We start from the raw sequence: 57,671 nt of genomic DNA on the forward strand, positions 1-57,671 counted from the left end.
CCGGAACCCCGCGACCCCGCCGGCCCCTACCGCGTCGGCGTGGTGTGCCTGGGCAACATCTGTCGCTCGCCCATGGCCGCCAAGGTGCTGACGGCCGACCTGGAACGGGCCGGACTGGAGGACCTCGTCGAGGTGGACAGCTCCGGTACCGGCGACTGGCATGTGGGCGGCGCGATGGATCCACGGGCCGCCTCCACGCTCCGCGTGCACGGATACCTCGTCGATCACACCGCCCGACAGTTCGATCCGTCCGATCTGGCCGGCCTCGACCTGCTCCTGGCCATGGACCTGGACAACCTCGACGACCTGCGCCGCGTCATCGACCGCCACGGGCCCGAACACGGCTTCGCCCCCTCCCGGCTGAGGCTGTTCCGCTCCTTCGCCCCCGGGGCGGGGCCCAACGCCGAGGTACCCGACCCCTACTACGGCGGTGACGACGGGTTCACCGCGGTGCTCAACATGGTGGAGGCCGCCGCCAAGGGCCTGACCGGTGAACTCACCGCCCTTCTGAAGCAGCGGTAGACGGGGCCCGGTGGTGGAGGGGGGATCCGTGTGCGCCGCAGGCGGTGACGAGGGGCGACGTCGGGACCCGGTCAAGGGGACCATGGCGGAACGGCTGACCGCCCTGCTCGGTCACCGGGTGCGCCGGGCGGTCCGGGCCGAACACGGCCACGACTGGGACATCTCCTACGCCGAGGTCGAGGACGGCACCCGCCTGTTCGTCAAGTCCCTGCCGCGCACCGCCGCACCCAGCGCCGTGCTCACCTCCGAGGCCCGGGGACTGACCTGGCTGGGGCGCGCCTTCGGCTCGCCCGCCCTGGAACCGGTGGCCTGGGACGACCGCATCCTGGTGCTCCCCTGGGTGGAGGAACGCGAACCCTCCCCGTCCGCCGCCGAACGCCTGGGCCGTCGGCTCGCCGGGATGCACCTGACCGGTGCCGACCACTTCGGCGCCCCGTGGCCCGGCTACATCGGCCCGTTGCCCATGGACAACACGCCGTCCGGGAAGTGGCCGACCTTCTACGCCGAACAGCGACTGCGCCCCTACCTGCGCCGGGCCGCCGACCAGGGCGGATTGACCCCCTCCGACGTGCGGATCGTGGAGAAGGTGGTGGACCGCGTCGCCGACCTGGCCGGAGAGCCCGAACCGCCCGCCCGGATCCACGGGGACCTGTGGAGCGGGAACGTGCTCTGGCGCGGCCGGGACGCGGTGCTCGTCGACCCGGCCGCCCACGGCGGGCACCGGGAGGCCGACCTGGCGATGCTCACCCTGTTCGGTCTCCCGCATCTGGAGCGGGTCCGCGACGCCTACAACGAGGTGGCGCCGCTGGCCGCCGGATGGCGTTCACGGGTGGCGCTGCACCAGCTGCACCCGCTCCTGGTGCACGTGTGCCTGTTCGGCGCCGCCTATCGGACCACCGTCCTGGAGGCCGCCCGCGCCGCCCTCAAGGGCTGAGGCGTGTTCCCTGGACGCTCTTCCGCGCTCTTGGGGTCGCGAGGGCGCCTTCGGGGTTCCGGGGGTCTGGAGCGAACCTCCGGGGAACGAGGAGGTGGGCGCGGGGCCGAAGCGCCCCGGTTCTCCCGGCGTGCCGAGCACGGACCGGAGCGGAGCGCGGGTTCGGCCCGTCCCGGGGACGTTCGACGGTCGCGAGGTGTCGAGCGACGCGAGGCCCGCGGACCCGCCTCCCGCCCCCACCAGGACCCCGCCGAGGCCCCGCGGCCGGAGCCCGCGGGGCCTCGGCGGCGGTCAGCCCTTGACGCTTCCGGCGAGGAGGCCGCGGACGAAGTAGCGCTGGAGGAGGAAGAACACCGCCAGCGGCACGATCATCGATACGAACGCGCCCGCGGTCAGTCGGTGCCAGGCCTCGCCCCGGGTACCGGCGAGTTCCGCCAGGCGCACGGTGAGCGGTGCGGTGGCGGTGTCGCCGCCGGTGAAGATCAGCGCCACCAACAGGTCGTTCCACACCCACAGGAACTGGAAGATGCCCAGTGAGACCAGGGCCGGGGCGATGAGCGGCAGCACGATCCGCACGAAGATGCGGCCGTGCCCGGCGCCGTCCACCCGGGCCGCCTCGAACAGCGTCCTCGGCAGTTGCGAGATGAAGTTGTGCAGCAGGAACACGCCCAGCGGCAGGCCGAAGATCGTGTGCGCCACCCACACGTTGGTGAACGCCATCGCCCCGCTCAGCTCCCAGGCGGGCAGCACCTGGAGCCCGCCGACGGACACGCCCTGGGAGAAGAAGCGCAGCAGCGGCACCAGCGACATCTGCAACGGCACGATCTGCAACGCGAAGATGCCCAGGAACAGCCAGTCGCGCCCCCGGAAGTCGATCCAGGCCAGCGCGTAGGCCGCCAGCGCGGCCACCCCGAGCACGAACACCGTCGCGGGCAGCGTGATCACGAACGAGTTCACGAAGTGGGTGGCCAGCCGCCCGTCGCTGGCGGTGCCGAACAGCACGTCCCGGTAGTTGTCGAGGGTGACCTCGGGGGAGGCGAAGAACGTCCACCACCCCGTGGTGCGGATCTGGTCGGCGGGCCGGAACGAGGAGATGAACAGTCCGGCCGTGGGCAACGTCCACAGCACGGCGATGACGAGCGCGGCCAGGCTCGCCGCCGTCCCGCTCAGCCGGCGCCGCACCCGGGCGGCCGGTCCCGGTCTCCGGGCGTCGACGAGCCCGGGGTCGGGGACGACGGTGGGGGTGGAGGTCATGACAGCTCCCTCGCCTTGCGGGTACGGCGGATCTGTAGCACCACCAGTGGAACGACCAGCACGAACAGGAACACCGCCAGGGCCGACCCCTGACCGATCTGGCCCTGGGAGAACGCCTGACTGTACATCTCGTTGGCGATCACGCTGGTGCCGTAGTTGCCGCCGGTCATCGTGCGGACGATGTCGAACACCTTCAGGGTCTGCACCGTGATGGTGATGAGCACGACCAGGACGGTCGGCCACACCGACGGCAGGGTGATGCGCCAGAACAGCTGTATCGGGCCGGCGCCGTCGATACGGGCGGCCTCGTTGATCTCGGCGGGGATGGCCTTGATCGCCGCCGACAGCACGACCATCGCGAACCCGGCCTGCACCCAGATGAGCACCATGATCAGCAGGAACGTGTTCAGTGGCTGTTCGAGCAGCCACAACCGGGGTTCGCCGCCGAACCACACGACGATCTGGTTGAACAGGCCGTACTGCTCCTGGTCGGCGGGCCGGTAGGCGAACACGAACCGCCAGATGATGCTCGCGCCGACGAACGAGATCGCCATGGGCATGAACACCAGCGACTTGGCCACGGGCTCGAACCGGGAGCGGTCCACCAGCACCGCGTAGACCAGGCCGATCGCGGTGGACAGGACCGGCGCGAACAGCACCCACAGCAGGGTGTTGCGCAGCACCAGCAGGATCTCCGGCCGCTGGAACATCCACAGGTAGTTGGCCAGCCCGACGAACTCGTCACCGGAGCGGTCGTGGAAGGACAGGTAGGTGGTGCGCAGGGCCGGGTAGACGAGCCCGCCCACGAGGAGGATCAGGGCGGGCGCGAGGAAGAGGAACGCCTGCCACCGGTCGCGTCGGGTGCGGGGCACATCGATGACGACCAGCAGCAGACCGATGACGCCGAGGAAGGCGACGATCCCGATGAGCATCCACACGATCTTGGGAAGCTCGTTCAGGAACGAGAACTCCATGGGTGGTCCCCTTGTCGGTGACAGATGAGAAGGGAGCCGGGCGGGGCGCGCCCCGCCCGGCGGAGGGGACCTTTACGGCCAGGCGGACTCGATGGTCTCCAGGACGTCGTCCGTGGAGGAACCGGTGACCCAGTCGACCATGCCGTTCCAGAACACGTTGGTGCCGACGGAGGAGGGCATCGCGTCACTGCCGTCGAAGTGGAAGACCGTGTCGGGGGACAGCAGCACCTCGGCGGCGAACTGCGAGGCCGGGTCCTCGATCACGGACGGGTCCATGTTCTGGTTGGCCGACACCCAGGCGCCCTGGGAGGCGCGGCTGTTGGCGTACTCCGGGGTGGACAGGTACTCGTGGACGGCGGCGACCTCGGGTCGGTCGGCGAAGGGCACGGCGAACTCGCCGCCGCCCATGACCGGGACCTCGGCGCCCGCCTCCAGCGGCGGCAGGACGAACCCGTACACGTCGCCGTCCTCGGCGACGGTGACGCCCTCCTCGAACTGCGCGGAGTAGAACGAGCCCATCAGGTACATGGCGCAGCCGCCGTCGAGCAGGGGCAGACCGGCCTCCTGGAAGGAGGTGACGGCGATGCTCTCCACGTCACCGAAGGTGCCGTTGACGTAGTCGGGGTTGCGGATGATGCCGTCGGCCAGGTCGAAGGCCTCGGCGACCTGCGGGTCGTCGAAGGGGATCTCGTGGGAGACCCACTGGTTGTAGACGTCGGTGCCCGCGGTGCGCAGCAGCGCGTTCTCGATCCAGTCGGTGCCGGGCCAGCCGGTGGCGTCGCCGGACTCGAAGCCCACGCACCACGGCTTGACGCCCGAGTCGGCGATCTCGTCGCTGAGGGCGAGCATGTCGTCCCAGCTCTGCGGGATCTCGTGGCCGTTCTCGTCGAAGAAGGACGGCGAGTACCAGACCATCGACTTCATGTTGGCGCCGTAGGGGGTGCCGTACAGTTCGCCGTCGAAGGTGGCGTAGCCGCGCCAGTCCTCGCCCCAACCCTCTTCGGCGTTGGCCTTGACGCCGTCGGCGACGGGCACCGCGTAGCCGTCCGAGACGACCCGCTCCAGCAGGCCGGGCTGGGGGATGAGGGCCAGATCGGGAGCGTTCCCACCCTCCAGACGGATGGGCAACTGGGCTTCGAACTCTCCGCTGCCCTCGTGCTGGATGTCGATGCCGGTGCAGGCCTCGAAGTCGGCCCAGGAGCGGTCCATCCGCTCCGCCTCCTCGTCACGGATGGACGAGTAGACGCTGACGGTCCCCTCGACGTCCGACCACTGTTCGAAGGGGGCGCAGTCGACGCCGGAGGCGTCGCCGCCGCCACCGCCGCCGCCTTCACCACTGAGGTAGGCGCAACCCGAGGACAGGAGCACGACGCTTCCTGCCGCGGCGGCCAGTGCCAGGTGTCGACGGTTCCCGAGGTCTGATCTCGGCATGACTCTCCCTAGTGCGATCGGGGACGGGCACCACCGGGGCTCTGTGACCCACGGCACGCTGGAACACGATCGAAGCCGCATCTCATGAAAATGTCTACAAAATTCGCAAATCCTTTCGTAACGATGCTGAAACGCGCTGTTCGGAGCCCATGAGCCGACACTTCTCCCCGTGGCGACGCACCGTGCCCGAACGCTCTCGCACGGGGCGGTCCGCGCCGTAGATTGGACGACATGTCCAACGCATCGCAGGTTCCCGAGCACGACGGCCCCGAACTGCACGTCGCCCTCATCGGTTACGGCAAGGGGGGTGAGGTCTTCCACGCGCCGATCATCGAGGCGGTCCCCGGACTGTGCCTGTCCGCCGTGGTGACCGGGAACCCCGAACGCGTCCGCGCCGTACGCGAACGCCACCCGAACGCCACCGTGTACCCGACCGTCGCCGACCTGTGGGCCGACGCCGGCCGCTACGAGATCGCCGTCGTCACCACGCCCAACGACACCCACGCGCCGTTGGCCCATGCCGCCCTGGAGGCGGGCATGTCCGTGGTGGTGGACAAGCCGTTCGCGCTCACCGCCGCCCAGGCGAGCGAGCTCACCGACCTGGCCGAGAAGCTGGGGCGGGTGCTCACCGTCTATCAGAACCGCCGCTGGGACGCCGACTTCCTCACCCTGTGGCGGTTGGTCGAGGAGGGCGCCCTGGGACGGGTCCACCGGTTCGAGTCCCGGTTCGAGCGCTGGCGGCCCGAGCCCAAGGGGACCTGGCGCGAGAGCGGAGCGGTGGAGGCGGGTGCCGGGCTGCTCTACGACCTGGGGCCGCACCTCATCGACCAGGCGATCAACCTCTTCGGCCCCGTCGCCTCGGTCTACGCCGAGATCGACACCCTCCGCGAAGGGGTGCAGGCCGACGACGACGTCTTCCTGTCGCTGGGGCACTCCCGGGGCACCCGCTCCCACCTGTGGATGAGCGCGCTCACCGCGCAGGGCGGCCCGCGTTTCCGGGTCCTGGGGGACGCGGCCGCCTTCACCAGCCACGGGATGGACGGGCAGGAGGCCCGGCTCCTGGCCGGGGAGAGCCCCACCGCCGAGGACTGGGGTGTGCTCCCCGAGGCCGAGCTGGGGCTGGTGGGCGTGGACGGGGCCACCCGCCGGGTGCCCTCCGCTCGCGGCGCCTACCCCGAGTTCTACGCGGGGGTCCGTGACGCGGTGGGGGAGGGCGAACCCCTGCCGGTGGACCCGCACGAGGTGATCCACGGGCTGGAGGTCATCGAGGCCGCCCGGCGCAGCGCCCGCACCGGGACGGTCGTCACCCTTCCCGGCCGTTAGCCTCCGCGGTCTCGGTCACGGCGCCCGGACGGACCCGGTGGGGAACTCCCCGAGCCCCTCCCGGGTGTCCGCGCGCACCTCTCCCGTGGTCGGTCGTGTTCGGCCCCGGGCACCCCCGGGCGGGCCTATGTTGGAGGGAGGTTACCCGAGCGTTTCGTCGAAGGAGACTGTCGTGGCCCAGGTCCTCGTGGTCGCAGACGACCTCACCGGTGCCAACGCGACCGGGGCCCGGTTCGCCCGTACCGGTATGCGGGTGGCCACCGTGACCCCCGAACACGTCAGCCGCGTCGCCGGCGACTACGACGTCGTGGTGGCCAACCTCGACAGTCGGCACGTCCCCGCCGAACAGGCCGTCGACCTCATCGCCGACGTCGTGGAGGCGGTCTGGCCGGTGGGCCTGGTGGTCAAGCGCACCGACTCCACCCTGCGCGGCAACATCGGGGCCGAACTGGAGGCCGCCTACCGGGAGGTCCGCGACCGGGTGCCCGCCGGGACCCGGGTCCGGGTGCTGTTCACCCCGGCCTTCCCCGGGAGCGGGCGCACCACGGAGAACGGCGTCCAACTCCTCAACGGAGTCCCCCTCCAGGACACCGAACTCGTCGACGACCCCCTGTGCCCCATGACCACGGGGGTGGTCGCCGACATCGTCGCGGCCCAGACCGGGCTCCCCGTTCGCCACGTCCCGGTCCGCCAGGTCACCCAGAGCATGCTCACCGCCGAACTCCTGGCCGGTGACGAGCCCGTGGTGCTGTGCGACGCCACCACCGAACGGCACCTCACCGACATCGCCGAGGCCGCCGCGGCCGCCCACCACGAGGACGGCACGGTGTGGGTGTCGGTGGACCCCGGACCGACCGGGGCGCTGCTCGCCTACGCCCTGCGCCTGCGCGGCCAGGCCGGCACGCGCGGCCCCCTCCTGGGGGTCGCCGCCAGCACCACCGACCTGACCCGACGCCAGCTGGCCACGGTGGCGCGCACCGGCGCGGTCCGCTTCGTCGACCTGGACGCGGTCGCCTTCACCGACCCCGAGAGCGACCACGCCGACGAGGTCGCCGTCGAACTCACGGAGAAACTCCTCGCCGCCGGGTTCCCCGACCTGTGCGTACTGCGGGTCATCACGACCTCCGACCGGGTGCGCGCGCTGCCCGTCCGGGCCCGGGCCGAGCTGCCCGGCCGCATCGCCCGCCTGGTCTCCGACGCCGTCCACGAGATCGCCGACAGCACCGGTGTCCACGCCCTTCCCAGCGGCCTCTACCTCACCGGCGGCGACCTGGTGTCGGGCCTGTTCGACGAGCTGGGCGTACACGCCTTCGACGTCGGCGGCGAGGTCGTGCCGCTGGCGGTCCACGGCCACATCAGCGGCGGCCCGCTCGACGGCACCCCGGTCGTGGCCAAGGGCGGTCTGGTCGGCGACGACATCACCCTGGTCGAGTGCCTGGCCAAACTGCGCCGCGCGGTCCAGGCCCGACTGCACCAGGTCCATTCCGAGGTCTCCGAGCACGTCGTGCCCACCCTGATCCGCGACCCGGCCTGACGCACGACGACGCCCCCGGTTCGTTCTCTCCGGGGGCGTTCGTCCGTGTGCGGACCGGCGCGGGTCAGCCTGCCAGGGTGGCGCCCAGGTGGTTGGCGGCCAGCTTCTCGATCCGGCCGGCCAGCACCTCGGGGAACTCCAGCGGCCCCATGTGCCCGGCGTCGGGCACCTCCACGACCTCCTCGCAGTTCCGCAGGAGGGAGGCCACGTGGTGGGCGTGCCAGGGCGGCGTCATCCGGTCGGCGGTGCCCGCCACGATCACGGTCGGGGCCGTGATGGCGCGGACCGTCTCGTCCAGGTCCAGGCGGGTCATCATGTCGCCCCAACGGCCGCGCGCCACGCCGTTGCACTCGTGCACCATGCGTGCGCACAGGCGCACCATGCGCGGGTCGGCGTCCGGGCTCATCGCGATGAACTTCAGCGCGGCGGTGGTCAGCGCGTTGCGCGGACCCAGCGGAAGCGGGGCGCGCAACGTGAGGGCGGTCGCGGCGGCCCGTCCCAGGGCCTTGGGCAGCGGGATCGACGTGGTCCGCTCGGTCAGCTGCGCGCACCCGGTGTTGGTGAGCAGCACCGCCGCGGCCTTCTCCCGGAAGACCTCGCGGGCGCCGGTGGCCATGATGGTCATCCCGCCCATGCTGTGCCCGGCGACCACGGCGCGCTCGCCCTCGGGGACGGTCGCCTCCAGCACCGCGCACAGGTCGTCGGCCAGCTTCTCCTCGGCGTACCCGGCGGGGGTGAGGGGGACGGGGGTGCGCCCGTGACCGCGCTGGTCGTAGAGCACCACCCGCAGGTTCTGGTCGAGCAACCGGACCACGGGACCCCAGGAGGCCAGCGACGTCGCCCAGCAGTGGCAGAAGACCACGGTCGGCCCGTCCTCGGGGCCGCGCACCTCGACGTGCAGCGGGGTGCCGTCGTCGGAGCGCACCTGTGTCTCCCGGGCCGGGCCCAGGTGTCGGATCGCCATCGGGGGTACCTCTCACTCAGGGGGAACGGCGCGGCGGGCCGTGCCGCCGTGCCATGGGGGGCGGGCCGACGCGCGGCCCGGGGAGGTGACGGTGGGGGTCAGTCGAGGAGATCGCTCAGGTCGATCCGCGGGACCGGGTAGGGAGGGGTGCCCGAGCCGTTGATCGGGTGGCCGCCCCACAGGTTGGCCTCGGCCAGGGTCCCGGTGCCCTCGTGACCGTCGGGGGTCCGGACCAGGACCGCGCGCACACCGCTCTCGTAGGCCGCGGTGACCTCGGGGGAGGGCGACAGCCGTCCCGACCACCGGTAGTCGCCGGTCAACGGGGAGAAGTGCCCGGCCACGTGGCACCGTGCGCCGATCGGCTCGGCGGAGGGCCTCCCCTCGCCGTCGAGGGGGGTGAGGGTCACCTCGCCCCGGTACTCCTCTTCGTCGTCGTCGAATCCGCTCATGTCGTCCTCCTTCGCCTCGGGGGTCGGGCCGCACCGCGGACCCGGTCGCGCCCGGACCTGCGGGCGCGGTCGACCCGCAGGTCGTAGTTGTGCGGGTCGAACCAACGGGTGCGCAGGGCGAAGTTCCAGGTGAAGGTGGGCCACAGGGTGGTGTTGCGGCCCTGCTCGTTGAGGTACCAGCTGTCGCAGCCGCCGGTCACCCACACGGTGCCCTCCATGCTCTCGGCGACCATGGCGTTGTAGGAGCGTTGGGCCTCCGGGCGTACGTCGAGGCGGTCCAGTCCCTGCCTGCACAGGTACTTGAGCGCCTCCATCGTGTACCGGATCTGGGCCTCGATCATGAAGACCTGGGAGGTGTGCCCCAGCCCGGTGTTGGGCCCGGCGAGGATGAAGGCGTTGGGGAACCCGGCGACGGTGGTGCCGCGGAAGGCCTGCGCGTCGGTGCCCCAGTGGTCGGCCAGGGAACGGCCGTCGGAGTCGAAGACACGGCGGGCGACGGGCGGGTCGCTCACGTGGAAGCCGGTGCCGAGGATGATCGTGTCGACCTCGTGCTCGGTCTCCTTCCCGGAGGCGTCCCGGGTGATGATCGAGTTCGGGCGGATCTCGACGATGCCGTCGGTGACCACGTCCACGTTGGGCCGCGCCAGCGCCGGATAGTAGTCGTTGGACATCAGGATGCGCTTGCACCCGGCACGGAAGTCCGGGGTGACCTTGGCGCGCAGCCCGGGGTCCTTGATGCCGCGGGCGATGTTGGCCCGGCCGAGCCGCTCCACGATCGACAGCAGTCTCGGGTTCTTGGCGAAACCGAAGACGTAGGTCTCCCGGCCCCAGTAGATGCTCTTGCGGGCGATCTGCCGGGCGATCGGGAGGTTCCGGTACAGCAGGCTCTCGACCTTGGTGATGTCGCGGTCGTGGCGGAACATCACCCAGGGGGCGGTGCGCTGGAACAGCGTCATCCGGCCGACCTTCGGCTGGATCCGCGGCACGAACTGGATGGCGGAGGCGCCGGTGCCGATCACCGCGACCCGGCGACCGGTGAGATCGTGGTCGTGGTCCCAGTCCGCCGAGTGGAACATCGTGCCCTCGAACGTGTCGATCCCCTTGATGTCGGGGCGGGAGGGATCGGCGAGCGGACCGGCACCGCTGACCAGGAACTGGGCGGTGATCGTGCCCTGGGAGGTCTCGATCCGCCAGCGGTTGTCCCCGGGCTCCCAGTGGGCGGAGAGCACCTCGTGCCCGTAACGCACGTGCTTCGGGATGCCGTACTCCCCGGCGACCCGCTTCATGTAGGCGAGGATCTCGGGCTGGGGGGAGAAGGTCCGGCTCCAGCCGGGGTTGAGCGCGAAGGAGAACGAGTACAGGTGTGAGGGGACGTCGCAGGCCGCACCCGGGTAGGAGTTGTCGCGCCAGGTGCCGCCGATGTCGTCGGCGCGTTCCAGGATCACGAAGTCCCCGGGGTCCCGAAGCCCGGCCTGCCTGAGCCGGACGGCCATGCCGAGCCCGGCGAAACCGGACCCGATGATGGCCACCCGGAAATGCGGTGGTGCGTCGGTCACTGTCCATCCCTTCGTGCGACCGGACCGCGGGTGGGATCCTTCGCGGGCCGGGTGATGTGGTCCCCCGGGGGCGTGGCGCGTTTCGCCCCCGGGGGAGTGCCGCCCCGGAGGGGGTGGCGCGTTCCACCCTCCGGGGAGCCGACTCTCGGGGACGTGGCGCGTTCGCCCCCGAGAGGTCGGGTCCACCGTCGGAGGACGTGGCGCGTTTCGCCTTCCGACGGTGGGGTTCGTGGGGTGCCCCGAGGAGGGGCACCGGTGGGATCACCGGCCCAGGAGGCCGGCCTTCTTCCAGAAGTGGCGGCCCAGACCGCTGATCGCGTCGGCGGTCTCCAGCGTGCCGACGACCTTGCGGGCGGCCCAGGTCTTGGTGTCGATCCAGTGGGGGTTGGACCGCGCGGCCTCGTACGCCTCGCGCGGGTCCAGGCCGACCTGCTCGTAGACCTTCGGGTTGATCAGGCGCGTCGCCGAGTAATACGTGACCAGGCCCAGGACGAGCTTGCTGTAGGCCCTGTTGAGGGGGCCGCGCCGGACCCAGTCCCGCTGGAACTCCTCGCGGGCGTAGCGCATGTGGCGCGCCTCCTCGGTCACGTGGATGCGCGCGACCGAGCGGACCAGGGGCAGGATCTGCTCGTCGGGAACGGCCTCGCGCTGGAGCTGGTCCAGGACCTCTTCGACGAACAGGGCGCCGGCGAAGATCAGCGGCCCGTGCGCGATGGCCTTGAAGAGTCGGCCCAGGTGGTAGGCGACGGGGTCGAGCCGGTGGGTGTGCCAGCCGAGCTTCTCCACCATCTTCGCGAACATCACCGTGTGGCGGCACTCGTCGGCGATCTCGGTGTAGGCGTACTGGACGTGCAACGTGGTGGGGTCGTTGCGGTAGGCGTGGCGCACCAGCATCTGCATGAGGATGGTCTCGAACCAGATGCCGATGGTCGCGACGCTGGCGACCTCCAGCCGGCTCAGCTCCTTGCGCTTCTCCTCACTGAGGGAGTCCCACAGCGGGGTGCCGTAGATGGAGATCCGCTCGGGACGGATGGCCCACATGTCGGGGTCGACGGGGGCCTCCCAGTCGATCTCGACGAGCGGGTCGAAGGAGGCCTTGGCCGAGCCGCGCAGGAGGCGCTTGGCGATGTCCTCCCGGTCGGTGATCTTGGGCTTGGCGGTGATCTCTGCGGTCATTGTCGTCCTCCTCAGGACGCCGTCGGCTGGGGTGCGGGGCTGCCGTGACGTGCGTGGAGTCCCTGGGCGATCTCCGCGTCCGCGAAGGCGCCGTCGGCGAGGAGCAGACCGATCTGGAAGGAGGCGATCTGCTCGGTCGTGCCGGGGAAGTGCCGGAACAGGTGGAGTCCGGCGGTTCCGAGCGCGGTCGAGGCCACGTCGCGCGGTGCGCGCCCGGCTCCGGCGGCCCGGACCACGGCCATGACGGTGTCGCGTTCCGTTTCGGCGGGGACGAGGCCGTCGAGCGCGACGCCGGTGGCGCGGGAACTGTTGTGGATCGGGGTGTCCACGTAACCGGGGTAGACGGTGGTGACCCCGATGTGACTGCCGTACTCGGCGCGCAGGCAGTCCGCGTAGGCGGTGACCGCGCGCTTGGACACCGTGTAGGCGCCGGCGAACGGCAGTTGGAGGTGGGAGAGCAGGGAGGCGGTGATGACGACGCGCCCCCGGCTCCGGAGGAGGGCCGGCATGGCGGCGGCGGTGACCCGCCAGGTGCCCAGCAGGTTGACCTCCAGGGCCTGGTGGACGTGGACGTCCGGGGCCCGGCCGATGTCCACCGCCGGGCCGACGCCCGCGTAGTGGACGAGCAGGTCCAGGTGGCCGCCGAGCCGTTCGACGGCCTCGGCGACGCCCTGGCGTACCTGCTCGTCGTCGGTGATGTCGCATCCGATGACACCCGGAGCGGGCTTGAGGTCGATGCCGATGACGTTCACGCCGAGGTGACGCAGGACGGCCACGGTGGAAACGCCGAACGCCCCGGAGGCGCCGGTGACGATGGCGTTCTGCCCGGTCAACCTGCGCAGGTGGCGCGGCAAGGGGGTCGTCATGTGATCTCCTCCACAGTCATTGCCGGAACGTTACAACGAGTATTGTCACAATGCAATGGGGTGTCGTCGGAAATTTACTCGTGGGTAAGTTCCGGGGCCGGGGAGGGGCGCGCGCCGTGGTCGTGGGTGAAAGGGGCGGCGGGAGGGCCTGGCGGGGCCGCCCCCGAGGGCTCTCTCGCGAGCGGTTCCGTGGGAGCGTCCGAGGGGTGATGATGGTGTCACCCGTCGATCTCGTGGATTGCGGACGATCCTGAAGTGAATTTCGAGAAGTCCCCGCGCGATCGAAGGGACGTGGTCCACTATGGGATCGAGTCCCGATCGCCCGTAGGGATGTTCCTCCCTGGGGTGGATGTGCGGGTTCTTGCGTTCCTGTCGCAAACGTGACAACGTCTGTTGTCATGGTCTAAAACGTCCAGGGCGGGAAGATACTGACAAGTAAGGTTCCAGGGTGTCTCTAGGCTGGTCCCATGGCCGAATACCGCATTGACGAACTCGCCCGGCTGGCCGATACGACGGTGCGCAACGTCCGGGTGTACCAGGATCGAGGGCTGCTCGCCCCTCCCCGCAGGGAGGGCCGCGTGGGCATCTACTCCGAGGCGCACCTGGCACGTCTGCGGCTGATCGGCCAACTGCTCCGACGCGGCTACACCTTCGCCAACATCGGCGAGATGTTCCAGGTGTGGGAGCGTGGCGGCGACCTCTCCGAGATCCTCGGTTTCGAATCGGCGATCGGCGACGCCTGGAGCGACGAGATCGCCGACTACCTCACCCTCGGGGACCTGCGCGACCTCTTCGGCAAGGGCGTGACGCCCAAGACGATAAAGCGCGCCCTGGACCTCGGCGTGATCGAACGCGACGGCCTGCGGTTCCGTGTGCCCAGCCCCCGGCTCCTGCACGCCGGCGTCGAACTGGTGCGCATGGGCATGACCGTGGCCTCCGTGCTGGACATCGCCGAGAACCTGCGTGACAAGATCGGTCACGTCGCCGAGCACATGACCCGCCTGGTCGCCGACCACATCATCGCCGAGTACGCCCCCGGCACGGTGCTGCGCACCGAGGACCCCGCCGAGGTCGCCGAGGCGATCCGCAAGGTCCGCCCGCTCGCCCAGCAGGCCGTCGACGCGGTCCTGGCCCAGGAGATGGCCGAGCAGTTGACCAACGTCATGGGCGAGCACTTCGCCGACGCGATGGAACTCCTCAACCGCGAACGCGACGGCCTCCCCGCCGCCTCCCCCGAGCCCGGAACACGGGCCTGAGACCCCCTCCACCGACTTCACGGGCCCGGACGTCCCCCGTCCGGGCCCGTTCGCGTCCCCCGGGGGCGGGCCCGCCCGCCCCCGGGGACCGTTGTCCCGCTCAGGAAGCGGGGTCCTGCGCCCTGTCCTTGTTCGTCCCGGCCTCGGGCGGGATGACCGACAGCGGCAACGAGGTGGTGTAGCGCAGCTCGGCGAAGGCGCCGCCGGGCACCGCCGGGTCGCGCGGGAACACCGGCTTCACCCGGCGGTAGGCCTCGCCCTGGGCCGGGCGGGTGTCCTCCTCGCCCCTGTTGGGCCACATCGACATCGCCCGCTCGGCCTGCGCGGTGATGGTCAGCGACGGGTTCACGCCCAGGTTGGCGCTGATCGCCGACCCGTCCACCACGTGCAGGTCCGGGTATCCGTACAGGCGGTGGTAAGGGTCGATGACACCGTTCTCCGGGCTGTCGCCGATCGGGCAGCCGCCCAGGAAGTGCGCCGTCATCGGGATGTCGAACACGTCGCCGATGGTGCCGCCCGGATGACCGTCGATGCGCTCGGCCAACCGGGTCGCCACGTCCTGGCCCGCGGGGATCCACGTGGGGTTGGGTTCGCCGTGCCCCTGTCGTGAGGTGAGCTTCTCGCGTCCGCCGAACAGGCCTCTCTCGACCGAGGTGGTCAGGGAGTTGTCCAGCGACTGCATCACCAGGCCGATGATGGTCCGCTCCGACCAGCGTCGGTTGGAGAAGCTGCGGGCGAACACCACCGGATGGCGGACCGCCCGGCCCAGGAAGCGCAGCCAGCGGGGGGTCCGGCCGTCGCCCGGCACCTGGATGGCGGTGAGCAGCCCCATCGCGTTGGAGCCCTTGCCGTAGCGGACCGGCTCGATGTGGGTGTTCTCGTCGGGGTGGATGGAGGACGTGATGGCCACACCCCGGGTCAGGTCCTCGTGCCAGGGCACCTGCCGGCTCATCGCGCCGACCAGCGCCTCGGAGTTGGTCCGGGTGAGCGTGCCCAGCCGGTCCGACAGACGGGGCAGCAGACCCCCGTTCCTCATCCGGTGCAGCAGGGTCTGGGTGTTGTAGGTGCCGGCCGCGACGACGACCTGGCGGGCGGTGAACGTGCGGGCGTTCTCCCGGCGCCGGGGTGCGTCGGTGCGGAGGACGTCGATCGCGTACCCGCCCTCGGCGAGGGGGCGGATCCGTTCGACGGTGGTCAACGGGTGCACATCGGCGCCGCCACGCTCCGCGAAGTACAGGTAGTTCTCGGTCAGCATGTTCTTGGCGCCGTGCCGGCAGCCGGTCATGCAGTCGCCGCATTCGACGCAGGCCGTGCGATCCGGTCCGGCGCCGCCGAAGTAGGGGTCGCCGACGGACGCGCCGGGGGAGGCCTTGGCGCCCGAACCGTCCTCACCGTCGCCGAAGCAGACGCCGACGGGCGTGAGCCGGAAGGTGTCCCCCACGCCGATCTCCTCGGCGACGGCCTTGAGGTGGCGGTCGGACGGGGTGACGGTGGGGTTGGTGCGCACGCCCAGCATGCGCCGGGCCTGGTCGTAGAAGGGTGCCAGCTCACGCTTCCAGTCGGTGATGTGCCGCCACTGCGGATCCTCGAAGAACGGGTCCATCGGGTGGTAGAGCGTGTTGGCGTAGTTCAGCGAACCACCGCCGACCCCGGCGCCGGCCAGGATCATCACGTCCCGCAGCAGGTGGATGCGCTGGATGCCGTACAGCCCGGCCCCGGGGGCCCAGAGGAAGTTCTTCAGGTCCCAGGAGGATGACGGCAGGGTTTCGGCTGTGAAACGACGCCCGGCCTCCAGGACGCCGACGCGGTAACCCTTCTCTGTGAGGCGGAGGGCGCTGACCGATCCGCCGAATCCGGACCCGATGACCACCACGTCGTAGTCGAATCGGTCGTTTCCGTCGGTATCGGTCGTCTTGTCGGGGTTGGCGGGGGAATCCGCATTGCTCTCTCGGGGCACGTCCAGGTCTCGCTATCCCTCGGTTGCGGATGGTCCGTAGTGCGCCGGATACGGGTCCGCAACATTCTTTGCGCCATCTAGAATTGTGACAATAACTATTGTAATGTTCGTCACTACCGCCGAGTAAGGTGTGTTCCATGTAACACGCGAGGCGTGCATCGGCGCAAGTTTCTCTCCCCCGCACCGCCCCCCGGGGCGGTGGATCACTGGAGGTTCTCATGCCCCACGCTTCCGAGACGCCAGAGGTGTCCCAGGATGCGCCTGAGCAGGACGAAGGTGTGCGCGGTACCCGTTGGCGCCGTTTCGCCCTGGTCGCGGTGCCCGGTTTCGTGGCCGCCGCGGTCCTCGGCGGTATGACCACCCAAGGCCTGCTCGCCGCCTCGTTCGCCGTCTCCGGCGACAGCTTCAAGATGTCCGCCGACAGCCTCGTCGGGAACGGCTTCACCCAGTACGGTGACGTCGCCACGTCCGTGGACGGCACCGGCCGCGCGGTGGGCCTGTCCACGGTCAACACCGCCGAACTCGAAAACCTCTGCATGTCCTCGCTCTGGGACATGCCGATCGGCCAGGCCACCCTCGTCATCACCGCGGGCGCGAGCACACCGGTGGAGGGGACCAACCTCGTCATCGACATCGAGCAGCTCCGCGGCAACGCCGAGTTCAGCGAGATCGAGATCGGCCGCGACGCCAGCACCCTGGACAAGGCCGATGGCGGTCAGGGACCCGCCGGTGGTTTCGGTCTCCAGGCCGACAAGATCACCGTCTCGGACATGAAGATGACCACCTGGGCGGTCACCTCCGGCTCACTGCGGCTGTCCGGTCTGGGACTGTCGATCAAGCCCGGCGCCCACGAGTGCTTCTGATCCCATGACCCGTGCACTGACCCTCCTGCGCTCGGGGTGGGGACGGTTCCGCCACTGGCGGCGCGACCGCCCGTTCTGGGGCGGCGTCATCCTCATCGCGGCCGGGATCGAGCTGCTGGTCGCCCCGGCCGCGCAGACCCTCGTCCTCCCGATCGACCTGATCATCTACGCCGGCATCGCCGGCGTGTCCGGCACCCTCATCGCGGTGCTGATGATCGTGCTCGGTGTGCTGAGCTGGCTCCAACCGGCCCAGCACACGTTCTTCGGCGTCGTCGGGGTCCTGCTCGCCCTGGTGACCTTCGTGACCTCCAACTTCGGTGGATTCGTCATCGGCATGCTGCTCGGTATCGTCGGTGGGTCGCTCGTGTTCGCGTGGGGTCCCAAGGTCCGTCGGCGCCCGCGCGGGCGCCGACGGGCGGGGGCCCCCGAGGGCGCCGTCGCGGACGGCGACCCCTCCGACGGGGACGACCCCGGCACCCGCGCCGATCAACTGCCCACGGGCGAGGGCGGCACCCGGCCTCTGGCCGCGCTCGCCCTCCCCATGGCGGCCGCCCTCCTCCTGACCGCCGCGCCCGCGCCCACCCTGGGGTGGCCGTGGGACTGGTTCCTCCCCGACGGCGGAGGCCAGGACGGACGACCGGACGACGAGCCCTCCCCCTCCCCCTCCCCTTCGCCTTCCCCGTCACCGTCGCCCGGAGAACCCGGGAACGGAACGGAGGGGGGCGGCACCGACCCCGGATCCGAGGAACCCGGGGAGGAGGAACCGGAGGAGGAGACCGATGAGGAGGGGACCGAGGAGAACGGGGAGGCCGACCCCGCCGACTGCGAACTCCGCATCGGCGACGGTGCCCTGACCGAGAGCGAACAGGAGTTCCTCGACACGGTCCTGGCCTGCCAGGCGGCCCTGGACGCGGACGAGCTCCCCGAGATCACGGTCGACGAGGGCTACGACTGCTTTCGCGGTTCGGTCAACCCCTCCGGCCTGACCGCCGACAGCCTGACCATGAGCGGCGCCCGCTACCGGGGCGTCGTGGAATGCCCGACCGCCGACGGCCCGCAGCGCTACCTCCGGCTCACCATGGGCCGGGCCGACCTGCGGGGCGGGGAACTGTGGTTCGAGGAGGCCGGGGCCCGGATGAGCCTGGGACTGCCGACCATGGTCATGGACGGCGACGTCACCATGCACGTCACCCGGATGAAGGTGCGCATCCTGGGCATCCCGCTCACCTTCACGCCGGACTTCCCCCCGCCGTTGCTGCTGCCGTACATGTACGTCACCGACGTGGACGTCTCCCAGCCCACGGCGGGGACCGATCGGATGAACATCCCGAACCTGAACGGGCTGTACAGCGGCTGACCGCCCTGGAGAACCGGCGGGGGCGCCGCGCGACCCGCGCGACGCCCCCGCCTTCTCCGTCCGTCCCCTCACCGGGACCGGACGCTCACCGGACCTCGGTGATCAGCCGACTCGGCCGGCCCACGTGCGACACGTACAGGGCGTCGCGGGCCCGCGTGCAGGCGGTGAACAGCAGCGTCCGCTCCTGCTGGAAGGCGTGCTCCAGGGCGACCTGGTCGCCGTCGGCGGACTCGATGGCGGCCTTGGGGGGCAACAGGTGGTCGCTGACGCCCACCAGAGCCACGCACCGGAACTCCTGACCCTTGAGCCGGTGCATCGTGCCCACGCGCACCGCCTCCGCGTCACCGGACTCCTCCAGCGGAGCGGTCGGGATGCCCCGGGCCGTCAGCTCCTTGGCGATGCCGCGCACCACCCAGTGGTTGCGCCCGGCCACCGCGATCTCGGTCGGATCGACCCCGGCCTCCAGCCAGACCCGCACCCAGTCGCCCAGGGCGGTGAGCTCCTCGGCGCGGTCGGCGCAGCCGCGCACCACCGGTGCCGGACCGCGCAGCAGCGAGCGGTAACCGGCGAGGGTGTCGGCGTCGTCGTCCATGCCCAGGGCCGCCCGCCGTCCCAGGATCGGCATGCTCCAGTCGAGGATCTCCTGGGTGACCCGGTAGCTCACCCGGAGCCGGTGGCCGCGTCCGCGCACGTTGATGCCGAGCGAGGCCAGCGAGACCCGGTTGTCGGACACCCGCTGGTGCGGGTCGCCGACGATGAACAGGTCGTCGGGGCCCTCGGGGACGGCGGCGCGCACCATCCGCCACTGGGCCGGGTGCAGGTCCTGGGCCTCGTCGACCACCGCGTGCCGGAACAGCGGGCCGCTCCGGCCCAGGACGCGGGCGGCCTCGGCGGCCAGCTGCGGGTAGGACCACAGACCCTCCACCCGCATGGCACCGACATAGCGCCTGATGGTCTCCCACACCTGGCGTCGGTGTTCGGGCGCCAGGTGCTGGACCCGTCCGCTGCGCTCGCAGCGGATGTACTCGGGCAGCAGGTCGAGCCCCTTGGCGAGGATGACCTGCTCCCACTCGTCGACCAGGAAGCGGCCGGAGAAGGGCAGACCGTCGGCCATGGCCACCGCGCGCCAGCGACGGGCCAGTTCGTCCTTGCCGATGAGGCGCGGCGGAACGCCGTGGGCCTGCACCACGGACCGGGCGAGGCCGTCGATGGTGGCCACCCGGACCCGGGCGCGTACGTCGGGGTCGGGCAGCAACTGGTCGAGGCGGTCGGCCAGGGACTGGGCCAGGGCCCGGTTGTAGGTGGTGAGCAGGACCGACTCGCGGTGGTCCTCGGGGTGGGCGGCGGCATCGCGTTCGGCCAGGTGGGCGGCGCGGTGCAGGGCGATGACGGTCTTGCCGGTGCCGGGGCCGCCGGTGATCTGGACGGCGCCGTTGTAGTGGGCCTCGGTGATGCGGTGCTGATCGGGGTGGAGCGTGACCTGCCACTGCCGGAAGGGCGCGCGCAGGGCGCCGGCGAGTTCGGGCGGCCCGCTGGGGCGCGGATCGATCGGACCCGCCGGACCGAGCGGGACGATCTCCGGGCCCATCGGGAGCAGCCGGCGGGCGAAGCGGAGCGCCTCCTCGTGCGGGAGCACCGTGAGCAGGCGGTACCGGGTCTCCGGGTGCGTTCCGGGGTCCTCGTCCTCGCCCTCGCGGTCGTCGTCGGCCGGGGCCGGGACGACGACGCCGGACCAGTCGGGGGCGATGCCGACGATCCGGACCCGGGGGTCGGCGGCGTCCGTCACGGATTCCAGGTCGGGGCGTTCCCCGGCCTGGTAGGCGCGCATCACGGCCAGGGTGCTGAGCTGGACGTCGGGCGTGAGGTGGGTGAAGTCGCTGAGGAAGGTCGGGGCGATCGCAAAGGCGGACACGTCGTGGGTCTCCTCCGGTCTTCGACCAGGTGATGGTCCGGGGTCCGAGGTGTTCGGAGCGGGCGGGCGGTGTCGGGGCGAAGGGCGGGTCGGCCGCCGCTCTCACCAGAGAACATGCTCGGCGCGGAATTCCGGCAAACGCCGCTCAGGGTCGGATTCCCGTCAGGTTCCCGGAGGTTTTCACCCACGCCATGAGCGCAGGTCAGAGCGGGTTCTACGAACCCCTGTTCGAGAGTGATCGAGGGCTTTTCCGGGGGTCGGCGGAGGGGGATCCCTGACCTGCGGTTCTCCGCGATCTACTGGTGTCCTCAAAGGTGTTTATCGACTGTCCGAAATTCGATCACGCGCCGCGACAATGCCTGATCCGGGCGGTGAGGGTGGGGGCGTTGGGACACGTAGTGCCTCTGCGCACAGGTGGACCGAAAACCGTGAGAGGGGAACGGGCTCCGGAACACCCGGATTCGGGCTCTCGTCGGAGCGGTGTTTCACGTACTGGCCGGTTTCGGACACGCTCTGTGCAGATCCGTTCCGGGCGCGAGATCGTGTAACGCACAGGGGAGACGGCCATGTGCCCACCACGTGGTCCAGGACTCTGCCGGGGTCCGTCCTACCCCGGCAGAGTCCCGGGTCACCCTCCAGAAGCGTTACCCCGTCCCGGCGCGCGTCAAAGCGTCGGGGGGTGGGGACCTTCCCCTTTTTCCCGCTTCGAGGACCGTGCTCTACCGTGGCAGTGGGAAACGACGGAAGGGAACGGTGGGGACGTGGTCTCCGAGGAGAGAGGTCGTCTGCGGGTCTCCGACGCCGAACGCCACCAAGTGGCCGAGGTGCTCCGGGAGGCCGCGGCCGAAGGACGCATCACCCTCGACGAACTCGACGAACGTCTTGAGGCGGCCTTCAACGCCAAGACCTACGCTGACCTGGAGCCCATCACCTCGGACCTACCCGGCTCACCCGGCGCCCCCACCGGACCCGTCCCCGTGGTCCTGGACAACCGCCCCGTCGACCGGGTCCACCCCGAGGACGTGATGATCGTCCGCTCCGACGGCGACAGCATCGTCCGCAAGGGGCGCTGGCAGGTGCCCCGCCGCGTCGAGGTCCGCAACAAGTACGGCTCCACCAGGCTCGACTTCCGCGAGGCCGACATCCCCCACGGTCGGATCGAGGTCCACCTGGAGATCTCCTGGGGCGGCGCCGACGTCATCCTGCCCGAACGGGCCACCGCCGAGGTCGACGTCGACACCTCCTGGTTCGGCGGAATGAAGGTCGACGCCGACGCGATCCCGAGACCGCCCGCGCCCCACTTCGTCATCACCGGCACCTGCCACGGCGGCAACCTCCGGGTGGGCCATCGCCGCCCCTTCTCCTGGAGCGACCTGTTCGGTTGAGGGTCCGGACCCTGGGAACATGAGGGGATGCCCGCCACGACGGCGCGCACGGAGAAGAAGTCCGTCGGCCGCAGGCCGTCCGCGAGTGGGACATCCCATGGCCGCAGGCCACCCGTCCAGGGTGGCGGCCGAGGGACGGGCGGTGTCGGGGACGGGTGGGAGAGGAGCGACCGGTGACGCTGTGGATCGTGGTGGCCGGAGCGTGCGCCGCCGCCCTGACGCCCTATGTCTGGCTCATGACGGCCTCGGCCGGTCGCCGTCGCACCACCGACACGGTCCCGCGCCGGCCGGTCGCCGTCGTCCTGGGCGCCGCCGCCTGGACCGACGGGCCCTCGCCTCTGCTCGCCCGCCGCCTGGACCTGGCCGTACGCCTGTACCTGGACGACCGGGTGGAACGCGTCATCGTCTCGGGGGACAACCGCGAGGTGTCGTGCCGGGAGACCGACACCATGACCGACTACCTCCTGGCCCACGGGGTGCCGGCCGACCGTGTCGACGCGGACCCCCACGGCTACCGGACCTGGGACACCTGCGTGCGGGTGCGCGATCTGTTCGGGGTGCGCGCCGCCACCATGGTCACCCAGTCCTTCCACCTGCCCCGCACCATCGCCCTGGCGCGGGCGGCCGGGATCGACGCCGTCGGTGTCGGCGATCCCAGCATGGGCGCCCGCCGACGCTCCACCGTCATCGGTTACGCGCGTGAGGCCGCGGCCGCCGTCAAGGCCCTGCGCGACGCCGTCCTGCGCCCCGCCCCCGCCCGCAGCGGTCCCTGACACCGGCCGGACCGGGATACTTGGGGACATGAACGCGACCACGGGAAACGACGCACACGACGACGCTGAGAGCGTGGACTGGGCGGCCCTGGCCCCGGAGGGCGGCGACCGCATCGCGCCCCTCCTGGCCGAGGTCACCCGGAGCGACACCGCCCTCTCCGAACTGCACGACATCATCGCCTTCCCCGCCCCCGGCCACACGGCCGCCCCCAAGGCGGTCGACCACCTCGTCGACGCGGCCTGCTCCCCGCGAACACCCGCCACCGACCGCTGGCGCCCCTTGAGCCTGCTGCTCGAACTGGTCTCGCCGCACGCGGAGGACCTCTTCCCCGAGCCGCGCGACCTCGGGCAGTGGCGCGACGAGGTGGCCTGGATCGCCACCACCGACATCGCCAAGGTCCACGAGCAGTACCGGGCCTGGGTGGAGGAGGCCCCCGACGAGCAGCAGCGGTGGCGCATGCGCAACCGGCTCGACGTCCTGGAACTGCCCGAGGGCCCGGCCCTGCTCCAAGCCGAACTCGACACCTTCGAGGCGGTTCGCGCCCGGGTCCCCGACCTGCTCGAACTCCTCAAGGGCACGAGCAACCGCGGCGGCCTGGACCGGGCGGGGGAGTGGGTCTCCTACGTACTGGCCTTCCTGACCCCCGACGCCGATCGGATCGTCGCGGGTATCACCGGTTCGTCCCAGATGCTGCTCGCCAGGGACCTGCGCCCGACCCGCCAGAGCGCCTCCGGTCTGCGCGGCATCATGGACCAGGCGCTGGAGGGCGGCTCCGAACCCCTGCCCGCCGAACTGTTCGCCCTCGGCCTGCTCGCCGGGCCGGACGACATCGACCTCACCGTCGCCCTCACCCACCAGATGGCGGGCGGCAACCTGTACAACTCGTTCGCCGCGTCGGTGGCCCTGGTGCTCATCCACGGTCCCAACACCCCGCGCGAGGCGCTGCGCCGCGTCGGGCGGGGCGGCGGCACCACCAGCGGCTACGAGGGCCTGTTCAACGAATCGTGGCCGCACTGCGGCCCCCGCTCGCCGCAGGTCCTGGGCTTCCTGGCCCTGGGGCGGGCCGGCGACCGCGCCCGTCGTCTCCGGCTGGACATCCTGCTCGGTCTCATCAAGGGTGAGGACGATTCGCGCGCCCTGGTCACCGGGGTGGGGCTGGAACTCGTCCTCGGTCCCCGCGCCAAGGGGTTCACCGCGGAGGAGCACGTCCAGGCCGAGTACGACGAGGAGACCCTCAAGGTCCTGTGGGCGATCGCCGAACTGCCCGCCGGCGCCTGGGAGGACGAGGGGTTCCGGGAGACCCTGGCGGCCTGGGCGCTGCCGGAGGACCCGGAGGAGTTCCGCGCCCTGGTGGGCGTGGAGGCCGAACCCGAGGTCGTGGAGGAGTCGGCCCCGACCGGACGGCCCGAGCCGACCGGCCCGCCTCAGGGCGGGATCCTCGGTCGCCTGTTCGGCGGCGGTCGCTGAGCCGATGGAACGGGTGTCCCCGGGAACGGCGGCGATCGTTCCCGGGGACACCGGAACCGCACGACGACGCTCCGGTCAGCCGCGTTCGAGGGCGGTTCCGATGAGTCCCAGGGGCGGGGAGCCCAGGTCCAGCAGGGCCTTGTGGAACCGGCCCGGGGAGAACCCCGAGCCCCACGTCTCACGGGCCTCCTCGCGCAGCCGCAGGATCTCCAGCTTGCCCCACGTGTACCGGCCGTAGGTGGGGTCGAACGTGGCCCGCCGCGCCTCCGACAGCGCCGCCGGGCCCTGCAACGGGGTGTCCTCGGAGAACAGCGACGCCGCCTCCTCCACGGTCATGGTCCCGGTGTGCATGCCGAGCGCCACCGACAGGCGGGTCACCCGGATGAGGGCCTCCACCCACACACCGGCCTCGTAGTGGTCGGCGGTCCACCCCTCGACGCCCGACCGTTCGGCGGCGTACGCGCCGAAGCCCTCCTCCAGGACCATCTCCTCGGCGTAGTGCGCCCACCCCTCGGCGAACGTCATCGAGTGCAGCGCCCGACGGACCGGCCCGGACGCCCGACGCAGCGCCCGACCGTGGGAGAAGTGCCCCGGCGCCACCTCGTGCACGCTCACGGCGGGCAGCGTGGTGTCGCTGAACATCTCCAGCCACTCCCTCGTCTCCGCCTCGCCCCAGGAGGGGTCGGGCGGAGTGATGTAGTAGAAGGACGGGGTGTCCGTCTCCCACGGCCCCGACCAGGACATCATCGCGGTGGCCCACCGATGGGCGGGAGGGGACAGGTCCACCCGGCACTCGCCGTCGTCGTAGGGCACCAGTCCGCGCTCGGCGGTGAACTCCAGCGACAGTTCCGTCCACCGACGGGCGCTGTCGAGCACCCGCTCGCCGTTCGGTCCCCGCGCGGTCAGTTCCCGGACCACCGTCATGACGTCGCGGCCCGGGGCGATCCGGCCGACGACCTCGGCCAGGCGGGCGCGCAGCCGGTCGCGTTCGGCCCGCGCGCGGTCGGCCAGTTCGGCCGGGTCGACCTCCATGGCCTCGCCCACGCCCATGAGCCGGGCCAGTCCCTCGGCGCCCAGGGCGGCGTCCTCGGGCCCCTCCACGGCGGCCCGTTCCACGTGGGCGACCAGGCGGGCGTGCGCGGCCAGGGCGATCTCCCGCACGTCGGCGGGCACGTCCTCGGCCAGCCCTTCGGCCAGCCCTCGGACGGCGCCGACGAGGGAGCGCGCCACCGGCGCGGGGATCCGGTCCAAGGCGGCGATGGCGTTGTCCACCCCCTGCGTCCACTGCGTCAGGTGGGCGTCGCGGGCCCGTGCGCGCTCGGCCTCGGGGGCGTAGTCCCGGTCGTAGCCGGAGACGTCGAGTTCGGCCAGGTGGTACAGGGGGTTGGCGCGGTACAGCAGCGCCTCGCCCAGCGCGTAGCGCGCGCCGGCCTCGAAAGCGGCCAGGTGTGCCTCGTCGTGCGGATCGTCCAGCCGCGCGCCGCCCAGGTTCGCCAGGGCGGCCTCGACACCGGTGGGGGACAGGTCGGCGACGCGGCCGTCGTACTCGTGCATGCCGGCGCCCTCGCGCATCGCCCCGGGCATGAGGTCGGCCAAGGCCCGCAGACGGAGGGGGAGTTCGTCGTTCTCAGGGTGTGGAGACATGGGACGACCCTACGGGCGTGCCCCGTCCGTGCATACCCTGTCGCGCGCCGCCCCGGCGCCCGCGAAGGGCCCCCCGCAGGCGAAGACCTCCCCTTCCTCCGGATCCTCACCGATCCAGGGGGACACCGTCCCGGCCCCCTCTCCGGCCCCGCGACGACCGCGCCGGTAGGCCGCTCGCGACGCATGGTGTCCACGGGACAGGCCCTGAGCGTTCGGACCGATGGGCCGACCGATGTGGCGGCTCGCGGAACCGTACGCCGTCGCCGGTCGTCTCCCGAGTGTGCTGACTTCTGACGACGCCGCCATCGGGCGTCCCCGCCACCGTGGCCGCCTCCTGCTCCTGTCGCTCGTCCTCGCCCTGGTGGCGGGGTGCGCGCCGTTCGCGTGGATGCTCGCCGGAACGTCCGGACAGCGCCACGACACCGTCGACGCCGTCCCCGAACGGCCGGTCGCCCTGGTCCTGGGCGCCGGGGTGCGCGCCGACGGGCAGCCCACCCGGTTGCTCGCCCGCCGCCTGGAACTGGCCGCCGACCTGTACTTCGCGGGCAAGGTCGAGGTCCTCCTGGTCACCGGCGACAACAGCGTCGAGCACTACAACGAGACCGACACGATGCGCGAGCACCTCGTGGCCTCCGGTGTCCCCGACGACCGGATCGTCGGCGACTACGCCGGGTTCTCCACCTGGGAGTCCTGCGTGCGCGCCCGGGAGGTGTTCGGCGTGAACGAGGCGACCGTGGTCACCCAGGACTTCCACCTGCCCCGCGCGGTCCGCCTGTGCCGGGCGGCGGGCATCGACGCGGTCGGTGTCGCCGACGCCGCCGCCGACGAGCGCGCCACGGCCACCACCTACGGCTGGCTGCGGGAGGTCCCCGCGGCGGTGGCCGCCCTGGGCACCGTCATCGTCCGACCCGACCCCACCTTCCTGGGCCGCTACGAGACCGCCGTCGACGACGCACTCGCCGCGGCCGCGGAGGATTAGGGCCTGTTTCTCGAACGCTCTTCCGAGCCCGTGGGCGCGAGGCCGCCCACGGGGTTCTGGAGGCCGGCGGAGGAGACGTCCGAGGGACGAGGGCGTCGACGCAGCGGTCGAAGGTCCGCGTTCCTCGGGTGCTCTCGCACGGACCGGAGGTTCACGGGACCACGGCCGGGGCGCCTCAGGCGAGGGCGGCCAAGGCGTCGCGGACACGGCCGCGTGCGGTCGACAGCGCCTGGCGGGCCTGGGACGCCGGCACCCGAGCCAGCAGCGACACCAGCGCCGTCCGGGTGTCGCCGTCGGCGTCGGTCAACGCGGCCGCGCAGCTCTCCACGTCGGACCCGGTGGCCTCGGCCAGGATCGTCACCACCCGGCCGCGCAGTTTCCCGTTGGTCGCGTCGACGCCCACCATGAGGTTGGAGTAGGTGCGCCCCATGCGGACCATGACGGCCGTGGAGAAGGCGTTCAACGCCAGCTTCTGCGCCGTCCCCGCCTTCATCCGGGTCGACCCGGCGATCACCTCGGGGCCGGTGTCCATGCCCACGTGCACGTCCACCCGACCCGCCAGCGGGGCCTCGGGGTTGGCGCTGATCAGCACGGTCGCCGCGGATCGTTCCCGGGCGGCCTCCAAGGCGCCGCCCACGTAGGGCGTGCGTCCGCTGGCGGCCAATCCGATCGCCAGCGAACCGGGGGCGATGCCGACGGCGTCGGCGCGGCCGGCCTCCCAATCGTCCTCGATGCCCTCCACCGCGCGGGCCAGCGCCTCGCCACCGCCGGCGTGGTGGGCCACCACCCAGTCCGCCGGCACCCCGTAGGTGGGCGGTAGCTCGGCGGCGTCCTGGGCGGCGATGCGTCCCGAGGTGCCCGCACCGAAGTAGTGGATGGCCGCCCCGCTCTCCAGGGCGGCCACCCCCAACTCCACGGCCCGGGCCAATCGGGGCAGGGCCGCCTCCACCGCGGCGGGCACGGTGGCGTCCTCGGTGTTGATCCGGCGCAGGATCTCCAGGGCGGGCAGCAGGTCGATGTCGTGGGTGCCGGGGTTGCGGGCCTCGGTGGGAGCACGCACGATCACGGCCTCTCCGGAGGGGGCCTCCGGGGGATCGGCCCGCCCGGGGCCCTCGTCCCCGCCGTAGTGCTCCACAGTGCTCTCCTGTTCGGTCCGCACCCGCTGCCGTTCCTTTCCCTCCGGTGCCGCCCGTCCCCTCGCCCGGGTCTCCGGACGAGGGGACGAACCCCGGCTCAGTCGTCGCTGGTCTTGTCGTCGGAGCGGTCCCGACGACGTTTGCGGTCGTCGTTGATCCGCAGTCCCCGCACCGCCTCGGCGGTGGTCTCCAAGGCCGTCCTGCTGTCGGTGTACCGGCTCTGCGCCAGGCCCACGAACAGGCAGTCCACCACGGTCAGCTGGGCGAGCCGACTGGCGGTCGCCCCGGACCGGAAGGTGGTCTCCCGGGCCGCGGTGGTCAGCACGTGGTCGGCGAATCCGATGGGGGAGCGCGGGAAGTTGGTGATGGCCACCGTCCGCGCGCCCCGGCGCCCGGCCTCGGACAGCGCCTGCACCGTGTCGATGGTGCTGCCGCTGTGCGAGATGCCGATCGCCACGTCTCGTTCGTCCAGCAGGGCCGCGCTGGTGAGCATCACGTGCGCGTCCGACCAGGCGAACGAGGTGAGTCCGATCCGGTGCAGTTTCTGTTGCAGGTCGGCGCCGACGAACGCGCTCGCGCCCACTCCGTACACGTCGATGCGCCGGGCGGCGCCCATCGTGTCGATGACGGTGCGCAGCACGTCGACGTTCAGGGCCGCCCCGGTCTCCTCGACCGCGCGGGCGTCGGTGTAGGCGATCTTCTGGACCACCGTCACCAGGGTGTCGTCGGGGTTGATGTCCCCGTCGGGCTCGGGCCCGCCCGTGGTCCGGGCGCCGCGGGCCTGGCCGGCCTCGGTGGCCAGGGCCAGTCGCAGTTCCCGGTACCCGCTGAAGTCGATGGTCCGGCAGAAGCGGATCACGGTGGCCTCGGAGGTGGCGCAGTCCTTCGCCAACTGGGTGATGGAGGACGCGGCGGCCCGTTCGGGGTCGTCGATGATGCGTTGGGCGACCCGGCGTTCGGCCGGTGCCAGCGAGGGCAGCAGCGAACGGATGCGGAGCACGGTGGTGGGGACCTGTGGAATCCCGGATTCCACGCGGCCTTCCGTGGGCTTCGGAATGTGCGCCATGGAGGAAAGTTTCTTTCGGTGTTGGTGCAGAGTCAACGCGCGGAAGGGAAAAAGCGGGAGAATCCAGGATTCCAAGTGGGCGGCGCGGCGGCAAGTACCTCGGCCGTGGCGGTGACCGGTTTCGTCGCGGACCCGGGGCGGAACGGTCGGGCCGGTTCCTGCCGGTGGGGGCGGACCCGGCACACGGTCCCCGTGCGGTGTCGATGGCCGCGCGGCCGCGCGCCGGGTCCGGAGGAGGGCCGTCTCGGCCGCGGGGAAGTACCGGTCGTTCGGGCCCGCCGGCAACGAGTCTGGTCGGAGGCCCTTACGTTCGCCTTTCACAGGGGTGACGGTCGCGCGTCCTTGTGATATCGCCCGAATCCGTTCTCAGGGGTGCGGTCGGGTCACAGGAGTCGCTAGTGTCGACCTCATGACACAGAACAACGATCCCAACCTGGACCCGGCGGGGAGCACTCAGCACTTCCGCCGTTTCGTCGATGAGAACCCCGTGGCGGCGGCGCCCGAGCGTCGGCCGATCCTGCCGATCGTCCTCGCGGGCGTCGGTGCGGTCGCCGCGATCGCGGTCATCGTCGCGCTGGTGCTGGCCTTCGCCTGAGCCTCGCGGTGGCCGTTCAAACGGTTCGCGACCACTCCGTGAGTCCTGCTAGAGTTAACGACGTCGCCGGGGAGCACGGCCCATGGGGCGGACTTCCCACCACGAGCGGCAGGCGTCATTAGCTCAATTGGCAGAGCAGCTGACTCTTAATCAGCGGGTTCGGGGTTCGAGTCCCTGATGACGCACGGCGAACGACCCCGGCAGAAGGTCAGACCTTCCACCGGGGTCGATCCTGTCGAATGCCCCCGGTCGCGCCGGGTGGCACGGACCACACCGAGGGCGGCGATGTTCTCTCGGTGGCTCCGATAGAATCGACGATGTCGCCGCACCGCGACGAGCGTCATTAGCTCAATTGGCAGAGCAGCTGACTCTTAATCAGCGGGTTCGGGGTTCGAGTCCCTGATGACGCACACGGGAGGGTCTCCGGCCATCGGCCGGGGGCCCTCGTCGCGTTCTCAGGGGCGGATTCACGAATGTCGTCGCCGTGTGCTGTGCTGTACCGCGATCCCCTGAACCGGGAGGAAAACGAGTCCGCCACTCTTCGTGGTGCTCCATTTCCAGAATGTAGTTATCCATAAATGGATTGACGCCGCCCCTCACCTGGTGAAACGGTGTCCTGCCGCCCATTCGGGTCGGCTTCCCCTGACTCCTCCGGAGAATTCCCCATGCCCTCTTCCTCCACCATTCCCCGTGCCCTCGCCGTTTCCGCCCTGGCCTGCGGCGCCGTCGTGGCCCTCAGCGGTTGCGGCGTCCTCGACAGCGTGCTCGGCACGCAGGGCAACGTCTTCGATCTCGGCGTCGGCGACTGCTTCACCGAGGAGGAGATGAACTCCGTCCTCGGCAGCGAAGAGGTCAGCGACATCCCCCTGGTCGACTGCTCGGAGGAGCACGACTCGGAGATCTACCACGTCGAGACGCTGCCCGAGGGTGACTACCCCGGCGACTCCGTGGTGAACACGACGGCGGACGAGACCTGCGGCACCCGGCTCGCCGAGTTCGTCGGCGTCGCCTACGACGACGAGATCCTCTCGTACGGTGTGCCCGCCGGCGACTCGACGATCTACTACGGCGCCCTGCTGCCGATCGAGAGCAGCTGGGACTTCGAGAACGGCCGCGACATCACCTGCTACGCCGTCATCGTCGGCGAGACGGTCACCGGCACCCTCTCCGGCTACGCCGGCTGACGACCGCCCATCGACCGTCGGTGACCCGGCCGGATCCGGATTTCCGGATCCGGCCGGGAACCACCACCGCCTCCGGCGCATCTTGATAAGTGCCGACGGGTCATGTCCCGACCGGCACGAATCACAGAATCCAGTGGAGTCGCCATGTTGTCCGAAAAGCGCCGTTCGCCCTACGGCCGTCTCGTGATCGGCCCCTTGGTCATCGGCGCCGCCCTGTCGCTGACGGCCTGCGGCCCGCTGGAACTGCTCCCGCCCGCGCTGCGGACCGACGCGCAGCCCTCTCCCACCCCGGAGGAGGCCGACCCGGTCGAGACGGAGACCCCCTACGAGGAGCCCGTCGAGACGGAGACCCCGGCCGGTCCCGAGGACACCGACGTCTTCGACATCTTCCTCGGCGACTGCCTGACCGAGTTCGGTGAGGGCGAGATCTCCTCGGTGCCCCGGGTGGACTGCGCGGAGCCGCACCTCTACGAGGTCTACCACGTGGGCGACCTCTCCGAGAGCGGCGCCTATCCCGGTCAGGACGAGATCGGTCAGATGGCCTTCGACTTCTGCGTCGAGCCCTTCGAGACGTTCACCGGCGAGGCCCACGGTTCCTCCTCGTTGGACATCGAGCCGCTCTTCCCGGTCGAGAACGGGTGGAACGAGGGCGACCGCGAGGTCCTGTGCCTGATCTACGACCGCAACGGCGACACCGTCGGGAGCCTGGGGGGCACCGCCCTGTGACGGTCGTCCGGTGACGGACGCGCACGGCCCGCGCCGCCGCTCGGCGGTGCGGGCCGTCGTCGTTCCCCGGGTCAGCCGATCCCGGGCCGCCACATCGGCGACATCGCCCGCAGCGGGTCCTCCCGGAGCCCCATCACCTCGGCGATCCCCTCGCCGACCGCGTTCTCCGCGCCGACCGGGAGGGGGGCCTCGGCCCGGGGCAGCCCCTGACAGGTCAGGTCGCCCGGATCCGCGCCGTCCACCAGGTAGGCGTCCACGGCGTCCGTCACACAGTCCATGCCCGGGACCGGGTAGAACCCGTGGCCGCCCTCGTCCGCGACGGTGATGAGCGCGTTGTCGAGCCGGTCCGCCATGAGCGGTCCGCCCTCGTAGACGGTGTTCGCGTCGTACTCGGCCGCGATGATCAACCCGGTCGGGTATCCGTCGCGTTCGAGCTCCACCAGCGGTTCGGCCGGCCCCTCGGACGCGAACGTGCAGGGCTGCGGCGAGTGCCAGATCGCCCCGATCCCGTACGGGTTCCACTCGCGGATCTCACGCATGTCGGCGTGGTAGCCCGACAGTCGGGAGGGCCATTCGGCCTCACACGACACGGCCATGAGCAGGGATTCGTTGCCGAGTTCGATACCGGGGTCCCCGGGCTCGGGGAACTCGTACTCGGGGAAGGGCACGTCGTGGACGAAGTGCCCCAGTTCCATGGAGGCCAGGTCCCACAGGTGCTGGGGGCGGACCATCATGCCGACGTAGAAGTCGAAGTCGTCCCCGGTGAAGGGCACCCCCTCGGGCATCCCCGGGATGTCGTACCCGGGTTCGTCCTCCAGACGTTCGCGCACGGCCTCGATGGAGGCCAGGACGTCCTCGGGTGTCGACCCGAAGCCGAGCACGTCGTCGTGCCCGGCCGCCCACGCGGTGTACCGCTCCATGTTGGCGTGGTAGCCCTCGCTCTGACGGGTGAACACGCCCCGCCACATCCCGTCGGGGGTGACGGAGGAGTCCAGGACGCTTCGGTCCAACCGCTCGGGGAACAGGCTCCCGTACACCGCTCCCAGGTAGGTGCCGTAGGACACGCCGTAGTAGGAGGTCCGGTCCTCGCCCAGCGCGGCCCGGATGACGTCCATGTCCCGGGCGGTGTTCGCCGTGGTCATGTGCGGGATGAGGTCGCCGTGGGCGCTCTCGCAGGCACGCTGCGTGGCGATGGCGGTCCGGGTGATGGTCGAGAACTCGTCATCGTCGGGGCGTGGCGGGGGAAGCGGCATCCCCCTGCCGCAGTCCAGCCGCGGCCTGGAGGCACCGCTGCCGCGCGGGTCCATGCCGATGACGTCGTACACCTCGGTGACGCGCTGGTCGCCCAGCGTGGAAGGGAGTCGAAGGTCGGGGCGCGGCTCGATCGGCAGATGGCGGCCGGTCCCACCGGGGCCGCCGGGGTTGGTCAACAGGATGCCGCGTCGTCGTTCGGGATCGGTCGCGGAGCGTCGGCTGACGGCGACGGTGGCCCGCTCGCCGCCGGGATCGGCGTAGTCGAGGGGGACCTCGATCTCGGCGCACTCCAGTTCGGCGAGGAGGTCCTCCTCGCAGGGGGCCCACACGACCTCCTGGTCGTGGAACGCGTTCAGGGGATCGTCGGCCGCGGCCGGTGCGGCCGCGATGACGGACGTGGTCAGGGCGAGCACCAGGGTGCCCGCCGTGGTGAGGACGAGTGCTCTGCGCACGGGGTCGTTCCTTTGCCTCTCCGGCCCGGGTCGCGGGGGCGACGCCGGGGGCGTGCATCGGCTCGGTAACCGTACGTATCGCCCAGGGGTGGGCAACACCCACAAAAGTCATGGATCCGCGCGCGTGGCCGGATACGGCCATGGCACACGAATGGATATCTATGTGTTTGTGAGCTTTTGCGGCTTTTGCCATGCCGATCACGTCGCGCGAAGGACGCCGTTTGGTCACGAAGGTGGTGCTCGCCACACTCCTCGGGTTACCTTGTCGTTCTATTAGGAAAGTTTCCTAATAGAAGTGGCCGTGTCTCTGCGGCCCTTCTCCCGTGCCCCACGAGCGGAGCCCCCGCACCCCCCGAGAAGCCCCCTCCCCGCTAGGAGCCCCGTGGCCATCGACATCACGGCCTCTCCACCGCCGCCGGAAACCGGGACCACGGCGTCGACCGACGTTCCCGTCCCCCTGCCCCTCCGGATCTGGCGTCATTACGTCCTGGTCAAGGTCCGCAAGGCGGTCGTGGTCGTCTTCGTCGTGGCCAACGTGACCTTCTTCCTCGGTCGCGCCATGCCCGGCGACCCGATCGACGTCATGGCCGGACGGCTCACCCAGGGCGGGATGAGCATGGAGGAGGCGCGCGTCATCGCGGCCAACTCGTTGGCCTACGATCCCGAGGCGCCCCTCTACCGGCAGTGGTGGGACTTCTTCGTCGGCCTGCTCACCTTCGACATGGGCATGACCATCAACCGGCCCGGCTTCAGCGTCACCGAATCCATCGCCGCCTACCTGCCCTGGACCCTGTTCAGCATCGGCGTCGGCACCGTCATCGCCGTCGTCCTGGGTCTGACGCTCGGCATGATCATGGCCTACCGCCGCAACCGCCTCCTCGACCACGCCCTCAGCGTCGTCGCCTCGGTCCTGGGGGCGATCCCCAACTACCTCATCGCGATGGTCCTGGTCGTCGGCGGCGGCATGTACCTGAGCTGGTTCAACCCCATCGCGCTGCGCGGCACCCTCAGCCCCGGCGTCGAGATCGGGTTCAACGTCGAGTTCGTCGGCGACGCCCTCTATCACGCCGGGCTGCCGATCTTCACCTACGTCCTGGCCATCATCGGCACGTGGATGCTCGTCATGAAGGCCTCCACCACCGAGGTCCTCGGTGAGGACTACGTGACCGTCGCCCGGGCCCGGGGACTGCGCGACCGGCGCATCGCGGTCGCCTACGTGGGGCGCAACGCCATCCTGCCGCTGGTGGCCCAGATCGCCATCTCCTTCGGCACGCTCGTCGGCGGCGCGATCTTCGTCGAGCAGGTGCTGGTCTACAAGGGCATCGGCGGACTCCTCCTGGACGCGGTCAAGTACCGCGACTACCCGCTCCTCCAAGGCCTCCTCGTCGTCCTCACCACCTGCGTGGTGGCCGCCAACCTCATCGCCGACCTGCTCTACACCAGGCTCGACCCGCGGATCCGGAAGTAGGAGACCATGGCAGTCACCACCGTCGCCTCCGGCGGAGCCGGGGTCTGGGGCGCGATCTGGCAGGGCGTCACCCGCAGCACCAGTGGGTTCCTCGGCCTGTGCATCGTCCTGGGCGTCCTGCTCTTCGCCTTCGTCGGGCCTCTGCTCATCGACACCCACAACCCCACCGACGTCACCAAGATCTGGGGACCGATCACCTCCGAGCACTGGCTCGGCACCAACCACGAGGGCAAGGACACCTTCGTCCAGTTGGTCCTGGGCGGCCGCGAACCCATCTGGGTCGGCATCGTCGCCGCCGTGATCACCGTCGCCATCGCCGTCGTCCTCGGCGGGATCGCCGGCTACGTGCGCGGCCGGATCGACCACTTCCTGCTCCAGCTCACCGACATCACGATGACCATCCCGTTCATCGTGCTGATGCTGGTCGTGGCGTCCTTCTACCGCACCACGTCACCGATGGTCGTCGCCTTCATCATCGGCCTGGTCACCTGGCCCTACCTCATGCGGTCGATCCGGGCGCAGGTCCTCACGCTCCGCGAACGCGAGTTCGTCGAGGCCGCCCGCATCCAGGACCTGGGCACCGCCCGCATCCTCTTCGCCGAGGTGCTGCCCAACATGGCCGGCTACATCTTCATCAACTTCATCATCGCGATCACCAACGCGATCTACGCCGTCGTCGGCATGTACCTGCTGGGCCTGCTGCCCAGCACCGCCGCCAACTGGGGGCTGATGATCCAGCAGGCCTGGGACAACAACGCCTTCCTGGTGCCCGCCGCCGTACCGTTCCTGCTCGCCCCCATGGCGATGATCATGCTCTTCCAGATCGGCCTGGTCACCATGACCCGCTCCCTGGAGCAGACCCTCGACCCACGACTCCGGGACAGGTGATCCCCGTGACCGCATCCCGTACCGCACCCGTTCCGCACGAGGGGCCCCTGCTCTCGGTCCGCAACGTCGACATCGGCTACCGCACCGGCCGCCGCACCCTGCTCACCACGGTCCACGACGTGTCCTTCGACCTCCACCCCGGCCAGTCCATGGCCCTGGTGGGGGAGTCCGGCTGCGGGAAGACCACCCTGGGCCTGGGCCTGCTGCGACTCCTGCCCCGTACCGGCCTGGTCTCGGCCGGCGAGATCCGCTTCCGTCGCAAGGACGGAGACACCGTCGACATCCGCTCCATGGCCAAGGAGGACCTGCGCCGCTTCCGCTGGAGCGAGGCCGCCATGGTCTTCCAGGGGGCGATGAACGCCTTCAACCCGGTGCTCCGGATCGAGGACCACTTCGTCGACACCTTCCGCGCCCACGAGACGGGACGGCCCCGCCGGCGCAAGGAGATCCTCGAAGAGTCCGCCGCCCTGCTGGAGATGGTCCGCCTCGACCCCGCACGGGTGCTGGGCTCCTTCCCCCACGAACTCTCCGGCGGCATGCGCCAGAGGTCCCTCATCGCCCTGGCCCTGGCCCTCGAACCGCAGCTGCTCATCCTGGACGAGCCCACCACCGCCCTGGACCTGCTCACCCAGCGCGCCATCGTCGAACGCCTCTGCGAGCTGCGCGAGGCGCTGCGGTTCTCGATGGTCTTCATCACCCACGACCTGGGGCTGGCCGCCGAACTCGCCGACCGCGTCGGCACGATGTACGCGGGACGGCTCATCGAGACCGGCACCACCCGGGACATCTTCCACCGGTCCCGCCACCCCTACACCTCCGCGCTGATCGGCTCCGTGCCCCCGGTCAGCGGGGACCTGATCGTCCCCGAGTCCCTGCCCGGCTCCCCACCCGGACCGTCCTCCCCGCTCCCGGGCTGCTCCTTCGCCCCACGCTGCGGGCACGCCGTCGACCTGTGCCGCGAGCGCCGCCCCGAGCCGGAGGTCCTGCACTCCCGAGGCGACGGCCTCAGCCACACCGTCGCCTGTCTGCGTTCCCGTGAACTCGCCGCCGAGGGGGCCACCCGTGATTGACCGCTCCGTGCCACCGACCGCCGACCCCGCCCCCGGGACCGCGACGAACGCCGCGTCGAACCCCGCCCTGCTGAGCCTGCACGGTGTCCACCAGGTCTTCCCCGGCCCGCGCGGCGACGTCCCCGCCGTCGCCGGCGTCGACCTGGAGGTGCGTCCCGGCAAGGCCCTGTGTCTGGTGGGGGAGTCCGGCTGCGGCAAGACCACCACCGCCCGGATGGCCGCCGGGCTGGCCGCCCCGACCCGGGGTTCGGTGCTGTTCCGCGGCCGGAACATCGACGCCATGGACAAGAAGGAGCGGTCCGGGTTCCGACGCGCGGTCCAGTACATCCATCAGGACCCCTACGCCTCCCTCAACCCGGTGCGCACCGTCCACTCCACGGTCTCGGCCGGGCTGCGCAGGCACCGCATGGTCGCCGACCGGAGGGAGGCCCGTCGGGTCACCGCCGAACTGCTGGAACGGGTCGATCTCACCCCGGCGGAGGACTTCCTCGACAAGTACCCGCACCAGATGTCCGGCGGTCAGCGTCAGCGCGTCGCCATCGCCCGCGCACTGGCGATGAACCCGGAGGTGATCATCGCCGACGAGTCCACCTCCATGCTCGACGTCTCCATCCGGGTCAGCCTGCTCAACACGCTGGGCCGCCTGCGGGACGAACTGGGCGTCGGCTTCCTGTTCATCACCCACGATCTGGCGGTGGCCAAGTACTTCGCCTGGGACGGCGAGATCGCCGTCATGTACCTGGGCAAGGTCGTCGAGCGCGGGCCCACGCCCCGGGTGGTCAACGACCCCCGGCACCCCTACACCAAGGCGCTCATCTCCGCGGTCTGCGAGCCCGACCCCGACCTCGCGCGCACCAGGGAACGCGTCCGGTTGCGCGACGCGGACATCCCCGACCTGACCGATCTGCCGCCCGGCTGCGACTTCCACCCGCGCTGCCCGGTGTACGCCCAGGGCGTGTGCGACACCCACCGGCCGCCACTGGTGCGCGACCACGACCGCCTGCTCGCCTGCCACGTGGCCGGCCAGGGGTGAGCGGATGCTCCTCATCGGCCGTTTCGGCCTGCTCGTCGGAGCCTTCCTCACCCTGACCGCCGGCCTCACGGCCCTGCTGAATCCCCCCGGCACAGCCGAGTTCGTGATCAGTGTCCTCACCGTCGTGATCGGCCTGACCGTGCTCTCCCTCGGACTGCTCGCCGTCCTCATCGAAAGGAAGCGCCAGGAATGACCCTCACCCCCAACCGCGACACCCTCCTCCGGGACCTCAGCCGCAGACGCCTTCTCAAGGCCGTCGGATTCGGCGCGGTCGGCGTCGCGGGCGCGAACGTCCTGACCGCCTGCGCCGGTGGCGACAACGCCGCGAACGCCACGGTCGGCCAGTTCACCGGTGTCTACGACTTCGACCTGGACGCCCAGACCCGGAACGTCGCCGTGGAGGACGGGGCGCTGCTGACCAACTCGGTCTACGTCGACCTGTTCCTGACGTCGAGCGCGTTCTACAACTGGGCGACCCACGAATGGGACTACCTGCTCGTGGAGAGCAGCACGTGGGAGGGCGACGACCTCATCGTCAGTCTGCGACCGGGCCTGAAGTGGAGCGACGGCACCGACCTGAACGCCGACGACCTCCACCAGAACTACGCCATCCGCGCCCTGGAGGCCCCGTCCTGGTCCGTCGGCTTCCCGCAGATCACCGAGCTGGAGAAGCTGGACGACCTCAGCGTCCGGGCCCGCTTCGACGCTCCGTTCCCCGGCATCGAACTGCGGATCCTCAAGCACCGCATCTTCTCCAAGTCCACCTACGGGGACTTCGGCGAACGCGCCATCGAGATGTTCGGCGGCGGGGTCCGCCAGGGCGATGACGAGCACAACGAGTTCAACGCCGAGTTCATCGCGTTCGACCCCGACGAGATCATCTGTAGCGGTCCGTACAAGTTCGACCCGGGCCAGCTCGCCGACGCGCGCATCACCCTGGTCCGCAACGAGGAGGGCTACCAGGGCACGGAGGTCGGCTTCGACGAGATCGTCGTCCACAAGGGCGACAACCGTCAGGCCTCCCTGCTCATCCAGCAGGGCGAGGTCGACTACTCCACCCTGGCCACCTCCGCCGCCGACCAGCAGGCGTTCCAGAACGTGGAAGGGCTGCGCTCGGTCGAGCACCCCGGTTACGACGGCTGCGGTCTGATGTTCAACTACAAGAAGAAGCCCGAGCTGAAGGACGTGCGCGTCCGCAAGGCGCTGGCCCACCTGCTCGACAGTGACCAGATCGGCCAGGTCGCGCGCGGCGACGCCTACGGCCGCGTCGATCACTACGCGGGTCTGGTCGACCTCCAGGCCGAGCAGATCTTCAGCGCGGACGAGCTGGCCGGGTTCGAGACCTACGACCTGGACCACGACAAGGCGACCGAGCTGCTGGAGGACGCCGGATGGACCAAGGAGGACGGGGTCTGGCTCCTGCCCGACGGTGAGGAGGCGGCCTTCGAGGTCATCGGCGTGGTCGGCTGGGGTGACTTCGAGCTCACCGCCACCCAGGTCGAGGAGGCCTGGAACGGCTTCGGCATCAAGACCACCGCGTCCAACGTCCCCTCCGACAACCCGTGGGGCATCTGGGCCGCCGGCGACTTCGAGGTCGCCGTCCGCCACTGGGGCAACCCGGAGATCCCGGGTTACTGGGGCGCCTTCCAGATGAACTACCTGGTGGAGAACGCGCGCACCGAGGAGAACCCGGGCCAGGACTTCGACCTGAAGGTCGACAGCCCGAGCCAGGGCGAGGTGGACCTGGAGAAGCTGGTCGAGGTCGCCAAGACCGCTCCCAGTGAAGAGGAGCAGATCGAGGCCCTGAAGACGATGTCGATCGTCTTCAACGAGCTGCTGCCGCGCATCCCGATCTGGACGTACAAGTACCTGGCCCCCGCACTGGAGGGGGTCCGTGTGGAGAGGTTCGACGACGGCCACCCGGCCGCGCAGAACCAGATCTACCGGGACAACCACGTCATCCTGTCGCTGATCCAGGGTGACCTGAAGCCGGTGGAGTGACGGGGCGCCCACACCCGGCGGGAGGGCGGGAGTGACCCTCGCGCCGTTCGACCGCCGTCACGGGGCGGGCCCACGCGGGGCCCGCCCCGTTCCCGAGGTCCGCGGGGCCGGGACCAAAGTCCCGAGCTTGATCACGAAAGTGGACGAGTGGAACCCGGTGGGGGTTTTCTGGCGATAGTCTCCTGGAATGCCGGGAGCGTTCCACCACCCCGGCCCTCCCTCCCCGCGCCCGTACCGGATGTGGAAGGCCCCCCTCCCATGGCCGCAGACCTGTACGACCTCGGCGACATGCCCCCCTTGGGACATGTGCCCGCCCGTATGCACGCCATGACGATCCGCGCCGAGCGCTACGGGCCCCCGCGCGGGGCGTTCGCCCGTGAGATCGTTCCCGTGCCGCGGGTCGAGGCCGGATACGTGCTCGTCTACACGATGACCGCGGGGATCAACTACAACAACGTCTGGGCCTCGCTGGGGAGTCCCGCCGACGTCATCGCGGCCCGGCGAAGGGCCGGCGCGACCGAGGACCACCACATCGGCGGCTCCGACGGAGCGGGCATCGTCTGGGCGGTGGGCGACGGGGTGCGCGGGGTCGAGGTGGGCGACCACGTGATCCTTTCCCCGGGTGACTGGGACGAACGCTCCGAGGACATCCGGCTCGGCCGGGACCCGGCCGCCTCGCGGAGCATGCGGGCCTGGGGGTACGAGTCCAACCACGGCTCCTTCGGTCAGTTCTGCCTGGTGCGCGATGTGCAGTGCCACCCCCGGCCCGAGGGCATGTCCTGGGAGGTGGCCGGGGGGTTCCTGGCCGCCGCGGCCACGGCCCACCGGCAGCTCTTCGGGTGGCACCCCCACGTGGTCCGCCCCGGCGACCCGGTGCTGATCTGGGGCGGGGCCGGGGGCCTGGGCTCCTTCGCCGTCCAGCTGGTCCGCAACGCGGGCGGCCGGGCGGTGGCGGTGGTCTCCACCGAGGAGAAGGCGCGGGTGTGCCGGGAACTGGGCGCGGTCGGGGTCCTGCTGCGCACGGAGTTCGACCACTGGGGGCGGATGCCGGAGGAGGGCGACGCCGAGGCCCACGCCGCCTGGTCCGCGGGCGTTCGCGCCTTCGGCCGTCGGTTCTGGGAGGTCCTGGGGGAGCGGCGCGGCCCGCGGATCGTCTTCGAGCACAGCGGGGCGGACACCTTACCGACCTCCCTCTACGTGTGCGACAACGAGGGCATGGTGGTGACCTGCGGGGCCACGTCGGGGTATCGGGCCGATATCGATCTGCGCTTCCTGTGGATGCGTCTCAAACGCCTCCAGGGCTCGCACTTCGCCACCACCGCCGACTGCCGGGCCGTTGTCGACCTGGTGGACCGGGGACTGCTGGACCCCTGCGTGACCTCGGTGGTGGAGTTCGACGAGATCGGTGAGGCGCATCAGGAGGTCTATGAGAACGTTCACCCCTGGGGGAACAGGGTGGCCCTGGTCAACGCCCGGCGTGGGGAAGGCTCCGAAAGGGCGCGGCCCCGAGACGGCGTGTGAACCATGGGTCCGCTGACCGAAAAACGACTAAAGTCCCTAGCTGGACAAAACATAATAAAATATATCAACCATCCATTGATCCGCCTCTCTGCCCGCTCTCGTCCTCCCTGGTCAAGAGTGATGTTCGCGCCCCTTTTCCGGTGCTTCTCCGATTCTTCTGCCAAGCCGGTCCACCTTTGTTAGTCTGGCGAACCGAACGACGATTACCGGTGGAAGTGCAGGAATTGTGCGGGCCGTGGATGCTTGTCTCCGGAATGGGTTCCCATCCCCGTCCCGTGCGAGTGGGGGCGATCCGCCGACCCGAGCCAAGGAGACGAGACAGTGGCAGAGGCGCCACCGCCGGCAGACGGCTCCGCCCCCCGGTCCCCCGGGGACGGGCCGAAGGCGTCGACGGAGGAGGAGCCCACAGTCAGGCGAGAGGGGCGTTTCCGTAGGGCCATCTACCGTATGGTCAGGATCCAGGAAACCCGCTCCATGGAGACCGAGCAAGGAAATCCCGTGCATCAGCCCGTGCATCCGCACTCGCAGGAACCCGGCCGCACCGCGGACCGGGACGGCGGTCGGTACACCGCCGGGTCCTCTCCCGTGACGGGGGAGACTAAGGCGGGTGGCGCCCAGAGCGGCCCGCCCGGGGACCTCCCCTCGGTGGAACGGCCCGTCGGCCCCTTCTCCGGCTCCGCCGAGAACGGCTACCGACCCGCCACCCGGCCCGGTGTCCCCAACCCCTACACCACGGTCCGGCGCGTCGAGATCGACGACGTCGCGCCCGATGTCACCCCCGTCGGTCAATGGCGCGGTGTCGGTCTCGACGAGCCCGAACCGCGCACTCCCGAAGTCACCGCTCCGACGGAGCACACCGCGTCCGAGGAGGAGGCCCCGGTGCAACAGACCCCGTTCGCGTTCGAGGGGCCGGTCCCCTCGGCGACCGGTCCCGCGTCCGAGCCCCCTCACACGGAGCAATTCGAGGCCCCTGTGTCACACACCCCCGCGTCCTCCGTACCGGAGTCCCCGCTGCCCGAGCCCACCCGCCGGGAGTCGCCCCAGGGCGACGACCACCGCGGTCGCCTTCCGGAAGGGGGTTCCGGGCACCACGAGCCCCGCGCCGCGGCGGCCGAACCGGGCCCCGACCCCGACAGACGGCACCGCCAGGAGTCCTGGCGCGCCCGCCGCGGCCCGGCCGAGTCCGACCGCTACGCCTCCGAGGCGCCGCCACGCGGAGAGCCCTCCTACGACCCCGGGTACGGTGAGCGGGCGCCCCGCGCGGAGTATCCCTCCCGCGGCGAGGAACCCCGCTACGACCGCGCCCCCCGGGGCAACCCCTACCGGGAGCCCTACGCGGCGCGCGAGCCCCGCGCGGATCACCGTGACCCCTACGGTCCCGACCACGGCGCCCGCCGCGACGCCTACGGTCCCGACCACGGCCCCTACGGGCAGGATCCGCGGGCCCCCCGGCCGGAGGCCTACCGGCCCCCGCCGCAGCCGCCGCACCCCCAGGGCGAGTACCCCTACCCCCAGGCGCCGATGGCCTACCCCTACCCGGTGTACCCGCCGCCCTTCCAGCACCCGATGGCCTACCCCAACGTCTACCCGCCGCCCTTCCAGCCCCCTGGTTACGTGGTCCAGGGCCAGCCGGTGTTCTACCCCGGGCAGGCCAACCCCTACGGCCAACCGGTCCAGCACGTCATCGTGTTCACCGCCGGTCAGCCGCCGCAGGTCATCACCGCCGACTCCGCGGCCACCCTGTTCGCCGAACAGACCCAGGCCACCGAGATCCGCGGCGACCGCGAGGACAAGGCGCTCACCCGGGCCGAGCCGGTCGAGGAGACGGAGCCGGCCCCCGACGAGGAACCCGCGGTGGACGACACGACCGCCGCGGTCGTCGAGGAGGCCGCCCCGGCGGCCCTCACCGAGGCCGGGGCCGGCGAGGAGACGCCCCGAGAGCCGGTCGGCGACGCCCCCTCGCCCGTCCCCCCGGCGGTGGCGGGCGGCAAGGGGCTGCTCAACGAGGCCCTCGCGGGTCTGGCCATGCGCGACCTGTCCCTCGTCGACGCGCTCCTGGAGATGGTCGAGGAACTGGAGGCCGACGCCCAGGACCCCGACCTGCTCGACAAGCTCTTCCAGATCGACAACTTCGCGACCCGGATGCGGCGCAACGGGGAGAACTTCCTGGTGCTCACCGGACACGACGGCGGCGAGTCCGACGCCCACGACGAGATCGTCCCCCTGCTCGACGTGGCCCGCGCCGCCATGTCCGAGATCAAGGACTATCCCCGGGTCATGCTGGGCAAGCTGCCGCAGACCTCCATCACCGGTATGGCGGCCGACGACATCAGCCACCTGCTGGCCGAACTCCTCGACAACGCCACCGCCAACTCGCCCGAGCACTCCCAGGTCGTCATCAGCGGCCAGGAGATGGACGACGGCCGTCTGATGATCGTCGTCGAGGACGAGGGCGTGGGCATCCCGGACCGGCAGCTCGCCGAACTCAACGAGCGTCTGTCCGGCGACCCCGTGCTCGACGAGGAGGTGCCCCGGCACATGGGCCTCTACGTGGCCAGCCGCATCGCCAAGAAGCACGGCCTTGAGGCCAAGCTGGAGTCCCGTGCCTTCCGAGGGGTCAGCGCCTACGCGATCGTCCCCAAGGAGCTGTTGCGCGTGGCCACGCCGCGTACCCCGGGCCAGTCGCGCACCTCGACGATCCCCACGAGCACCGCCTCCGCCACGCGGTCGGCGTCCGCGGCGCCGACCACCGCGCCCCCCAACGGCAAGCCGACCGGTGGGTCCGCCCCTTCCGGTGCCGCCTCCTCCATCACCTCGGCCGGGTTGCCCCGGCGCAGCGCCACCCCGCACGGTTCGCCGCTGCGGATGATGCCGCGCCCCGAACCCGGCGGTGCCGCCTCCAAGGCGCGCGAGAACACACCGCCCAAGCTCACCGGAGAGGCCCGGGCCGAACAGATCCGGGACGAGCTGGGCGACTTCCTCGAAGGCGAGCGTGCGGCCTTGGAGGGCGAGGATCTCGACGGCACCACGGACGACGCGGGTGGGAAGGCCGAGGAATGAGCGGCCGTACCCCCCGGCGCGCGCACCCGGAGTGCGCGCGCACATTCCCCCGAACCCCTATGACACTCGGCCGAGGCAGGTAGAGCATGACTGAATCCGTGAACGACAGTGTTGAGAACTTCTCGTGGCTCATCGACCGGTTCGTGCGGGACGTGCGCGGTGTCGAGCATGCCGTCGTGGTCTCCTCCGACGGCCTGGTGCTGACCCACTCCAGCGACTTCCCCGAGGAGCACGCCGAGCAGCTCGCCGCCATCGCCAGTGGCCTGCACAGCCTGGCCGTGGGCGGGGCGAGCCTGTTCCAGCGCGGTGAGTGCGAGCAACTGCTCGTCCGCTTCAACCACGGACACCTGTTCATCATGGCGATCAGCGACGGTTCCTGCATGGCGGTGCTCACCGCCCCCGGGAGCGAGCTGAAGCTCGTGGGCTTCCAGATGGCCAAGCTCGTCGAGAACGTCGCCCATGTGCTCACGCCGCAGTTGCGCTCGCAGCTGCGCGAAGTCATCCAGAACTGACGACGGTGACCCGTTACGGTTCGGCAGGAATGAGGTTGCCACGTCAATGAGCTTCCGTAGGCGAAGGAGCAACCGCGTTCGCCCGTTCACCTTCACCGGTGGGCGGACGCGGTCACGGCATCCGCTGATGGTGCAGACCCTGGTCTCGACGTCCGAGCCCGGGCAGGAACCTCCTGGCACCCTCATGCCGGAGTCGATCAGTATTTACAAGCTGTGCCGGGAGACCCGGTCGTTGGCCGAGGTCTCGGCCGAGTTGAACATCCCCCTGGGCGTCACCCAGGTCCTGGTCAGTGACCTGGCGGAACAGGACCTGGTGTACATCCACCCGACCATCACCGGCAGCAGTCCATCGGAAAACCAGGTTCTGGAGAGGGCTCTTCGTGGTCTCGAACGACTTTTCCAGTGACAAGCGGTCCAATCGCAAGAAGATGTCGAGCAAGATCGTCATCGCCGGCGGCTTCGGTGCCGGCAAGACGACGTTGGTGCGCTCGGTCTCGGAGATCCCGCCCGTCACCACCGAGGCGATCATGACCGAGGCGAGCATCGGTCACGACGACACCTCGATCACCCCCGACAAGACGACGACCACCGTCGCGATGGATTTCGGCCGGATCACCATCGACGACGAACTCGTCATGTACATGTTCGGTACACCGGGCCAGGCGAGGTTCTGGTTCATGTGGGACGATCTCGTCAGGGGTGCCGTGGGCGCCGTCGTCGTGGTCGACTGCCGTCGTCTGGCGGACTCCTTCGACGCCGTCGACTACTTCGAGACGAACAAGCGCATTCCCTACATCGTGGCGCTGAACCGGTTCGAAGGGCAGTTGGACTACACGGCCGAACAGGTACGCGAGGCCTTGGAGGTCAGCCCGGAGGTCCCCATCATCGACTTCGACGCCCGCCAGCGGCTCTCCGGGGGAGAGGTCCTCAAGACCCTCCTCAGGTACGCCCTGGAGCACAACCGCGCCAGCGAGCCCGTCGCCTGACGGGCGGGGAGGTCGCCCCCGGCACGCTCCCCCCGGTCGTCCCGTAGATTCCCCAGGAAAGTAAGCCACACATGCGCAAGATCCTCATCGTCGGCGCGGGCCACGCCGGGCTGCACCTGGCCCACGGGCTCCTGACCCAAGGCTACGACGTCACGGTGATCACGGGGCAGTCCTCGCTGGAGATCCGGACCGGCCGGCCCTCGATCTCCCAGTTCACCTTTCCCACCGCCCTGGAGTACGAGCGCAAGTTCGACCTCGACTTCTGGAGCGCGCTCTCCCCGCAGATCCGCGAACAGAAGCTGGCCGTCTTCCGCGAAGGGAAGCCGGTCACGGCCATCAGGGGCCGCTCCCACCCCGGGAACGGTTACACGGTGGCGGTCGACCGTCGGGTGAAGATGGCCGACTGGCTGGAGTTCTTCGAGGATCGTGGCGGGAAGGTGGTGATCCACGGGGTCACCGTGACCGACCTCGACTACTTCTCCCGCATGTTCGAGCTGATCATCGTCGCGGTCGGCCACGGAGAGCTGGGCCAGCTCTTCGACCACGACACCAGCCGGTTCAGCGGGACCCGCCCCCGGGCCCTGGCCCAGGCCTACGTCTACGACCTGTGGCCGCCCAGTCCGGGCGAATCGGAGAACATCGGCTGGTTCGGGGTGACGGAGGAGGCGGGCAACATCATGCTCGTTCCGATCCTCACCCAGGAGGGGCCCGCCCACAACCTGCTCCTGGTGGACAAGAAGGGCGGCCCGATGGACGCCTGGCCGGACCGCCCGGGGCCGGAGGAGCAGCTGCGTCGAATGAAGGACCTGATGCGCAAGTACGCGCCGGAGTTCTTCGAACGGTCCAAGGACGCGGTACTGGTGGACGGGCGCAGCACCATCGTCGAGGATCTGACGCCGCAGGTGCGCAACCCGGTGGGCCGGCTCCCCTCCGGCGGGCTCGCCATCGGCATGGCCGACGTGGTGGTCACCATGGACCCGTTCGTGGGACAGAGCTGGAACAACTCCACCCGCTGCGCCCAGGCCTACCTGGAGGGAATCGTCGAGCACGGGGACAAGCCGTTCGATGAGGACTTCATGGTCCGAGTGTTCGACCGTTTTTGGGAATTCGGACAGGACAATCAGGCCTGGGCGGAGTTCGCCTCCACCATGGTCGAGCAGTCGCTGCCCGACCACATCATGAACATGCTCGGCGCGGCGGTGCAGTACGAAGAGGTGGCCGACCGCTGGATCCAGGGCTGGGACTCCCCGTCCGACTACAAGACCTGGATGTTCGACCCCGAGATCGCCCAGCGCTACATCTCCGAGGTGCAGGCCCGAAACGGCGGTTGATCGGAACCGGGAAGAGCCCGGCGCCCGGAGGGCACCGGGCTCTTCTCTTGCCCGAAAACCCCACCTTTTCGGTTTCTCTTACGTCCGTAAACTGTTGCGCTCCCATTAACTGCGTACGGACCAGGATCAATCCTCTGTCCGAAAAAGACCCCACTGTTGTCAGCGCTTGCGAGCAAGCGTTACCCTCCTTCAGGTTGGTTCCTGTTTGACCCCGAATGCCGTTCCGTGGGTTAGTTGCCGTGAATCTCTGAGATTGTGGGTTCCGGAGTTGCCCAGTGTCCGAATTTCATCACGCCCGAAACGGCGTTCTCGTGCACCTGCACGGGCAGCGTCCCGGAACGGGAGCGTGCTCGGGTCAGGCGAGGGCAGTCGAAAGGGAAGGGCAACGATGAACGGCGGACCGACCGGAGACCCTGCCCCCGGCACCTGGGACCCCATCGCCATCGTCGGCGTCTCCTGCCGGCTACCGGGGGCCGGCACCCCCGAGGCCTTCTGGCGTCTGCTCGGCGAGGGGCGCGAGGCCATCGCCGCCCCGCCCGAACGCCTCGGCGGCGGATCGCCCGAGCGCGGCCCCCACTGGGGCGGCTACCTCCACGACGCCGAGTACTTCGACGCCGACTTCTTCGGGATCTCCCCGCGCGAGGCGCTGGCCATGGACCCGCAACAGCGGCTCATGCTCGAACTGGGCCGCGAGGCGATCGAGAACTCCCGCACGGCCCCCGGCTCCCTGCGCGACGCCCGCGTCGGCGTGTTCGTCGCGGCCATCGGCTCCGACTACGCGCTCCTGCACGACCGGGGCGGCCCCGGGGCGATCACCCACCACACCCTCACCGGCACCCACCGCGGCATGATCGCGAACCGGATGTCCCATTTCCTCGGAGTGCGCGGCCCCAGCCTCACCGTGGACTCCGGCCAGTCCTCCGCCCTGGTCGGCGTGCACCTGGCGATGGAGAGCCTGCGCCGGGGCGAGAGCGAGATCGCCCTGGCCGGCGGCGTCAACCTCATCCTCGTCCCCGAGAGCACCGAACAGATCGTCCGCTTCGGCGGACTGTCCCCCGACGCCCGGATCCGCCCCCTCGACGCCGGGGCCAACGGGTACGTGCGCGGCGAGGGCGGTGCCGTCGTCGTCCTCAAACCGCTCGGCCGTGCCCTGGCCGACGGGGACCGGATCCACGCCGTCGTGCACGGCGGCGCGGTCAACCACGTCGGCGGCGACTCCTTCCTCACCAGGCCCACCGTGCGGGGGCAGGCCGAGGTCATCCGTGCCGCCCACGCCGACGCGGGCAAGGGCTCGGACCGCATCGGCTACGTCGAGCTGCACGGCACCGGCACCCCCACCGGCGACCCGGTGGAGGCCGCCGCGCTCGGCGAGGTCTTCTCGGCCGGCCGGGGGGAACCGCTGCGGGTCGGGTCGGTCAAGACCAACGTGGGGCACCTGGAGGGCGCCGCGGGGATCGTCGGCCTGGTCAAGACCGTGCTCGCCCTGGAACACCAACAGATCCCGCCCACCCTGAACTTCACCGAGCCCGCGCCCGGCATCGACCTGGACGTCCTGGGGCTGACCGTGCAGACCCGACGCGAGCCCTGGCCCGGCCACGCGCCGATGGCCGGGGTGTCCTCCTTCGGCATGGGCGGCACCAACTGCCACCTCGTCCTGGGGCCCGCTCCCGCCGACCGGTCCGCCGGCGAGGGGCCGATCACCCGCACCCTGGACCCCGTGCCGTGGGTGCTGTCGGCCCGCTCGGAGCAGGCACTGCGCGCCCAGGCCTCCGCCCTGCACGCGCACGTGTCCGCCCATCCCGGTCTCAAGGCCCACGACATCGGCTTCTCCCTGGCCACCACCCGCGACGTGTTCGAACACCGCGCGGTGGTCTTCGCCCCCGGCGACGGCGGCACCCGGGAACTGGAGTCGGTGCGCCCCGAGGGCGTCGCCTCCGTCGGCGACCCCGGGCCGGTCCTGGTCTTCCCCGGGCAGGGCGGACAGTGGATCGGCATGGGCCGCGACCTGCTGAACGCCGACGGCGTCCTGGCCGAGGCGTTCGCCGCCCGGGTCCGCGAGTGCGAACGCGCCCTGGGACCCTACGTCGACTGGTCCCTGTCCTCGGTGCTGCGCGGCGAACCGCAGGCGCCCCCGGTGACCGGCTCCCAGGCCCGGGTCGACGTGATCCAACCGGTCCTGTGGGCGGTCATGGTCTCCCTCGCCAGGGTGTGGGAGACCCTGGGGGTGCGCCCCGCCGCCGTCATCGGCCACTCCCAGGGCGAACTGGCCGCGGCGTGCGTGGCCGGCGCCCTGCCGTTGGAGGAGGCCGCCCGGATCGTGGCGCTGCGCAGCCAGGCGCTGACCGGGCTCGCCGGCAGCGGCGGCATGGCCTCGCTGGGCCTTCCGGTGGAGGAGGCCGAGGAACTCGCCCGTACCCTGCCCGACCTGCACGTCGCCGTGATCAACGGACCCGCCTCCGTGGTGGTGTCGGGTGCCCCGCGCGCGGTGCGCGAAGCGGTCGAACACTGCGTGGAGCGGGGCGTGCACGCCGCCCTCGTCGACGTGGACTACGCCTCGCACTCCCCGCACGTGGAACTCATCCGCGACCGCGTCGCCGAGTACCTGGGCCGGGTGCGGTGGTGCGCCCCCGAGGTCCCCTTCTACTCCACCCTGACCGGCGCGGAACTCGGCGACCTGCCGTTGGACGCCGACTACTGGTACGCGGGTCTGCGCAACCCGGTGCGGTTCTCCGACGCCGTCGACGCCCTGGTCGGCGACGGTCACCGGGTGTTCCTGGAGGTCGGTCCGCACCCGGTGCTCGCACACGGCCTACGGGGTTCGCTGGACCGGGCCGGGGTGTCCGGGCACGTCCTCAAGACCCTGCGACGGGGCGAGGGCGACCAGACGCAGTTGCTGAACTCGGCGGCCCGCGCCTTCACCGCCGGGGTGGACGTCGACTGGCCGCGACTGTTCGAGGGCACCGGGGCGCGCCGCACCGACCTGCCCTCCTACCGGTTCCAGCGTCGCCGGTTCTGGCCCGGGAACGCCACCGGCGCGCGCACCGGGACGACCGTCGACTGGTCGGCCGTCCCCGAGGAGGCGGAGGCGATGCCCGGGCGCACCGCCTCGGTACTGGAGCTGGTGTGCGAGAAGGCCGCCCGGGTGCTGTCCCGGGGGTCCCTGGCGCCCGGCGAGGAACAGCGCGCCTTCCGCGACCTGGGCTTCGACTCGATCATGATGCTGGAGCTGCGCGACGCCCTGGAGCGCGCCACGGGGGTCCGCCTCGGCGACACCGCACTGTTCGAGCGGCCCACACCCGCGGATCTGGCCCGGTTCCTCGCCGAGGAGCTGGGCGACGACGAGGTCACCCTGGGCGGGGGCGCCACGGCGGCCGCCGTCCCCCGGGCCACCCCGGAACCGGTCGCGGCCCCACCGGCGGCCCCCGCGGCCGCGGCCGAGGACGATCCGATCGCCATCACCGCGATGGCCTGCCGGCTGCCCGGTGGGGCGACCTCCCCCGAGGAGCTGTGGCGCCTGGTCGAGGAGGGCGCGGACGCCATCGGCGACTTCCCCGACAACCGCTTCTGGGACACGGACGCGCTCTATCACCCCGAACCCGGTACGCCCGGCCGCACCTACACCCGGCGAGGCGGGTTCCTCTACGACGCCGACCTGTTCGACGCGGACTTCTTCGGGATCTCCCGTCGCGAGGCCGACGCGATGGACCCCCAACAGCGACTGTTGCTGGAGACCTCCTGGGAGGCGGTCCACCGGGCCGGCCTCACCGTCGACGAGCTGCGCGGCTCCTCCGTGGGCGTGTTCGTCGGCGCGATGGCCTCCGACTACGGGCCCAGGCTCGCCGACCCGGCCCGCGTCGGCGACGGCGGGTACCGTCTCACCGGTTCCACCGCCGGTGTCGCCTCGGGCCGGATCGCCTACGTGCTGGGCCTGCACGGGCCGGCGCTGACCGTGGACACCGCCTGCTCCTCCTCCCTGGTGGCGATCCACCAGGCCGCCGGGGCGCTGCGTCGGAACGAGTGCGCGATGGCGTTGGCCGGCGGTGTCACCGTGATGTCCACCCCGGGCATGTTCCTGGAGTTCTCCGCCCAGCGCGGGCTGGCCGCCGACGGCCGCTGCCGCGCCTTCGGCGCCGACGCCGACGGCACCGCCTGGTCCGAGGGCGTCGGCGTGATCGTCCTGGAACGCCTGTCCTCCGCCCGCCGCGCCGGGCGTCCCGTCCTGGCACTGATCCGGGGCGGCGCGATCAACTCCGACGGTGCCTCCAACGGCCTCACCGCCCCCAACCCCGTCGCCCAGGAAGGGGTCCTCCGGCAGGCCCTGGCCACGGCCGGACTCGAACCGGGCGAGGTGGACGTCGTGGAGGCGCACGGCACCGGCACCCGTCTGGGCGATCCGATCGAGGCGAACGCGCTCATCTCCGTCTACGGCGCCGACCGGGACGAACCGCTGCGCCTGGGATCGCTCAAGTCCAACATCGGTCACGCCCAGGCCGCCGCCGGCGTGGCCGGTGTGATCAAGACCGTCCAGGCGCTGCGCCACGGCCGGCTGCCCCGCACCCTGCACGTGGACGAACCCACCCCGCGCGTGGAGTGGGAGGGGAGCGGGGTGCGGCTGCTCACCGACAACGAACCCTGGCCCGACACCGGACGGCCCCGCCGCGCCGCGGTGTCCTCGTTCGGTATCAGCGGTACCAACGCCCACCTGATCCTGGAGGGCGTCGCCGACGAGGGCGCCCCGGTGCACCTGCCGGACCTGCCCTTCCAACGGCGCCGCCACTGGGTGGAACCGGCCGCCGCGCCCGCCTCGGCCGCGTCCCCGCTCCTGGGCGAAGGGCTGGAGCTGGTCGGCGGCGACACCGTGTTCACCGGCACCGTCGGTCTCGACGCCCCGGCCTGGACCGCCGACCACCGGCTGCTCGGCCGCGCGCTGCTGCCCGGCACCGCCCTGGTGGAGGCGGCCCTGCACGCCGGCGCCCGCAGCGGCGTCCCCCGGGTCGCCGACCTCACCCTGGAGAGCCCGGTCCTGCTCTCGCGCGGCGGTGCGGTGGACCTCCAGGTCACGGTCCGGGCCCCGGACGCCGACGGCCACCGGTCTCTCACGATCCACGCCCGGCCCGCCGGGGGCGTCTGGGTCCGTCACGCCTCAGGGGTCCTCACCGCGGACTCCCCCGATACGTCCATCGCCCCCCCGGGGGTTCCCGGTTCACCGGAGGAGGAGATTTCCCGGACGGTGCCGACGGACTGGCCGGGGGAGGGCGTCGTGGACGCCGGATTCGAGGAACGGGAGGCCTACGCCGGACTGCTGCGTCGCGGGTACGCCTACGGGCCGGTCTTCCGGGGTCTGCGCCGGGTGTGGCGCAGGGTCGACGGGTCGCTGCTCGCCGAGACCGCCCTGCCCGAAGGGAGTGCCCCCGGGCCCTTCACCGGCCCGCATCCCGCCCTGCTCGACGCCGCCCTGCACGCGGTGCTGCTCCACGGCTCCCACGGCGGAGCCCCCCTGGTCCCGTTCGCGTGGAGCGGGGTCCGCTCCGCCGCGCCCGCCCGGCCGCCCCGCGTACTGCGCACCCTCCTGGAACACGTCGACGGCGACCGTTACCGGCTCACGGCCGCCGACGACACCGGAGCCCCGGTACTGGCCGTCGACGAACTGGTCCTGCGCCCCGTCGACCCCGCGGCCCTGCCGTCCGCGCCCGACGAGGAACCGGACCTGTACCGGGTGCGCTGGCAGGAGATCGACGGCCCCGGCATGGACGGCGCGGTCCCCACGGACCTGCCGTCCCTGGACGGGCCGGCCGTCGACGGCCCGGTGCCCGACGTCGTCTACGCCGAACTCCCCGCCCGCGCCGTCTACGCGGATCACGGGTCGGTGCCCGCCGCCGTGCGCGCCGGCCTCGACTCGGCCCTGACCTCGATCCGCACCTGGCTGTCGGACGAGCGGACCGCCCGCGCCCGCCTGGTCCTGGTCACCTGGCGGTCGGTGGTCACCCACCCCGCCGACCGCCTCGGCGGACTGGCCGCCTCCTCCGTGTGGGGCCTGTTGCGCTCGGCCCAGCGCGAGCACCCGGACCGGCTCGTGATCGTGGACTCCGACGGGTCGGAGGACTCCCACCGGGTACTGTCCCGCGTCGCCGAACTGGGCGAACCCCAGGTGGCGCTGCGATCGGGCCGGGTCCTGGTGCCCCGCCTGGTACCCGCCGTCGACGAGGGCGCCCTCGTTCCGCCCGGCCCGCTGTGGCGGCTCTCCGTGACCGCCCCGGGCTCCCTGGACGCGCTGACCCCTCTGCCCGCACCCGAGGCCGCCTCACCGCTGGGCGAGCACCAGGTCCGGATCGCCGTCCGCGCCGCCGGGGTCAACTTCCGCGACGTGGTGGTCACCCTCGGCATGATCCCCGACGAGCACGGCATCGGTCTGGAGGGCGCCGGGACCGTCCTCGACGTCGGCCCCGGGGTCACCGACCTGGTCCCCGGAGACCGGGTCGCCGGCATGTTCGGGTCGGCCTTCGGCCCCGTGGCCGTCGCCGACCGCAGACGTGTCGCCCGCATCCCCGAGGGGTGGACCTTCGAGGAGGCGGCCGCCGTCCCCGTCGTCTTCCTCACCGCCTATCACGCCCTGGTGGACGTGGCGGCGGTCCGGCCGGGGGAGAGCGTCCTGATCCACGCCGCCGCCGGCGGCGTGGGGCTGGCCGCCGTCCAGCTCGCCCGCCACATGGGCGCCAAGGTGTTCGGTACCGCCAGCCCGCACAAGTGGAAGGTCGCCGTCGAGTACGGGGTCCCCGGAGAGCACCTGTCCTCCTCCCGCGACCTGGACTTCGAGACGTCCCTGCGCGCCGCCAACGGCGGCCGCGGCTTCGACGTCGTCCTCAACTCCCTGAGCGGCGAGTTCGTCGACGCCTCGCTGCGCCTGCTGCGCGCCCCCGGCGGCGGTGCGGGCGTGGGCGGTCGGTTCGTGGAGATGGGCCGCACGGACGTCCGTGACGAGGCGGACGTCGCCGCCGCCCACCCCGGCCGCGGCTACCAGTCGTTCGTCCTGCCCGAGGTGGCCCCCGAACGGATCGGGCAGATGCTCGAACGGATCATGGAGCTGTTCGCCTCCGGGTCCCTGCGGCCCCTGCCGATCACCGCGCACGACATCCGCGACGTCCGCGACGCGTTCCGCTCCCTTCAGCGCGGTGAGACCATCGGCAAGACCGTGCTGCGCGTGCCCGCCCCCTTCCCCGAGGGCGCCGCGGTCCTCATCACCGGCGGCACCGGCACCCTCGGCCATCGGGTGGCCCGCCACCTGGCCACCTGGTACGGGGTCCGCGACCTGGTCCTGGTCAGCCGTGGCGGCGCCGGATCCGAGGGCCAGGACGGCCGCACCGAGGAACTGCGGGCCCTGGGCGCCCGGGTCGAGGTCCACGCCTGCGACGTCGCCGACCGCGCCTCCCTGGCCCGGCTGCTCGGATCGTTGGACCGGCCGCTCGGCGCCGTCGTGCACACCGCCGGCGTCCTGGACGACGCGACCGTGCTCTCCCTGGACGCCGACAAGATCGAGACGGTCCTGCGGCCCAAGGTCGACGCCGCCTGGAACCTGCACGAGCTCACCGTCGGCCTCGACCTGGGCGCGTTCCTGTTGTTCTCGTCGATCACCGGGACCCTGGGCTCCCCGGGGCAGGCCAACTACGCGGCGGCCAACGTGTTCTGCGACGCGCTCGCCCACCACCGCCACCAGCGAGGCCTGCCCGCCCTGTCCCTGGCCTGGGGGCTGTGGGGCGAGGCCAGCGGGATGACCGGCCACCTCGGCGACGGCGACCTGGACGCCCTGGGGCGGGGAGGTCTGCTGCCCATGGCCACCGACCGCGCCCTGGCCCGGATGGACGCCGCCCTCTACCTGGACCGGGCCGCGCTCGCCCCGGCCCTGCTCAACCTCGCCCACGCTCCCGACCTGCCGATCCTGAGCGAACTGATCGGCCCCCGTGAGGAGGGGGCGCCCGAGGAGGAGACCACCGCCCCGCCGCTGTCGGCGACCCGCCTGGCCGGGCTCCCCGACGCCGAACGCGAACGGGCGCTCGTCTCGGCGGTGCGCGAGCACACCGCCGTCGTCCTGGGCCGGGAGGTCGAGGACGCGGCCGAGGTGCCCGCCGACCGGCCCTTCAAGGAACTGGGCCTGGACTCCCTGACCGGGGTGGAGCTGCGCAACCGTCTGGGGGCCGCCTGCGGTCTGCGGTTGCCCGCCACCGTCGTGTTCGACCACCCCACCCCCCGAGCCCTGGCCCGGTACGTCGCCGACGCGCTCTTCCCCGAGACACCGGCCGACCCCGCGCAGGATCCCGTGCCCGACACCGACGAACCCCTTGAGGACAGCCGCATCGACGACATGGACGTGGAAGGGCTCTTGGACCTCGCCTTGGGCGAGGACGACGACTCCCTCATCGAAGGCGAACAGGAGACCGTTGATGGCCACCGATAGCGACCAGACCGCCAAACTCGTCACGGCCCTTCGCTCGGCGCTGAAGAAGAACGAACGCCTCCAGGAACGGCTCGACCGGGCGCCCGAACCCATCGCCGTCGTCGGACTGGGCTGCCGGCTGCCCGGCGGCATCGACACCCCCGGCGCCCTGTGGGGGTTGCTCGAACGCGGTGACGAGGTGACGGGCCCCCTGCCCGCCGACCGCGGCTGGGACCTGGACGCCCTGCTCGGCGGGGACACCGACGGGCCCCGGTCGGCCATGTCCCGGGGCGCGTTCCTGACGGACGCCGCCGCCTTCGACCCGGCCTTCTTCGGGATCTCCCCTCGTGAGGCCGAGGCGATGGAACCGCAGCAGCGCCTGCTGCTCGAAGTGGCGTGGGAGTCCCTGGAGCGCTCCGGGATCCCCCCGACCTCCCTCGCCGGTACGGACACGGGCGTCTACGTCGGCGCCATCGCCCAGGAGTACGGACCCTCCCTGTCCGAGGCCCCCGGCGACGGGTTCGCGGTCAGCGGCACCACCGCCAGCGTCGCCTCCGGGCGGTTGTCCTACACCCTCGGCCTGACCGGCCCGGCGATCACGATCGACACCGCCTGCTCCTCGTCCCTGGTGGCCGTGCACCTGGCGGTGAAGGCGCTGCGTGCGGGCGAGTGCTCCCTCGCGCTCGCGGGAGGGGCCACCGTCATGGCCCGGCCCGGCATCCTCACCGAGTTCACCCACCTGCGCGGGCTGGCCCCCGACGGTCGCTGCAAGGCGTTCGGTGCCGGGGCCGACGGCGCCGGTTTCTCCGAGGGGGCCGGGATGGTCGTCCTGGAACGGCTCTCCGACGCACGCCGGTCCGGTCACCCCGTGCTCGCGGTGATCCGGGGCAGCGCCGTCAACCAGGACGGCGCCTCCAACGGTCTCACCGCCCCCAACGGCCCCTCCCAGGAGCGCGTCATCCGCGCCGCCCTGGCCGACGCCCGCCTCACCCCCGCCGACGTCGACCTCGTCGAGGCGCACGGCACCGGCACCACTCTCGGCGATCCCATCGAAGCGCAGGCCCTCATCTCCGCCTACGGCCGCGCGCGCACCCCCGACCGGCCTCTGTGGCTCGGCTCCCTCAAGTCCAATCTCGGTCACGCCCAGGCCGCCGCCGGCATCTCCGGCCTGATCAAACTGGTCCTGACCCTGAAGCACGGGGTGCTGCCGCGCACCCTGCACGCGGACGAGCCCACCCCGCACGTCGACTGGTCCGAGGGCACCGTCCGCCTGGTGGACTGGGCCCGGTCCTGGCCCGCCACCGGGGCTCCGCGTCGCGCCGCCGTGTCCTCGTTCGGCATGAGCGGCACCAACGCCCACCTCGTCGTCGAGCAGGCCCCGGAGACGGAGGACGCGCCGGCCCCGGGCCGGGACGCCGATCCCGGTCCGATCCTGTGGCCGCTGTCGGCCCGTGGCCCCGCCGCACTCGCCGCACAGGCCGCCCGGTTGCGCGACCGGGTCGCCGACGACCCCGCCCCGGACCCGGTCGACGTCGGCTGGAGCCTGGCGACCTCGCGCACCGCCTTCGACCACCGCGCCGTCGTCGTCGGCCCCGACCGCGACGCCCTGACGGCGTCGCTGTCCGCCCTGGCGGAGCGCCGACCCGACCCCGGCGTCGTGACCGGTCGGGCCCGCGCCGACCGCCGTGTCGTCTGGGTGTTCCCCGGTCAGGGCGGGCAATGGGCCGACATGGCCGTGGACCTGCTCACCGGATCCCCGGTGTTCGCCGGGACCATCGCCGACTGCGAACGCGCCCTGGCGCCCCACACCGACTGGTCGCTGACCGCCGTGCTGCGCCGCGACCCCGGCGCGCCCTCCCTGGAACGGGTCGACGTCGTCCAACCGGTGCTGTGGGCGGTCATGGTCGCCCTGGCCGAGATGTGGCGCGCCCACGGCGTCCGCCCCGACGCCGTCGTCGGCCACTCCCAGGGCGAGGTCGCCGCCGCCTGCGCGGCCGGCCTGCTGTCCTTGGAGGACGCCGCCGCCGTGGTGGCGCTGCGCAGCCGCGCCGTCCTGGAGCTGTCGGGGACCGGGGCGATGGGCTCGGTGGCCCTGCCGGAGGAGCGGGTCCGCGCCGACCTGGCCGGACGCGACGCCGACCTGCACATCGCCGTGGTCAACGGTCCCACCTCCACCGTCGTCGCCGGCGAACCCGAGGACGTCGCCCGCCTGCTCAAGGAGTACGACGAGGGGGGCGTGCGGGTCCGTCGCATCGCCGTGGACTACGCCTCGCACACCCCCCACGTGGCCCGCCTGCGCGAGCGCGTCCACGCGGATCTGGCCGGGATCGTCTCCCGCGCCGGTGAGATCCCCTTCCACTCCTGCCTCACGGGCGCCCCGGTG

At 71.4% G+C, this 57,671-nt stretch carries 42 protein-coding genes and 2 tRNA genes (2 of these 44 only partly in view); 30 read left to right on the forward strand and 14 right to left on the reverse strand.

What is annotated here, in order from left to right; translation table 11 throughout:
- Both PWG71_RS00280 and PWG71_RS00285 read left to right on the forward strand, forming a co-directional pair.
- Positions 1-522, forward strand: partial view of a low molecular weight protein-tyrosine-phosphatase gene (locus tag PWG71_RS00280; RefSeq protein ID WP_274807401.1) — the 3' portion only. It extends 9 nt beyond the left edge of the window; the window shows 522 of its 531 coding nt (coding positions 10-531); its start codon lies beyond the left edge, outside the window; it ends in the stop codon at positions 520-522.
- An 82-nt stretch (positions 523-604) separates the two neighbouring features.
- Complete coding sequence (locus PWG71_RS00285) at positions 605-1,456, forward strand: fructosamine kinase family protein (protein WP_274808090.1); 852 nt, start codon at positions 605-607, stop codon at positions 1,454-1,456.
- Positions 1,457-1,747: 291 nt separating this feature from the next.
- Here PWG71_RS00285 and PWG71_RS00290 read toward each other — a convergent pair whose 3' ends face one another.
- The 3 genes from PWG71_RS00290 to PWG71_RS00300 form a co-directional block, all read right to left on the reverse strand.
- A complete protein-coding gene (locus PWG71_RS00290; protein WP_274807402.1) occupies positions 1,748-2,710 on the reverse strand; it encodes a carbohydrate ABC transporter permease in 963 nt (320 codons plus the stop codon).
- The gene (locus PWG71_RS00295) at positions 2,707-3,684 is read right to left on the reverse strand and encodes a carbohydrate ABC transporter permease (protein WP_274807403.1); all 978 of its coding nucleotides are present in this window, start codon (positions 3,682-3,684) and stop codon (positions 2,707-2,709) included. Before PWG71_RS00295 ends, PWG71_RS00290 begins: the two co-directional genes overlap by 4 nt.
- A 72-nt stretch (positions 3,685-3,756) precedes the next feature.
- The gene (locus tag PWG71_RS00300) at positions 3,757-5,115 is read right to left on the reverse strand and encodes an ABC transporter substrate-binding protein (protein WP_274807404.1); all 1,359 of its coding nucleotides are present in this window, start codon (positions 5,113-5,115) and stop codon (positions 3,757-3,759) included.
- Positions 5,116-5,346: 231 nt separating this feature from the next.
- On the opposite strand from PWG71_RS00300, the gene PWG71_RS00305 reads away from it, so the two are divergent.
- Positions 5,347-6,438 (forward strand): Gfo/Idh/MocA family protein, encoded by a 1,092-nt coding sequence (locus PWG71_RS00305; RefSeq protein WP_274807405.1) that lies wholly within the window; start codon positions 5,347-5,349, stop codon positions 6,436-6,438.
- A gap of 172 nt (positions 6,439-6,610) precedes the next feature.
- Positions 6,611-7,972, forward strand: a complete 1,362-nt coding sequence (locus PWG71_RS00310; RefSeq protein WP_274807406.1) for a four-carbon acid sugar kinase family protein — start codon at positions 6,611-6,613, stop codon at positions 7,970-7,972.
- Between the two features lie 64 nt (positions 7,973-8,036).
- Here PWG71_RS00310 and PWG71_RS00315 read toward each other — a convergent pair whose 3' ends face one another.
- The 5 genes from PWG71_RS00315 to PWG71_RS00335 all read right to left on the reverse strand — a co-directional run bounded on the left by PWG71_RS00315 (position 8,037) and on the right by PWG71_RS00335 (position 12,983).
- Positions 8,037-8,936: an alpha/beta fold hydrolase gene (locus PWG71_RS00315; RefSeq protein WP_274807407.1), complete on the reverse strand. Its 900-nt coding sequence runs from the start codon at positions 8,934-8,936 to the stop codon at positions 8,037-8,039.
- A 98-nt stretch (positions 8,937-9,034) separates the two neighbouring features.
- Positions 9,035-9,385, reverse strand: coding sequence for a DUF4873 domain-containing protein (locus PWG71_RS00320; protein ID WP_274807408.1), 351 nt, complete (start codon positions 9,383-9,385; stop codon positions 9,035-9,037).
- Positions 9,382-10,941, reverse strand: coding sequence for a flavin-containing monooxygenase (locus tag PWG71_RS00325; RefSeq protein ID WP_274807409.1), 1,560 nt, complete (start codon positions 10,939-10,941; stop codon positions 9,382-9,384). The genes PWG71_RS00320 and PWG71_RS00325 overlap by 4 nt, the downstream gene beginning before the upstream one ends.
- 261 nt (positions 10,942-11,202) lie before the next feature.
- A complete protein-coding gene (locus PWG71_RS00330; protein ID WP_274807410.1) occupies positions 11,203-12,117 on the reverse strand; it encodes an AurF N-oxygenase family protein in 915 nt (304 codons plus the stop codon).
- Between the two features lie 11 nt (positions 12,118-12,128).
- Positions 12,129-12,983, reverse strand: coding sequence for an SDR family NAD(P)-dependent oxidoreductase (locus tag PWG71_RS00335; protein WP_274807411.1), 855 nt, complete (start codon positions 12,981-12,983; stop codon positions 12,129-12,131).
- 467 nt (positions 12,984-13,450) lie between these two features.
- Between PWG71_RS00335 and PWG71_RS00340 the strand changes: the two genes are divergently transcribed.
- Positions 13,451-14,239, forward strand: coding sequence for a MerR family transcriptional regulator (locus PWG71_RS00340; protein WP_274807412.1), 789 nt, complete (start codon positions 13,451-13,453; stop codon positions 14,237-14,239).
- Positions 14,240-14,339: 100 nt separating this feature from the next.
- On the opposite strand, the gene PWG71_RS00345 is transcribed toward PWG71_RS00340, so the two are convergent.
- Positions 14,340-16,196: a GMC oxidoreductase gene (locus PWG71_RS00345; protein ID WP_446724953.1), complete on the reverse strand. Its 1,857-nt coding sequence runs from the start codon at positions 16,194-16,196 to the stop codon at positions 14,340-14,342.
- Positions 16,197-16,414: 218 nt separating this feature from the next.
- On the opposite strand from PWG71_RS00345, the gene PWG71_RS00350 reads away from it, so the two are divergent.
- On the forward strand, positions 16,415-17,059 hold the full coding sequence (locus PWG71_RS00350) for a DUF6230 family protein (protein ID WP_274807413.1): 645 nt from the start codon (positions 16,415-16,417) through the stop codon (positions 17,057-17,059).
- 4 nt (positions 17,060-17,063) lie between these two features.
- On the forward strand, positions 17,064-18,416 hold the full coding sequence (locus PWG71_RS00355; RefSeq protein WP_274807414.1) for a DUF6114 domain-containing protein: 1,353 nt from the start codon (positions 17,064-17,066) through the stop codon (positions 18,414-18,416).
- A gap of 85 nt (positions 18,417-18,501) precedes the next feature.
- On the opposite strand, the gene PWG71_RS00360 is transcribed toward PWG71_RS00355, so the two are convergent.
- Complete coding sequence (locus tag PWG71_RS00360) at positions 18,502-20,328, reverse strand: UvrD-helicase domain-containing protein (protein ID WP_274807415.1); 1,827 nt, start codon at positions 20,326-20,328, stop codon at positions 18,502-18,504.
- 761 nt (positions 20,329-21,089) lie between these two features.
- Here PWG71_RS00360 and PWG71_RS00365 point away from each other — a divergent pair.
- The 3 genes from PWG71_RS00365 to PWG71_RS00375 all read left to right on the forward strand — a co-directional run bounded on the left by PWG71_RS00365 (position 21,090) and on the right by PWG71_RS00375 (position 23,954).
- Positions 21,090-21,713: a DUF1707 SHOCT-like domain-containing protein gene (locus PWG71_RS00365; protein ID WP_274807416.1), complete on the forward strand. Its 624-nt coding sequence runs from the start codon at positions 21,090-21,092 to the stop codon at positions 21,711-21,713.
- A 173-nt stretch (positions 21,714-21,886) separates the two neighbouring features.
- The gene (locus PWG71_RS00370) at positions 21,887-22,486 is read left to right on the forward strand and encodes a SanA/YdcF family protein (protein ID WP_274807417.1); all 600 of its coding nucleotides are present in this window, start codon (positions 21,887-21,889) and stop codon (positions 22,484-22,486) included.
- Between the two features lie 28 nt (positions 22,487-22,514).
- Complete coding sequence (locus tag PWG71_RS00375; protein WP_274807418.1) at positions 22,515-23,954, forward strand: hypothetical protein; 1,440 nt, start codon at positions 22,515-22,517, stop codon at positions 23,952-23,954.
- A 75-nt stretch (positions 23,955-24,029) separates the two neighbouring features.
- Here the strand turns inward: PWG71_RS00375 and PWG71_RS00380 are convergent, their stop codons facing one another.
- Positions 24,030-25,598 (reverse strand): DUF885 family protein, encoded by a 1,569-nt coding sequence (locus PWG71_RS00380; protein ID WP_274807419.1) that lies wholly within the window; start codon positions 25,596-25,598, stop codon positions 24,030-24,032.
- Positions 25,599-25,881: 283 nt separating this feature from the next.
- Between PWG71_RS00380 and PWG71_RS00385 the strand changes: the two genes are divergently transcribed.
- Positions 25,882-26,577, forward strand: a complete 696-nt coding sequence (locus PWG71_RS00385; RefSeq protein WP_446724969.1) for a SanA/YdcF family protein — start codon at positions 25,882-25,884, stop codon at positions 26,575-26,577.
- Positions 26,578-26,752: 175 nt separating this feature from the next.
- Here the strand turns inward: PWG71_RS00385 and PWG71_RS00390 are convergent, their stop codons facing one another.
- Positions 26,753-27,736 (reverse strand): N-acetylmuramic acid 6-phosphate etherase, encoded by a 984-nt coding sequence (locus PWG71_RS00390; protein ID WP_274807420.1) that lies wholly within the window; start codon positions 27,734-27,736, stop codon positions 26,753-26,755.
- Between the two features lie 74 nt (positions 27,737-27,810).
- Complete coding sequence (locus PWG71_RS00395) at positions 27,811-28,779, reverse strand: MurR/RpiR family transcriptional regulator (protein ID WP_274807421.1); 969 nt, start codon at positions 28,777-28,779, stop codon at positions 27,811-27,813.
- 409 nt (positions 28,780-29,188) lie between these two features.
- On the opposite strand from PWG71_RS00395, the gene PWG71_RS00400 reads away from it, so the two are divergent.
- The 5 genes from PWG71_RS00400 (at position 29,189) to PWG71_RS00420 (ending at position 31,284) form a co-directional block, all read left to right on the forward strand.
- A complete protein-coding gene (locus tag PWG71_RS00400; protein ID WP_274807422.1) occupies positions 29,189-29,374 on the forward strand; it encodes a hypothetical protein in 186 nt (61 codons plus the stop codon).
- A gap of 112 nt (positions 29,375-29,486) precedes the next feature.
- Positions 29,487-29,559 (forward strand) — tRNA-Lys (locus PWG71_RS00405).
- 152 nt (positions 29,560-29,711) lie between these two features.
- A tRNA-Lys gene (locus PWG71_RS00410) sits at positions 29,712-29,784 on the forward strand.
- Positions 29,785-30,039: 255 nt separating this feature from the next.
- Positions 30,040-30,558, forward strand: a complete 519-nt coding sequence (locus PWG71_RS00415; protein ID WP_274807423.1) for a septum formation family protein — start codon at positions 30,040-30,042, stop codon at positions 30,556-30,558.
- A 144-nt stretch (positions 30,559-30,702) separates the two neighbouring features.
- A complete protein-coding gene (locus tag PWG71_RS00420; protein WP_274807424.1) occupies positions 30,703-31,284 on the forward strand; it encodes a septum formation family protein in 582 nt (193 codons plus the stop codon).
- Between the two features lie 71 nt (positions 31,285-31,355).
- On the opposite strand, the gene PWG71_RS00425 is transcribed toward PWG71_RS00420, so the two are convergent.
- A complete protein-coding gene (locus tag PWG71_RS00425) occupies positions 31,356-32,990 on the reverse strand; it encodes an alpha/beta fold hydrolase (protein WP_274807425.1) in 1,635 nt (544 codons plus the stop codon).
- Between the two features lie 382 nt (positions 32,991-33,372).
- Here PWG71_RS00425 and PWG71_RS00430 point away from each other — a divergent pair, with 382 nt between their 5' ends.
- The 14 genes from PWG71_RS00430 to PWG71_RS00495 form a co-directional block, all read left to right on the forward strand.
- On the forward strand, positions 33,373-34,458 hold the full coding sequence (locus tag PWG71_RS00430) for an ABC transporter permease (protein ID WP_274807426.1): 1,086 nt from the start codon (positions 33,373-33,375) through the stop codon (positions 34,456-34,458).
- A gap of 6 nt (positions 34,459-34,464) precedes the next feature.
- Positions 34,465-35,346, forward strand: a complete 882-nt coding sequence (locus PWG71_RS00435) for an ABC transporter permease (RefSeq protein ID WP_274807427.1) — start codon at positions 34,465-34,467, stop codon at positions 35,344-35,346.
- Positions 35,343-36,416, forward strand: coding sequence for an ABC transporter ATP-binding protein (locus PWG71_RS00440; RefSeq protein WP_446724954.1), 1,074 nt, complete (start codon positions 35,343-35,345; stop codon positions 36,414-36,416). Before PWG71_RS00435 ends, PWG71_RS00440 begins: the two co-directional genes overlap by 4 nt.
- A 7-nt stretch (positions 36,417-36,423) precedes the next feature.
- The gene (locus PWG71_RS00445) at positions 36,424-37,449 is read left to right on the forward strand and encodes an ABC transporter ATP-binding protein (protein WP_274808093.1); all 1,026 of its coding nucleotides are present in this window, start codon (positions 36,424-36,426) and stop codon (positions 37,447-37,449) included.
- Positions 37,450-37,453: 4 nt separating this feature from the next.
- A complete protein-coding gene (locus tag PWG71_RS00450; protein ID WP_274807429.1) occupies positions 37,454-37,642 on the forward strand; it encodes a hypothetical protein in 189 nt (62 codons plus the stop codon).
- Complete coding sequence (locus PWG71_RS00455; protein ID WP_274807430.1) at positions 37,639-39,450, forward strand: ABC transporter substrate-binding protein; 1,812 nt, start codon at positions 37,639-37,641, stop codon at positions 39,448-39,450. Before PWG71_RS00450 ends, PWG71_RS00455 begins: the two co-directional genes overlap by 4 nt.
- A gap of 258 nt (positions 39,451-39,708) precedes the next feature.
- Positions 39,709-40,971: a crotonyl-CoA carboxylase/reductase gene (gene ccrA / locus PWG71_RS00460; protein WP_274807431.1), complete on the forward strand. Its 1,263-nt coding sequence runs from the start codon at positions 39,709-39,711 to the stop codon at positions 40,969-40,971.
- A 498-nt stretch (positions 40,972-41,469) separates the two neighbouring features.
- Positions 41,470-44,031, forward strand: a complete 2,562-nt coding sequence (locus PWG71_RS00465) for a sensor histidine kinase (RefSeq protein ID WP_274807432.1) — start codon at positions 41,470-41,472, stop codon at positions 44,029-44,031.
- 86 nt (positions 44,032-44,117) lie between these two features.
- Positions 44,118-44,543: a roadblock/LC7 domain-containing protein gene (locus PWG71_RS00470; protein ID WP_274807433.1), complete on the forward strand. Its 426-nt coding sequence runs from the start codon at positions 44,118-44,120 to the stop codon at positions 44,541-44,543.
- A 46-nt stretch (positions 44,544-44,589) separates the two neighbouring features.
- Positions 44,590-44,949 (forward strand): DUF742 domain-containing protein, encoded by a 360-nt coding sequence (locus PWG71_RS00475; protein WP_013151545.1) that lies wholly within the window; start codon positions 44,590-44,592, stop codon positions 44,947-44,949.
- Positions 44,950-44,971: 22 nt separating this feature from the next.
- Positions 44,972-45,529 (forward strand): GTP-binding protein, encoded by a 558-nt coding sequence (locus PWG71_RS00480; RefSeq protein ID WP_274807434.1) that lies wholly within the window; start codon positions 44,972-44,974, stop codon positions 45,527-45,529.
- Between the two features lie 71 nt (positions 45,530-45,600).
- A complete protein-coding gene (locus tag PWG71_RS00485; RefSeq protein WP_274807435.1) occupies positions 45,601-46,860 on the forward strand; it encodes a styrene monooxygenase/indole monooxygenase family protein in 1,260 nt (419 codons plus the stop codon).
- 388 nt (positions 46,861-47,248) lie between these two features.
- Positions 47,249-55,309, forward strand: a complete 8,061-nt coding sequence (locus tag PWG71_RS00490; RefSeq protein WP_274807436.1) for a type I polyketide synthase — start codon at positions 47,249-47,251, stop codon at positions 55,307-55,309.
- Positions 55,296-57,671: the 5' portion of a type I polyketide synthase gene (locus tag PWG71_RS00495; RefSeq protein WP_274807437.1), read on the forward strand. It continues 927 nt past the right edge of the window; 2,376 of the gene's 3,303 nt are visible here — the first part of the coding sequence; the start codon lies at positions 55,296-55,298; its stop codon lies beyond the right edge, outside the window. Before PWG71_RS00490 ends, PWG71_RS00495 begins: the two co-directional genes overlap by 14 nt.

Origin of the sequence: Nocardiopsis sp. N85 (genome assembly GCF_028882275.1) — a bacterium.
In the GTDB taxonomy this organism is placed as follows: Bacteria; Actinomycetota; Actinomycetes; order Streptosporangiales; family Streptosporangiaceae; genus Nocardiopsis; species Nocardiopsis lambiniae.

Coding starts and splice junctions, on each gene's coding strand:
- PWG71_RS00285 (WP_274808090.1), top strand. CDS start 605: ATGGCGGAACGGCTGACCGCCCTGCTCGGTCACCGGGTGCGCCGGGCG.
- PWG71_RS00290 (WP_274807402.1), bottom strand. CDS start 2,710: ATGACCTCCACCCCCACCGTCGTCCCCGACCCCGGGCTCGTCGACGCC.
- PWG71_RS00295 (WP_274807403.1), bottom strand. CDS start 3,684: ATGGAGTTCTCGTTCCTGAACGAGCTTCCCAAGATCGTGTGGATGCTC.
- PWG71_RS00300 (WP_274807404.1), bottom strand. CDS start 5,115: ATGCCGAGATCAGACCTCGGGAACCGTCGACACCTGGCACTGGCCGCC.
- PWG71_RS00305 (WP_274807405.1), top strand. CDS start 5,347: ATGTCCAACGCATCGCAGGTTCCCGAGCACGACGGCCCCGAACTGCAC.
- PWG71_RS00315 (WP_274807407.1), bottom strand. CDS start 8,936: ATGGCGATCCGACACCTGGGCCCGGCCCGGGAGACACAGGTGCGCTCC.
- PWG71_RS00320 (WP_274807408.1), bottom strand. CDS start 9,385: ATGAGCGGATTCGACGACGACGAAGAGGAGTACCGGGGCGAGGTGACC.
- PWG71_RS00330 (WP_274807410.1), bottom strand. CDS start 12,117: ATGACCGCAGAGATCACCGCCAAGCCCAAGATCACCGACCGGGAGGAC.
- PWG71_RS00335 (WP_274807411.1), bottom strand. CDS start 12,983: ATGACGACCCCCTTGCCGCGCCACCTGCGCAGGTTGACCGGGCAGAAC.
- PWG71_RS00340 (WP_274807412.1), top strand. CDS start 13,451: ATGGCCGAATACCGCATTGACGAACTCGCCCGGCTGGCCGATACGACG.
- PWG71_RS00350 (WP_274807413.1), top strand. CDS start 16,415: ATGCCCCACGCTTCCGAGACGCCAGAGGTGTCCCAGGATGCGCCTGAG.
- PWG71_RS00355 (WP_274807414.1), top strand. CDS start 17,064: ATGACCCGTGCACTGACCCTCCTGCGCTCGGGGTGGGGACGGTTCCGC.
- PWG71_RS00375 (WP_274807418.1), top strand. CDS start 22,515: ATGAACGCGACCACGGGAAACGACGCACACGACGACGCTGAGAGCGTG.
- PWG71_RS00380 (WP_274807419.1), bottom strand. CDS start 25,598: ATGTCTCCACACCCTGAGAACGACGAACTCCCCCTCCGTCTGCGGGCC.
- PWG71_RS00395 (WP_274807421.1), bottom strand. CDS start 28,779: ATGGCGCACATTCCGAAGCCCACGGAAGGCCGCGTGGAATCCGGGATT.
- PWG71_RS00400 (WP_274807422.1), top strand. CDS start 29,189: ATGACACAGAACAACGATCCCAACCTGGACCCGGCGGGGAGCACTCAG.
- PWG71_RS00415 (WP_274807423.1), top strand. CDS start 30,040: ATGCCCTCTTCCTCCACCATTCCCCGTGCCCTCGCCGTTTCCGCCCTG.
- PWG71_RS00420 (WP_274807424.1), top strand. CDS start 30,703: ATGTTGTCCGAAAAGCGCCGTTCGCCCTACGGCCGTCTCGTGATCGGC.
- PWG71_RS00435 (WP_274807427.1), top strand. CDS start 34,465: ATGGCAGTCACCACCGTCGCCTCCGGCGGAGCCGGGGTCTGGGGCGCG.
- PWG71_RS00450 (WP_274807429.1), top strand. CDS start 37,454: ATGCTCCTCATCGGCCGTTTCGGCCTGCTCGTCGGAGCCTTCCTCACC.
- PWG71_RS00455 (WP_274807430.1), top strand. CDS start 37,639: ATGACCCTCACCCCCAACCGCGACACCCTCCTCCGGGACCTCAGCCGC.
- ccrA (WP_274807431.1), top strand. CDS start 39,709: ATGGCCGCAGACCTGTACGACCTCGGCGACATGCCCCCCTTGGGACAT.
- PWG71_RS00470 (WP_274807433.1), top strand. CDS start 44,118: ATGACTGAATCCGTGAACGACAGTGTTGAGAACTTCTCGTGGCTCATC.
- PWG71_RS00475 (WP_013151545.1), top strand. CDS start 44,590: ATGAGCTTCCGTAGGCGAAGGAGCAACCGCGTTCGCCCGTTCACCTTC.
- PWG71_RS00480 (WP_274807434.1), top strand. CDS start 44,972: ATGTCGAGCAAGATCGTCATCGCCGGCGGCTTCGGTGCCGGCAAGACG.
- PWG71_RS00485 (WP_274807435.1), top strand. CDS start 45,601: ATGCGCAAGATCCTCATCGTCGGCGCGGGCCACGCCGGGCTGCACCTG.
- PWG71_RS00490 (WP_274807436.1), top strand. CDS start 47,249: ATGAACGGCGGACCGACCGGAGACCCTGCCCCCGGCACCTGGGACCCC.